Here is a 57,671-nt window from a genome sequence, read left to right on the forward strand (position 1 = left end):
GTGCTGGACCAGGCCACCCGGGTGTGGGAACACCTCGACCAGATCAAAGTCAGTATGGCCGCCCGTCTGGCCCAGCTGGAGGCCACCGGGCAGCTGTTGGAGCAGGGCGGGCAGAAGAGCCTGCAGGCGTGGCTGCGCCACGCCTTCGGCATTCCTGCCGCCCAGGCCAACGACCTGGCCCTGATCGGGCGGGCCCAGTTCCGTCAGGACATGGCCCCCACCCTTCAGGCGTTGCACTCCGGGGTGCTGTCGGTGGGTGAGGCCGCCGCCGTCATCAAGGGCGCCGACGCTGGGGTGGAGAAAAGGCAGATGGGCGACCACCCCGATGCGGAGCTGTTCCGCGCGAAAATGGAATGCGGGATCCTGGACTTCAAGGAGTCGCGCCCGAACATGTCGGTGGGTCAGATCACCCGCTTGGCCCACCAGCTGTGCCTGCGCCTGAACCCGGGCAAGGTGGAGGCCGACCACGCGGCCGCTCACGCCGTCCGGGGTGCCCAGCTGGTCACCACCTTCGACCAAACGTTCCTGCTGCAGGTGTGGGGCTCGCCCGCTGATGCTTTGAAGGTTCAGGTGGCCTTGGACAACTTCCAGGTGCCCTTCCACCCCGAGGACGGGCTGTCCAAGTACGAGCGCACCTACGACGCGCTGATGTCCGCGTTGGGGTTCGCCCAGTCCCACCAGGGGTGCCAGACCCCGAGCACGGCGACGGCGTTGATCAACATCACCGTGCCCGCCACGTCCCTGGCCGGGGACGAGGAAGCCGAGGACTCCGCTCCGGCGACGACGGAGACCGGGCAGGTGGTGCCGATCTCCGTGGTGCGTGAACTCCTGGGTGAGAGCTGGATCCGCCGCCTGGTGGTGGAGCAGAAGAGCGGGCAGGTGTTGGATGTGGGCCGCTCGTGCCGGTTGGCTCCGCCCAAGATCCGGGCGGCCGCTTTCCACGGCCACACGTCCTGCGCCTGGCAGCACGGGTGCGATGTGCCCCTTCCCTGGACGCAGGCTGATCACATCGTGGAGTTTTGGCAGGGCGGCACCACCAGTGCCGCTAACATCCAGCCGTTGTGCGCGACCCATAACCGGATCAAGCACCGGTGGGCGGTGCGCACCGACCGCCGGATGTGGTCGGGCCGCAACCGAGGCCGCACCCGGGGTGGGGCCACGGACCCGGATGGGGACCCAGCCCCAGCACCGCACCCGTAACCGACCACCACCGTCAAGAGCCCCCACCCGCTTGCGCCGGGTCTCTATCCCCGCATGGCCAGAACCCGAATCAACCCCTGGCCCCGCCCTGCCCTCGGGGTGCCGGTCCCGAGCCGCCCACACCCGGGGGTGGGTGTGGGCCCTGGTCCTGGAGTCACTCTCACCCCTGTTTTTGCCTCTCACAGGGGGGCTCACCCACCCCCAGGCACCGGATGCCCCCACCGACCGGGGGTCCGCCACACACCATGACCAGCCGCGACACCCCCAGCCGTCACAGCTCCGGCGCAGGGGCAGGCATCGGCCCCCGGCCGAAGGCCGAGGGGTTCGCAGCAGAGCATTACCGGCCGCGACACCGCCAGGCGTCAACGCTCCGGAGGAGTGGCCATTGACGGCCGCCAGGCCGTGCTTGTGCCGTTGGGGTTCGGCCGAAGGCCGGGGTTGTCCGCCTCCCCGACCACACCTCCCCGTTTCCTGATAGCCGCCAACCCGCCGTCGCAGCGAAGCGGGTCAAGGTGGAGCGCCACTGACGCGCGAAGCGCTCGATGGCGACGACCTTGACGCGCGCAGCGGAGACGGCCACCATCGGGCGGCAGGAAAAGGGGGAGAACCACCCGCACCCAAATGGAGACCCTCACCACCTCCGGGCCGTCCTCCGGGCCGTCCTCCGGGCCGTCCTCCGGGCCGACTAAGGAACCCCCAGCCCGCTAAGTGACCGGAGCGCCGCAGAGGGGTTCGTCGCAGCGCAGGTACTCCGCCTCTGACTCGAAGTCGGTGCCGCCCATGAAGCGTGTACGTGCCTCCCCGTGGCCCCACACCATGTGCGGGCGGTCCTGGTCGTCCAGGACCAGGGTGGTCTGGGACGGTTCCGAGTCGGTGAGTTCGACCAGCGCGGTACTTTCCGTCCCCGAGCACTCGTTGTCCAGGCAGGTGAGCAGAGCCAGCCGTTCCTCGGTGAAGTCCGGGGTGAGCAGGTGGGCGCGGTCCTGGGAGTCGATCGCCAGTCCCGGAGTCGGTCGGGCCCAGCCAGGGCCGGTGACAGCGGTATCGGTGAACTCCGTGCACAGCGCGTCGTGGCAGTCCACCAGGTGGGCCCGCCCGCCCAGCGGGTCCCGGTACGCGATGACCGGGGTGCCGTCATCCCGGTACTCGATCCGTGCCCCGAAACGGCCCCGCAACCGGCTCTCGTGCTCGGAGTGGAACCGGGGCGCACGGACCTCGGTGATCTCGGGGTCGGTGCACTCTTCCTCCCCGCAGGCCACCACGGACAGGCTGCCTTGGGCCGTGTCCGTCACGGCCACCGCGTATCCGCCTTCGGGGGAGGCGGCGGGAGTCAGAAAGTCGCCGTCGGCGAGGAACCCTGCGGCGGTCATCTCCGGTGGGAACAGGACCACCTCTTGCTCGGAGCAGGACGCGTCCTCGCACACGTGCAGGCGAAGCCCGCCGCGATCCTCCTCCACGGTGCTCTCGAGTTCGGGCGGATCGTAGCGGCGCACGTAGGTGGCGATCAGCAGTCGGCCGTCGGCGAGAGGCGTGACCGCCGAGGATACGTCGTGCTGGCTGTCCATGTACTGGCGGACCAGAACCTCCTCATCGGGCTCCGCGCAGTCCTTGGCGTCCGCACAGGACCGCAGGTAGAGCCCGGATTCCGGATGCGGATCGTACCGTTCCTCCTCGGGACCGTCCACGTGCTCGAGCTCACGCCACACGGTCCACATCACACCGCCGTCTCCGGTCCACACGCCGCTGCCCTTCCAGGTGTGATCGCCTTCGTGGACGTTGCGGCATTCGGGATCGCACACCTCCACGTCCACGCTGGTCGACGCGATACCGATCACCGCTTCTTCCGCGGGGTCGATGTCCACCGAGAGCTCGTCCCCGCTGAGGCTGTCCACCGGGTGAGCGGCCATCTCGGGCAGGTCGAACGGGTTGGCGGCCAGCAGGCCCGGACCCAGCAGCGGGGGGCCGAACACGGCCAGGACCAAGGCGGGGACCACCAGCACTCGGGGACCGCCGAACACCGAGTCGGAGTCGCGGCCGGACGGGGAGGGCGGCGGCTCGGGCAGCTGCGCACCGACCCGCACCAGGTCCAGGTCGCGCACGGGGCCGCGATCCGGGAAACCGGCCTCCTCCTGCGGCACCGTGACCAGGTTGCCCCGGTCGTCGTAGCGCGAGGCCACGGGTTCGACGAAGGGGTTGCCCACACCCGAGTAGGCCACCGGTGCGCAGGCCAGCAGCAGTGACAGCGGGGCCACCAGCAGACCGGCCGCCAAGGTGACGGCTGAGAGCGCGGGTGCGCCCTCCGCCAGGTCGGTCCAGCTGATCAGGGCCCGCTCGAGGCCCGTCCCGGCCAGCACCGACACACCGTAGGAGAGGCCGACCAGGAGCAGGTGGGTTCCGAACCGCTGCCGCGCCATCCGCCAGGCCTCCACGAAGGCGCGGAACGGGCCGTGCCCCTCCAACAGGGCCAGCGGCAGGGACACCGTCAGCGGCACCAGCGGCACCGCCAGGATCAGCAGCAGGAAGATGCCGGTCACCATCGGTGGCCACTCCGCGAACGACGCCCACAGGAAGAGCGCGAGGAAACCCACCAGCAGCGTGATCAGAAGCAGGAGCCAGGTCAAGACGGTGAAGTACCGGCGCAGGGCCCCGCGCCAGGCCTGGCGCGGCGAGATCCGGCGGCCCAGCAGCGCGGCGGCGCCCAGCAGGGTGGTTCCGCCGAGAGTGATCGGCGCGACGCCCAGGCCGAGTACCAAGAGGACACCGGCGGTGATCAGGACGTGCGGGGCCAGCGGCTCGGTGGCCGACTCCAGGAGGCCGTTGAGATAGACCCCGTCGCGGGCGGGCGCCACCAGCAGTACCTGGCTCAGCAGCACCACCGGGGCCGCGGGCAGCGCTGCCACCACCAGAAGGGCCCACAGCCGCCGGGCGTAGGTCGCCAACACCCGGGCGAGCAGGGGACGCCGCTCGAACCGCAGGACCAGGTCGCCCGGGGGCTGCTCCGAAGGGGTCTCCGTGCCGGCGCTCTCCGGGGTTTCCGCCGACAACGCCTCGGACCGGTTCTCGTCCCGTCCGTTCTCCTCTGGCCCGTTCCCGTCCCGCTCGGTGCCGTCCACAGCCGTGCCGTCACCATTCGCCGCCGTACCGTCGCTGTCCGGCCTGTCCATCGAGTGCCCCGTTTCCGTCATTTGTGCGACGGAAGACTACTGGGCGTCACCTTCCCGCCAGCGGCCGGGGTAGGGGCTCATCCGGTGACGATTCCGGCGACGAGGTTGATGGTGGCGGCGAGGATGACCGTCCCGAAGACGAACGACAGCAGCGAGTGGCGTAGCACGACCGCCCGGATCTGCGCGTGGGACACATTGGTGTCGGACACCGCGTACGTCATGCCGATGTTGTAGCTGAAGTAGAAGAAGTCCTGGTAGGACGGCGGCAGCTGGGTGTTGAAGTCGATCCCGCCCGCGGGTTCGCCGAAGTACAGGTGGGCGTAGCGGGCCGTGTACATCATGTGCAGCACCGCCCAGTTCATGAAGACGCCGGCGAGTCCGAACACCGCCGCGGGGTGCTGGTGGTCCCCGGAGTGGCTCAGCATGAGCAGCAGCACGATACCGACCAGGCTGCCCAGGGTCGCCGCCACCACGGACAACTCCTCGACCACCGGCCGGTAGTCCTCACGGCGGGCGTTGCGCCGCGTGTCCTCGGAGCTCATCGGCCAGAGCGCGACCACTCCGAAGAGGACGAAGCACAGGGCGGCCGCGGTGATCCCCGCCAGCACGCCCAGGGCGGCGTTCCACAACCCGCCGAGGCCCAGTCCGGCCAGCACGCCGAGGGCGATCGCCAGCCAGAGCCGGACGGTCGCGTTGGCCGGAACCCCGCGGACCATGCCCCTCACCCACCGGCCCGGCCGTTCCCGCCCGCCCCGCCGTTCCCGCCCGTAGTGCGGGCGGCGGACGGGTCTTCGAGGAAGTCCGCGGTGGGTACGTGGAACAGGCCACCGGTGACCGCCGTCGAGAAGTCCAGGATCCGGTCGTGGTTGCCGGGCGGGTCGCCGAGGAACATGTTCCGCAGCATCCGCTCGATCACCCCGGGGTCCGCGGCGTAGCCGATGAAGTACGTGCCGAACTCCTTGGCGCCCACCGAGCCGAACGGCATGTTCTCCCGCACGATCTTGAGCTCGTTGCCCTCGGCGTCGGTGACCGTGTTCGCCGTGACATGGGAGTTCGAGGGCTTGTCCTCGTCGGGCAGCTCGATGTCGCTGAGCTTGCGACGGCCGATCACCTTCTCCTGCTCCTCGACCGGCAGCGCGTCCCAGGCCTTCAGGTCGTGCAGGTACTTCTGCACGATGACGTAGCTACCGCCCGCGAAGGCCGGATCCTCCTCGGCGACACGCGTGGCCGCCACCGCTTGCGCGCCCTCGGGGTTTTCGGTGCCGTCGACGAACCCCAGCAGGTCCCGTTCGTCGAAGTACCGGAACCCGTGGACCTCGTCGACGACGTCGGCGTGCCCATCCAACCGGTGAGTGATCTGGCGGGCCAGCTCAAAGCACAGGTCCGTCCGCTCTGCTCTCACGTGGAACAGCAGGTCGCCCGGGGTGGCCACCGCGGTGTGCTTGCCGCCTACCAGCTCCCGGAACGGGTGGAGCCCGGCCGGGCGCGGCCCGTCGTAGAGCCGGTCCCACAGCTGGGAGCCGATGCCGACGGTGCAGCTCAGCAGGGCGTCCGGGAGGCGGAACCCCACGGCGCGCCTGAGTCCGGTGATGTCGGCCAGGAAGTCCAGGACCGTGGTCTCCGCTCCGGGGCGCACCGTCACGACCAGGAAGAGCGCCGCCTTTGCGGGTCGTAGCGGAATCTCCTGTGGTGTGGCTTCGCGGGCCATGCTCGTTCCTCCGCCCGTATTCGGATCTCCTGTCCGGCACCGACACCGACTGCGGCAACCGACGGATCGGCGAGCTCAGATTAACAGTTTCCCTGCCATTGTCCCCGCCTCCCAGTGCTGTTTCCCGCGGTCGGAAACAGGTAGGAAGCGCCGTGCCGGAGCGTCGATGATCGACCGTTTCTTCACTGGTGAACAGAGGTGCGGATCCTATAATGGTGGGATTGGCGCCGGATGTCCCTGGATCGGCCCGGTGCTATCGGGGCAATCCGGGGAAACGATTGGGTCAAGCGCGGGAACAGCGAATTCGATATTCTTTCCGGGGTCATTTGTATCGCGGGTGATTGCGTCGAATCGGGCTGGTGCGCCTTCACGTCGGACGACAAGAAGTGGTCACAGCGCGACTACCACCATCCGGCGGCCGGGTGGGATGCGGCCGCCTCGGGTGCGGTGTACCTCTTGCGGAGCTGGTGTTTGAGAAGCTTGCCGCTGGGGGTGCGGGGGAGTTCGTCGACGAAGTCGAAGGAGCGGGGCACTTTGTAGCCGGCGATGCGTTCGCGCAGGTGGGAGCTGAGCTGGGCGGCGAGTTCCGGGCCGCCCGCCACACCGGGCGGCGTCTGGACGACCGCCTTGACCGATTCGCCCATCTCCGGGTCGGGCACGCCGATCACCGCCACGTCCAGCACCCGGGGGTGCAGCGCCAGAGATCCTTCGATCTCCTGGGGGTAGATGTTCACCCCGCCGGAGATAATCATGAAGTCCGTGCGGTCGGTGAGGAACAGGTAGCCGTCCCCGTCCAGGTAGCCCATGTCGCCGGTGGTGGTCCAGCCCGGATGGTCGGGGTGCTGGGCCCGCGCGGTCTTCTCGGGCGCGTTGTGGTAGCTGAACGCGGGTTCGTCCCGGGCGAAGTAGACGACGCCGACCTCGCCGACGGGCAGCTCGGCACCCAGCTCGTCGCACACGTGCACGTCGCCGAGTAGGCTCCGCCCCACCGAGCCCGGCCGCTCCAGCCACTCCTTGGAGTCGATGAAGGTCAGCCCGTTGCCCTCGGTCGAGGAGTAGTATTCGTTGACGACCGGCCCCCACCAGTCGATCATCGCCCGCTTGACGTCGACGGGGCAAGGCGCGGCGGCGTGGATGGCGACCAGCTGGCTGGACAGGTCGTAGGACTCGCGTACGCGTTCGTCGAGCTTGAGCATCCGCACGAACATGGTGGGCACCCACTGGCTGTGGGTGACACGGTGGCCCTCGATCGCGGCCAGCGCCCCCTCGGCGTCGAAGCGCTCCATCAGCACGACGGTGCCGCCCACGGAGTGGACCGCCTCGCTGAAGCGCAGCGGCGCCGCGTGGTAGATCGGCGCGGGGGACAGGTAGACGGTGTCGTGGTCGAAACCCATCAGGGCGGTGATGCTCTCCGTGGTCACGGGGAGTTCGTCGACCGGTCCGCCGGGGAGCGGTTTGCGGATCCCCTTGGGGAGGCCGGTGGTCCCGGAGGAGTACAGCATGTCGGTGCCGCGGGGCAGATCGGGCAGGGGTTCGGTGGAAGCCTCGGACAGGGCCTTGTCGTAGGGGACGTACCCCTCGGGCACGGCGTCCTCGGGTGCGGCTCCGTAGACGAGGCGGATGCCGACCGTGGGGACGTCGAGCCGCCGGACCAGGTCGTCCAGCCGCACGGAGACGATGAGGGCCTTGGCGCCGCAGTCGTTGACGATGTAGCTGACCTCGGCCGGGGTCAGGTGCCGGTTGACGGCGGTGATGTGAAGGCCCGAGCTGAGGGCGGCCCAGTGGACCTCGAAGGCGCGCAGGGTGTTGTCCGTCAGCAGGGCGATGTGGTCGTCGGGGCGCAGGCCCCGGTCGTACAGGTAGCGCGCCAGGCGCAGGGAGTTCTCGGCCAGGGTGCCGTAGGTGAGGACCTCTCCGGTCTCAGCCTGGACGGCTGCGGGCTTGTCGGGGGAGTGTTCGGCATGGGCGCTTGGGTGCACGTGGGCTCCTCGCGGGTGCCTTCGGGGCCGCGGCCGACCCGATGCTGATACGGACAGGAGTCTGTGTATCTATCGATCGCTAGGCACGGACTGTATGACGCGCGCCACAGGGCGTCAAGGGTCCCTGACATGGGCCGGGCGTGGTCGGTGCGTGGCCGGAAGGAACGACGGGATCGCGCTGCGGGCCGACCGGAGGCGGGCGCAACGAGCGATCGATAGGCGGCCGGGTGTGGGAGGTGCTCAGTCCGCGGGGCCGCTCTCGACCAGCTGCCGGGCCTTCCTGCGGCCGCGGCCCGTGGGGCGGTGGCCCACCATGCCCAGGGCCAGTGCCACGTACCGCCGGGCCACCTCCGACGAGTCCAGCTCGCCCTCCGGGTCGAACCAGCGCGGCAGTGCCTGGCACATGGCCAGTACGGCCCGGCCCGCCTCACGCGTGTAGGGCGTGGTGAACACCCCTCGGGCCGCCCCCTCGTCGATGACCCGGTTGAGCTCTTCCTCCAGCTGGTCGCGCAGGGCGACGTACTTGGCGCGGTTCTCCGGCTCCAGGCCCCGCATCTCCGCGTCGAGCGTGCCCGGGCGCCCCGGTTCGGCCAGGGACAGGACCAGGCACCGGACCAGCGCCGCGAACCGGTCGACCGGGTCCCGGCCCGCCTCGGCCAACGCGACCCTGCAGCGCGCCAGGATGACCTCCATAAGCGAGGTCAGCAGCTCGACCAGGATCGCCTGCTTGTTCTCGAAGTGGTAGTAGAGCGTCGGCACGGTCACACCCACCCGCCGGGCGATGTCGCGCACGGAGGTGCCGTGGTAGCCGTTCTCCTCGAAAGCCGCCCGGGAGCTGTTCAGAATGGCCTGGGGGAGGGAGCTCGGACGGTCCTCCCCCTCCGTCGAGGGGTGGTCCGAGGGCTCGCGCCGCCTCGTCACCATGTCGCCAGCCTTTCCGCAGGGTGAGCGGGGGTGTGCATCCTGCCAGGTTAGCACCGAAGGGGTCGGAGCCGTATAGCGATCGTTTAAGGGGGAGCGTGCAATAGCCGTGATCGCGGCACGGAAAGTGGGCCAAGGAGCCTTGATTACCTATCGATCGTTAGATAGCTTCTGGCCCAGGCGTCGGCTCCGGTTGACGACGGCACGAACCCGCGACGACGACAGGGCGGACGCGATGGACGGCGGACCAGCGGCAGCGCAGACACCGGAGGCCTTCCGGGCCCGTGCCCGGGAATGGCTCGCCGAGAACCTCCCGGAGGACGCGGCCCCCGCCGTTCCCCCGACCCCCGAGGAGGAGCTCGCGCTCTCCCGCGACTTCCAAGCGGCCCTTCACGACGCCGGTTTCGCGGGAATCACCTGGCCCGCCGAGTACGGCGGGCAGGGGCTGGGCCAGGCCTACCAACAGGTCTTCAACGACGCGCTCCGAGACTTCTCCCCGCCGGTCGCCCCGTTCATCGTGGGCCTGGGCATGTGCGGACCGACCCTCGCGGACCTGGGTACCGAAGAGCAGAAGCACCGCTACCTGCGCCCCCTGCTCCGCGGCGAGGAGATCTGGTGCCAGCTCTTCTCCGAACCCGGAGCGGGCTCGGACGTGGCCAGCCTCCAGAGCCGGGCGGTCCGCAACTCCGGCGGCTGGATCCTGGACGGCCAGAAGGTGTGGACCACCGGAGCCCAGATCGCCGACTTCGGCGCGGTCCTGGTCCGCACCGACCCCGACGTGCCCAAACACCGGGGACTCACCATGTTCGTCGTGGACATGCGCGCCCCGGGGGTGACCGTGCGCCCGCTGCGCGACATGACCGGGCGGTCCGTGTTCAACGAGGTCTTCTTCGACTCGGTGCGCCTGCCGAGCGACAGCGTCATCGGTGAGGTCGACCAGGGGTGGGCCGCCGCCGTGACGATGCTCGGCCACGAACGGGTCTTCATCGGCGGCATGGCCACCCGCCGCGCCGACGCGCTCGCCTTCCCGGCGCTCGCCGAACTCGCCCGCGAACGCGGCGTCGACCGGGACCCCGCGGTGCGCGAACGCCTGGCCCGCCTGTACGCGCAGCAGCGCGGGCTGAACCTGTTCACCCAGCGGCTGCGACAGGAGGCTGACGCGGGACGGCCGCCCGGCGCGCGCGGTTCGGTGGCCAAACTGGTCGGGGCGCTCAACGACGCCCTGGCGGTCGAGACCGCCGGTGACGTGGCGGGCCCGGCCGCGCTCGCGTGGAACGGCGACGACGAGGGCGCGGCCGAACGCGCGCTCGCGGTCAACGGCGCCCCGTCCGCCTCGATCGCCGGGGGCACCAACGAGATCCAGCGCAACATCATCGGGGAACGCGTCCTCGGGCTGCCCAAGGAACCCTCCGTCGACCGGGACGTGCCCTTCCGCGCACTTCGGGTCGGCACCCAGAGGACCGGAACCGAGTAATCCGGACGGCCATCCGCCCCGACCAGCCCAGACACCGGGAGCCCCCATGCAGTTGGTCCTCGAACAGGAACAGGAAGACCTCCGCGCCGCTGTGCGAGCCTTCCTCCGGGAGGCGGCGCCCGCCGACGCACTCCACGCGGTGGCGGACGGAGACCACGGACCCGTGGCCGACCTGTGGCGCCGCACGGCCGAAGGGCTCGACCTGGTGGGGCTGACCGTGCCCGAGGACTACGGCGGCTCCGGTGCAGGACACGTGGAACGCGCCGTGGTCCTGGAGGAGCTCGGCCGGTCACTGGCCCCCTTCCCCTACCTGTCCTCCGCGGTGCTGGCGGTCGACACCCTCACTGGCCTGGCGGACGAGCGGGCCCGCGCCGACCTCCTGCCCGGCATCGCCTCCGGAACGCTGCGCGCCGCCGTCGCCGTCACCGAGGACGGCCGGTGGGACACCGAAGGGCTCCGCACCCGCGCCGTACCCACCGCCGACTCCGCCGCGGACGGGTCGGGGTGGACGCTCACCGGACGCAAGGAGACCGTCCTGGACGGTGCCGGGTCCGACGTCCTCCTGGTCTTCGCCCACACACCCGACGGCCCGGGTGTCTTCCTGGTGGATTCGGGAGCCGAGGGGCTGACCCGCACCGGACTCGAACCCCTGGACCCCACCCGCGCCTTCGCCCGGATCGGGTTCGACGCCGCACCGGCACGGCGCTTGGCCACTCCCGACGCCCGCGCCGTCCTGTCCCGGGTCCGGGACCTGGCCTCTGTGGCGGTAGCCGCCGAAGCCCTGGGTGTGCTGGCCCGCGCGTTGGAGACCGCGGTCGAGTACGCGAAGGTCCGGGTGCAGTTCGGCCGCTATATCGGCTCCTACCAGGCGGTCAAGCACCTGTGCGTCGACTCCCGCGTGGATCTGGAGCTGTCCGAGTCCACGGTCCGGTACGCCGCGTGGGCCGCCGACCACGCACCCGACGAGCTCCCCGTGGCCGCCGCGCACGCCCGGTTCTCGGTGCCCAGCGCCGCCTTCCGCACCGCCGCCCGCACCATCGAGGTGCTGGGCGGCGTCGGTTTCACCTGGGAGCACGACGCCCACCTCTACTACAAGAGGGCCAAGACCCTGGAACTGCTCCTCGGAGACCCCGCCGACGCCGCCCGCGTCCTCGCGGACCGGCTCCTGCCCCCGCCCACCGATCCCCAGAGCACCGGGGCCGCGGGGGTGGCCGGATGAGCTGTCGCGAGATCCGCTACGAGGTGGCCGACGGCATCGCCACCATCACCCTGAACCGGCCCGAGAAACTGAATGCGCTCACCGCCACGATGGCGGCCGAACTCATCGCGGCCTTCGACACCACCGACACCGACGACGCCGTCCGGGCGGTCGTGCTGACCGGTGCCGGGCGCGGGTTCTGCGCCGGTGCCGACCTCGGCCGGGGCGCCAGCACCTTCGACACGGCCGACGAGGACCACCCGGGTTCGGCGGCGGACGCCGAGACCGTGGACGGGGTGCCCCGCGACGGCGGCGGGGTGCTCGCGCTACGCGTGGCGGCCTCGCTCAAACCGGTGATCGCGGCGGTCAACGGCGCCGCTGCGGGGGTGGGCGCCACGATGATCCTGCCCGCCGACATCCGGATCGCGGCGGACGGCGCCCGGTTCGGGTTCGTGTTCACCCGCCGGGGCCTGGCCCCCGAGGCGGCCTCCAGCTGGTTCCTGCCCCGGGTCGTCGGGATCTCGCAGGCGATGGAGTGGGTGGCCACCGGGCGGGTCTTCGACGCAGAGGAGGCCCTGGCCGGAGGGCTGGTCTCCCGGATCGAACCCGCCGACGGGCTTCTCGCCGCGGCACGCGGGATCGCCCGCGAGATCGTCGAGAACACGTCGGCGGTGTCGGTGGCGCTCTCCCGCCGGATGCTGTGGTCGATGCTGGGCGCGGACGGCCCTTGGGACGCGCACCGGATGGACTCCCGGGTGGTCCACCGCCTCGGCGGCGGCGCCGAGGCCGCCGAGGGAGTGGTGTCCTTCCTGGAGAAGCGTCCGCCCCGGTTCCCCGGCCGGATCGACGAGTACCGAGACGTCCTCCCCGACTGGCCCGAACGCCCCGAGGACAGCTGACCGCCTTCAGCGCACACGGCCTGCTCCGGGCCGGTGTCACACCCTCTTCTCCAGGAGTTCGATCAGGCTGGAGAAACCCTGGTCGCCGTGGCCGTCGGCGACGCGCTGGTCCATGAGCTCCCGTACCTCGCGCATCCGAGCCGTGTCCACGCCGAGGGCGTTCCGGTGGTCGATGAGGTCGCCCATCAGCGCGGCCTGTACTGACAGGGGCCCCAGGTCCGGGGGGTACTCTCCGTCCCGTACGGCCTCGCCGATCGATGCGAGCACGGGCGGGTACATGGCGACGGTCTCGGCGGCGCGGGCGGCGAACTCCGCCGGGTCCACCCCTTCCTTCCGCACCAGGCGGAGAGTGTGCAGGAAGCCGATGAGGAGTTCGTACGCGATGGCCACCTGCGCCATGAACTCCACGGACGCCAGCCCGGCGTCGGAGCCGTAGTACGTGGGGGCACCGAGTTCGCGCAGGGTCTCCTCGTGGGCCTCGAAGGCCGCACGGGAGCCGCTGAAGGGGAACAGCGCTTCGCCCGTGCCGATATCCGGCGGGTCCCCCATCACGCCGCCGTCCAGGTACTCGGCTCCGTGCTCTTCGGCCCACCGTTGGATGGCCCGTGCCTGCTCGGGGGAGCCGCTGGTGACGTTCACCAGGGCCCGGCCCCAGGCGGCGCCGCCGACCGCGGCCAGCACTTCCTCCACCGCTTGGTAGTCGAGGACGCACAGCACCACGAGCGGACTGGCCCGCACCGCGCCCGCGGCCGAGTCCGCCGCCGAGGCTCCGGCCTCCACCAAGGGCGTGCTCCGGCTTGCGGTGCGGTTCCACACCGTCGTGGGATGGCCCCGGTCCACCAGGGCACGGGCGATCGCGGATCCCATGTCACCCAGACCGAGCACGGTGACCGGGGTGGGGCCGGGCTTTGTGTTGGTCATGCTTCTCTCCCGTCGGTGCGCACACATCTCGATGCTTCGCGAAGCCCGCGACGCGGGAGGTTCCCGCGTCCCGAGCCCTATGCCGACGAACGATAAAACCTCTACTTAAGTTTAGGTCAAGGTGCTGGGGTCGCCCGGGGGGAAGTTACGGGACTATTGACGGCCGATTTCATATCACATATTCTCCCCGTGAGCTGAATCACAGGGTTGTGTTGGACACACTTGAGGTACGCGTGGTCTCCCGAGGGGAGCTCTGAAGTCCAGCGCTGCCAGAGATCCGAACCCCCGGAGGTCAAGTCATGAGACCGCGAGATCACATCGCTCCCATAGCAGCCGTCGTACTCCTTCTCTCCGCGTGCGGAGGCCAGGACGGCAGTGACACGGCCGTAGGCCCCGAGACGGTGGACGACGACCAAGACCTCCAGGAGTTGGTGGAAGCCGCCGAATCGGAAGGCGAGGTCACCTGGTACACGTCGGTGCCGAGTGAACGCGCCGAGCAGATCGGTTCGATGTTCGAGGAGGAGTACGGCATCCCGGTCATGGTCCAGAGGTCGGGCGGCGAGGACATGCTGCAGCGGTACCTCCTGGAAGCCGACGCCGGACAGGTACAGAACGACGTCCTCACCGTCTCCGATCCCGCCGCGTTCTCGACCCTCCGCGACGAGGACGGCCTCCTGCGGTTCGAGCCGCGCCACTTCGACGACCTCCCCGACTCAGCACGCGACTCAGAGGGCTACTGGATGGCCACCCGCGTCAACGCGATGGTGATGGCCTACCGCACCGACCGTGTGGACGATCCCCCCGAGGGCTGGGACGACCTGCTCGACGACCGCTTCCGCGGTATCACCGGCCACGTCAACCCCAACTTCAGCTCCGGGGTCATGACCGTGGCCGCGGGGATCTCCCAGGACATGGGGTGGGAGTGGTATGAGGACTTCGCCGACCTCGACCCGTTCATCGCGCGCGGCAACAACCAGCTCATGGAATCGCTCACCGTGGGCGAGATCGATGTCGCGGCCTTCCTGAACAGCACCTACGTGAGCGATGCCAAGGACTCCGGCGAACCGGTCGAGTGGGTCTTCCCCGAGGACGGCGTCTACATGGTCGCGGCGCCGAGCGCGGTGGTGGCCGAGGCGCCCAACCCCAACGCGGGCAAACTGCTGGCCGACTACCTGCTCACCGACGACGTGCAGGAACTGATGATCGACGAAGGAAACTACGCGGCCAGGGAGGACATGCCGGCCCCGGAGGGCCAGCCCGACCGCGACGACATCAACGAGTTGGAGATCGACTACGACTGGCTGTCCGACGAGGTGGAGGACGTCCGCGGCCAGTGGAACCAGATCATCGACGCGGAGACCGAGGACGACTCCGAGGAAGCGGACACCTAGTGGGCGCCGCCCAACGGACCACCGGTACGTAGAGGAGGCGCATGTCTGTCAACACGCGAACAACCACCGGACCGACCGACGACCCCGCCGACACCGCTTCCCCGAAACCGCCCAAGCGCGGACTGAGCTTCTCCACCGCACTCATGTGGTCTGCCAGCGGGGTCCTCGTGGTCCTGGTGGTGCTGCCACTCGGATGGCTGCTGCTGGGCAGCTTCCTCTCCGACGAAGACCAGCTCACGTTCGCCAACTACCTGCAGGTGATCCAGGAACCCGGGCTGTACCAGGCGCTGATCAACACCCTGCTGATCGGGTTCGGCGCCTGCGTGCTCAGCCTCGTCATGGGCGTACCGCTGGCGTGGTTCATCAGCCGCACCAACCTGCCCGGCCGGGCCCTGTTGCTGGTGATGGTTGCGGTCGCCTACATGACCCCCGCCTACATCGGGGCCATCGCCTACACGATGCTGGCTGGCCCTCGCGCGGGATGGCTCAACCAGCTGGTGGTGGGCGTGACGGGCATGGAGTCGGGTCCGTTCAACATTTTCAGCCTGGGCGGCATCACCCTGGTCACGACGTTCAACGTATTCCCCTACGTCGTCTACCTGACGGCTACGGCGCTCGACTCGGTCGACAGCAGCCTCGAGCAGTCGGCACGCATCCTCGGAGCCAAGCGGTGGCGCATCCTGGCCACTGTCACCTGGCCCTTGGTGACGCCCGCGCTGGTCGGATCGACGCTGCTGGTCTTCATCCACAGCATCTCGCTGTTTGGCTCGCACGCCTTGCTGGGCCTGCCCGTGCAGGTCTACACCCTGCCCACCCGTATCTACTCGATGTTCAGTTTCCCGCCGGACTACGGAGGGGCTTCAGCGCTGGCCATGGCCCTGGTGCTGCTCACCGTGCTGGCTTTGGCCCTGCAGCGGTGGCTGGTCAACCGCAAGTCCTACGTCACGGTCGGCGGAAAGGGCTCCCAGCCGGAGCGGATGGATCTGGGCAAGTGGAAATGGCCCTCCTTCCTTGCCTGCCACAGCGTCCTCTTCTTCGCCGTGTACCTGCCTATGGGCGTGCTGGCATGGGTTTCCGTGAGCCGCGCCTGGGCGCACGGGTTCGGGCTGGACAATCTGACCCTCGCGAACTACAGCTACGTGCTCTTCGACCTCGGACTGACCCAACGGGCCTTCACGAACAGCATCATCCTGGGCCTGGTCGCCGCCACCATCTGCTGCTTCCTCGGAGCGGTGATCGCCTACATCACCCGGCGTGCGCGTCCCCCGGGGGCCGCGTCCTTGGACTACCTCGGGATGATCCCCCTCGGGCTTCCCGGCATCGTGCTCGCCGTCGGCCTCGTCATGGCGTGGATCGCACTGCCCTTCCCCGTCTACGGGACGATGCTGATCCTGTTGATCGCCTACCTCACCCGCTTCATCCCCCTCGCGGTGCGTTCGGCCGACAGCGCCATCCAGCAGCAGGACCCCGCCCTGGAGGAGGCGGCCTGGATCAGCGGTGCATCCAAGGCCCGCAGTCTGGCCGACATCACCGTTCCGCTGATGAAGGGAGGTCTCCTGGCCGGGTGGTCTCTGGTGTTCATCCAGTCCGTCCAAGAACTCAGCGCCACGATTCTGCTGTTCAGCGCGGGAACGGAGACCGTTGCGGTGGCTATCTACCAACGCGCCGAAGAAGGCCATTTCGAACACGTGGCCGCGCTTTCGATGCTGATGGTCGTGGTCTCACTCGGCCTGCTCGCCTTCGCGCGCCGACTCGCCGGCGGAAAGGTGGGGAAGATCGTGTGAACCGTCACCTGAATCCCAATCGGCGACTCCGACCGGATGCCCGTGGAAAGGTGAGCCACTGATGGCAGGAATCGAGCTTGACCGCGTGACGAAGCGTTTCGCGGACCACACAGCGGTACGTGAGGTCTCACTGTCCGTGCATGACGGAGAATTCGTCACCCTGCTGGGGCCGAGCGGCTGCGGGAAGACCACGACACTCAGAATGATCGCCGGGTTCCAGGAACCCGACGAGGGGACGATCTCGGTCGACGGTCAGACGCTCTCCGGCCCGGGGTGGGCCGTGGGCCCACAGGACCGGGGCATGGGCATGGTGTTCCAGAACTACGCCCTCTGGCCGCACAAGAGCGTCTTCAACAACGTCAGCTACGGGTTGAAGATGAAAAGCGTGCCGAAGAGGGAGCGGAACGAACGGGTGTCCCATGTGCTGGAGACGGTCGGCCTCACCGGGATGGAGGAACGCTTTCCCAACGAGTTGAGCGGCGGCCAGCAACAGCGCGTGGCGCTGGCGCGGTCACTGGTCACCTCGCCCAGCATCCTCCTGCTCGACGAGCCGCTCTCCAACCTCGACGCCAAACTCCGCGACCACATGCGTACCGAGCTCCAGGAGATCCAGCGCGAGACCGGGGTGACCTTCGTCTACGTCACCCATGACCAGAGCGAAGCCTTGAGCATGTCGGACCGGATCGCCGTGCTCGAGCTGGGGAATGTGGAACAGTTCGCTCCTCCGTGGCAGATCTACTACCGGCCGGCCAGTGTGACGGTCGCCAATTTCATGGGCCTGGCCAACTTCGTGGACGCTCAGGTGACCGGCGTCGGCGAAGGTTTCGTGACGGTCGAGGCTGAGGCCCTGGGCGAGTTCCGGGTGCCCGACGAGGGCGCGGTCCCGGACATCGACGCGGGAGAGCTGGTCACCGTGGCGATTCGGCCGGAGTCGTTCCACGTCGTCACCGGCGCGCACGCGCCGACACCGGAGGGCGCAACCCCGTTCCGCGCCGCGGTGACCCACGCCAGCCTGTTGGGCAGTATCACCCTGGCGACCGTCGAGGTAGCCGGGCAGGAGTTGCAGATCCAGGTCTCCGGCTACACCGACCTGATGGTCGGGGACGAGGTGTGGGTGGTGCTGAGCCCCGAACAGACCAACCTCTACCGCTCACCCAAGACGGGCGCCGCCGTACCCTCGCAGCGCGCGGCCAGACAGAGTTCGAGCGTGACCTCATGAAGGACGCAGCGATGCCCCAGGTGAAGAATGTGCCCGAGGTTGACGGGCGAGCACGCGACATCGTCGCGGAATCGGTGGTCGTCGAAGGGCACCGTGACTGCTACGAACAGATCCACCACCTCAACCTGGGCGAGGCCAACCCCGTGAAGGAGCGGTTGTACAACCGGCTCCGAGGAGCAGCCGTCGACCTCACCCTCTACGCTATCGGCGGCGACACCATCGCCCATTCCAACGGCACCGACCGCCCCTTGTTCGCGACGCTGCAGAACATCGATGCGCTGACCCGGGCGCTGGAGGACGCCGATGTCGAGGCGGAGATCCTGCGCACGGCCTCGGAACTGCCGGAACAGCCGGACGGCACGGTTCGGTTCGTCCTCCACCTCGAAGGGGGCGCTCCGCTCGAAGGAGACCTCGCGTCCCTGCGGACTTTGCACCGGTTGGGCGTGCGCTCCGCCCAACTGACCTGGAACGTCCGCAACGACCTCGCCGACGGGGTCCTGGAACGGAGGACGGGGGGTGGACTCACCCGATTCGGTGTCGAGGTGGTGCGCGAGATGAACAGGCTGCGGATGCTCGTGGACCTGGCCCACATCGCGGAGCCGGGCTTCTGGCACGCGGTGGAGCTGTCCGAGGCTCCGGTGGCGGTGACGCACGCCAACGCTAGGTCAGTGCTCGACCACCCCCGGAACCTGAGCGATGCCCAGCTGGGCGCTGTCGCCGCCAGCGGGGGAGTGGTGGGGGCCCACTGCCTGCCAGCCTATGTCGATCCGGAACATCCGACCATCGACCGGCTGGTTGACCATATCTCGCACATGGTGGACGTCATGGGTGTTGAGCACGTCGGCCTCGGGGCCGATTTCCCGACCAATGACGGCCCCCGGCCGGCGAGGGAACAGAGGTTTCCGCGTAAACGGGAACAGCTTGACGGGTTCAACGAGATCCATGATCTGCCCGCCCTGGCAGGTCGAATGCTGGAGCGAGGGTACGGAGTATCCGAAGTGGCCGCGATTCTCGGGGGCAACTTCGCGCGACTCCTGCGTGAAGTGCTCGACTAGGGCGTGTTCGGTGGATGCTGCCCGTCGCGAGCGGCGTATCCAGTGGTGCTGGCACAAGACCGAAGAAGGAGTCAGCCCGGGTTTGGCTGTCGACTGAGAGATGCGCAGTGACAGTGCCGCTGGGGCGACGCACAGCAGGGTATGTGTCCGCCGAACATGCCCTAGGGCGAGCGGAACCACCATTGGCGAACGAGATGGGAATGCACGGATGTCAGGACTGAAGTCGCAGAGTATCTACCGGTCCCTCCGGGAGCGGATCCTCAGCAACGAGATCGCTCCGGGGGCACGGCTGGTCCTGCGTGAGATCTCGAACCACTACGAGACCAGTGACATCCCCGTCCGTGAGGCCCTGCGCATGCTCGAACGCGACGGGTTGGTCGAGATCGCGGCCTTCCGCGGTGCGCGTGTGACAACGCTGTCCGATCGGGAGATCCGGGAGACCTACTTCGTCCGCGGGCATTTGGAGAGTATCGCCACCGGCCTGGCGGCCGAGAACATCACCGATGAATGCCTGGAGGACCTGGAGGAGCTCATGGTCCAGATGCGCGCGGCAGTCGTGAACCAGGACGGGGCGAGGTTCTCAGAGATCAACCATCGCTTCCACGAGACCATTGTCGAGGCCAGTGGGAACGAACTCCTCTACCAGTTGACCATGGATATATGGCAGCGCCACTCAGGGTTCCAGCGGGTTTTCCGAATGGTTCCCGAGAGGCTCGCGCAGTCCCAGGACGAGCACGAGGAGATCATGGACGCCCTGAAGGCCAGGGACGCGTCGAGAGCAGCTGAACTCGCTATGGCACACAAACGTTCGGTCGGCCAATCGGTCGAGAAACTCCTGGACGATGCCTACGACGGATAGGGGGTACTGCCCCCTGGGAACGCCTGACATCAACCATATTGCGCCAAGTCCGATCGCCAGAAATATGCGGACGGGTATGTGCGGCGCGCCCGATAAGAAACTTAGGAGTAGAAGTTGAAGATCATCAGATACCGTTCTGGAGATGCGGCTGAGTGGGGCGTCCTGGACGGCGACAACGTACTGGCGACCTCGGGCGAGCCGTTCGTGGACCTGGCCCCGACACACGCGGTCGGAAGAGTCGGTGACGTGAGCTTGCTACCGCCGGTCAAACCCTCCTCTATCGTCTGCATCGGGCGGAACTACAAAGCGCACGCTGAGGAGTTCGGTAACGACGTGCCGGAGGCGCCGCTGCTGTTCCTCAAACCGCCCTCGTCGGTGATCGGACCCAACGCCGAGATCGCCTACCCGGCGGAGTCCAACCGGGTCGATCCCGAAGCGGAACTGGTTCTCGTGATCGGCCGGTCCGCCTTCCAGGTACCGGCTGCCGAGGCCTACTCCGTCATCGGCGGTTACACCTGCGGCAGCGACGTGACCGCACGCGACATCCAGAAGTCGGACCCCGGGGGCCAGTGGACGCGAGGCAAGGGGTTCGACACGTTCTGCCCGATCGGTCCCTGGGTCGAAACGGACTACGATCCCCGCGACGTAGAGGTGAGCTGCCGGGTCGACGGCGAGGTGCGGCAGCTCGGCCGTACCAAGAATTTCATCTTCGACATCCCTTACCTCATCGAGTACATCACCCGCTTCACCCGTCTGGAACCCGGTGACCTGGTCATGACCGGTACCCCCGAGGGCGTGGCTCCGGTCGAGCCCGGGGCCAAGATCACCGTGGCCGTGGAAGGGCTCGGTGAACTGACCAATACGGTCGTGCGGGCGGACGGGCGGTCCAGCGCCTGAGACGGGTCGGCCCCCGCGGTCGCCGTCGAACGACTCCACCTGACGGGCGGGTCGGCCGTCTCCACTCCCAACGGCCGACCCGCCCAGGTGAAGTCCCCAACGGCTCCCCAGGACCCCGGGGCGGACTGCGCGGGATCCGCGGTGCTGGTGTGTGCCGCCCGCTCAGGCCGTGAACAGTGCCGAGGCGTCGATCCCCGTCTGGACGACGCCGTAGAGCAGGGCCGCCACGACGATCACCCAGAGCACGATCGAGGCGATGGCGGTGAGGTTCGTGGTCGCGCTGTTGCCCATGGTCGCCTCCGTCAGTCGTGGGTTGGCAGGTCCGCTCACCGCGAGCCGCCCTGTGACGTTTCCCCTGAGGCTTCCTCAGAGGCCGGATCCTCTTCGAAGTCCTCCTCGGACAACGGGCGGACCAGCATGTTGGCGAGGAACCCGGCGGCCATCACCGCGACCATCACGTAGAGCGAGAGCTCGTAGAGTGCGGGGCCTTCGCGCCCGGCCGCGATCTGGAAGTCGGCGATGCCGTTGATGACCAGCGGACCGGCGACCCCGGCCAGTGACCACGCTGTTAGGAGCCGACCGTGGATGGCCCCCACGTTGTAGGTGCCGAACAGGTCCTTCAAGTAGGCGGGGACCGTGGCGAACCCGCCGCCGTAGAAACTCAGGATGACGCCGGTGACGGCGACGAACATGACGACCGAGCTCGTACCGGCGACGGCGATCAACAGGTAGAGCAGTCCGCCAAGTCCGAGGTAGCCCATGTAGGTGCGCTTGCGGCCGATCGAGTCCGAGGCGGAGGACCACACGATCCGTCCCAGCATGTTGCACAGGGAGAGGAAGCCGACGAACCCTGCCGCCTCCGCGGCCCCCACTTCGTCGAAGAACTCCTGGACCATGGGCGAGGCCTGCTCCAGGATCCCGATCCCGGCGGTGACGTTGCACAGGAGCACGACCCACAGCAGCCAGAACTGCCGCCTGCGGACCGCGGTTTCCACCCGCACGCTCTTGGACCCGGCCGTTTCCCGGCCGTCCTCGTCGGGGGTGTAGTTCGCGGGGGTCCAGCCCTCGGGCGGCACGCGCACCGTGAACGCCCCGAGCATCATCACGACGAAGTAGAACGCGCCCAGCACCAGGAAGGTCTGCGCGATCGCGTCCTCGGGGGCCTCGGCGAAGCGGTCCAGTAGTTCGGAGGTCAGGGGAGAGGCGATCAGCGCACCGCCGCCGAAACCCATGATCGCGATTCCGGTGGCCATTCCGGGGCGGTCGGGGAACCACTTGAGGAGGGTGGAGACCGGGGAGATGTAGCCGATCCCCAGACCGAGGCCGCCAAGGAACCCGTATCCGAAGTAGACCACCCACAGCTGCCCCGTGGCGACACCGAGCGCACCGACCGCGAACCCGCTGCACCAGAACACACCGGAGACGAACATCGCCTTCCGGGGGCCGTTGCGCTCCACCCACTTGCCGCCGAACGCTGCGGAGAGGCCGAGCATCACAATGGAGATGCTGAAGATGACCCCGACCGCTGTCAGTGACGTGTCGAACCGGTCGACCAAGGGGTTGCGAAAGACACTGAAGGCGTAGACCTGGCCGATCGACAGGTGCACCGCCAGGGCCGACGGTGGTATGAGCCACCGGTTGTAATTCGCAGGAGCTACGGTTCTGTCGTGGTCGAGAATGGTTGTCATGCAGTTCTCCCGGAGTTTCGAGGACTGCTTGATATCAGCTCTGTCAAAACTTTTCCGAAGAGGCGGGGCGGCAGTGGACGCCTATTGCAGCCGGTTGCTCTTCGGCCGCTACCCTGCGACTGCAGGGGCAAAACAGGGCCCATGAGCAGCCTGTACGGCCAGCGCGTGTGGTGTCATCCCAGGGTGGGATTGTCCCCGCAGGTGCTGCATGACGCCCAAGGGGGAAAATTTCATTCGATCCCCCGTTTAGGTTTCCGCGACCCTGTGCAGGGGGCAGGTAGGAACAAACACCGCCGACTCTTTGGTGGTGAACCGCTCGCCTCAGTGGAGATCCGCCGGAGACGTCGGCCCGTTCGAAAACGGAGACGCCATGGCGAAAATCGTGTGTGTCCTGTATGACGACCCCGTCGACGGATTTCCGCCCGCCTACGCGCGGGACGACGTCCCGACGATCGACCACTACCCGGACGGCCAGTCCACCCCGAGCCCGCGCGACATCGACTTCACCCCGGGCGAGCTGCTCGGCAGCGTCTCCGGTGAGCTCGGCCTACGGCGCTATCTGGAGTCGGAGGGGCACACCCTCGTGGTGACCACATCCAAGGAACCACCGGACTCCGTGCTCGACCGCGAGCTGCCCGACGCCGACGTCGTCATCTCCCAGCCGTTCTGGCCCGCCTACATGACCAGGGAGCGCTTCGAGGCGGCTCCCAACCTCAAACTGGTCGTCACCGCCGGGATCGGGTCGGACCACACCGACCTGTCGGCCGCCATCGACCACGGCGTCACGGTCGCGGAGGTCACCTACTCCAACAGCATCAGTGTCGCCGAGCACGTGGTGATGATGATCCTGTCCCTGGTGCGCAACTACCTGCCCTCCCACCAGTGGGTCCTGGACGGGGGCTGGAACATCGCCGACTGCGTGTCGCGCTCCTACGACCTCGAAGGCATGCACGTGGGCACGGTCGGAGCGGGCCGGATCGGAATCGGGGTACTGCGCAGGCTCGCGCCCTTCGACGTGCAGCTGCACTACACCGACAAGCACCGGCTCCCGAGGGACGTGGAGCAGGAACTGGGGCTGACCTTCCACGACAGCCCCCAGGAAATGGTGCCCAACCTCGACGTGGTGACCGTCAACGCGCCGCTGCACCCGGAGACGGAGCACCTGTTCGACGACGCGCTGCTGAGCACGATGAAGCGCGGAGCCTACCTGATCAACACCGCACGCGGCAAGATCTGTGACCGTGACGCGATCGTGCGCGCTCTCGAGAGCGGCGACCTGGCCGGTTACGCGGGCGACGTCTGGTATCCGCAGCCCGCACCCGCCGACCACCCGTGGCGCAGCATGCCCCACCACGGCATGACTCCGCACATCTCCGGCTCCTCCCTGTCGGCGCAGGCCCGCTACGCCGCCGGTACCAGGGAGATTCTGGAGTGCTGGCTGGAGGGGCGCCCGATCAGGGACGAGTACCTGATCGTGGAGGGCGGTGCGCTCGCCGGTGCGGGTGCCCACTCCTACACGGCCGACAAGAAGTAGCGCGCCCAAGGGAACGCCGATCACCCGCCCGCCCCGCCCGTCCGTCCAGGGCCTCCCGGTGGGGCGGGCGGCGTGCGCCTCCAGGGAGGCAGCCGTGACAGTGCGGCCCCGTGACTCCGGGAAGGTGGCCGGGTCGCGGGTGCCGTGGGCCGGGTAGGCCGCTCACGGGGGGCCTCGAACTCGCTAGGCCCACACGAAGGGCCCCACACGAAGGGCCCTACTCGGAGGGCTCCGGCACGGACGGGCACTCGATGGCGGGGTTGACGCCGATGTAGTTCAGGGGGCCGACGAAAATGGTCGTCGCGGTGCTGCCCAGGTCGGAGCAGGAAGCCTCGGAGGTACTGAAGTAACCGCGCTGTACCGCCGCGGCGGCTCCGATCAGCAGCCAGATGACGACAAGAACCGAGAGCGTGATGCTGGTACGCACTTCTGCCTCCTGGGGGTGGGGCGTATGCGGTTGTCGGGGGTCCGCTGGGCTGTCAGCTCTGCAGAGACCTACCCCCGAACCCCGTTGTTCACCCTGCTTCGGGAGCGAACCGCCACCGCGTGGCGCCGTGGCCGACGTCGTCGGCGGGGAAGGCGAAGACCGTGTCGGGGACGATCCCGTACACCGCATAGGGCGGGGGGCCGGCGGTCGGGGCGCCGTCCGGGCCGGTCAGCACGCCGCCTTCGGCGACGGGCGGCCAGCCGTAGACCAGGGGGTAGACGCCGGCGACGGCCCTCACCCGCTCCTCGTCGCGCACCCGTTCGACGCGCCCCTCCACCACCACGTCCAGTCGGCCGGTGGTCACCGCCAGGCTCACTGCGGGGGAGCCGGAGAGCAAGCGCGCCTTCCGGGTTCCGTCCCCGCAGGCGAAGTACGGCAGTCCGGCCGTCCACACCGCCAGCAGCGGCCGCGTGTGCGGGACTCCGCCCCCGTCGGCCACGGTCAGCCAGTACGTCCGGTCCACCGTCGCCAGGTGGGCGCTCACCTCCTCCCAGGAGCCGGGGGCCTCGTCGGTCAGGGCTTCGGTCCGAGGGCTGTGCGACACCATGGCGTGCCTTTCCATGAGCTTGTGGTGCCGGTCACCCTAAGTCGCGTCTATGACAGTTTCCTGGCGAGCTCCAGGTCGGCGCGTCCTGGAGTACGAACCCGGCGTCGTGCCGGAGCCCGCACAGCGGTGCCGGGCGTCAACCGAAACATGCTTTTCATGGCTGCATGTCTTGTTGAGGGCCCTTTGGGGCGGTAAGAACGTCGAAGACCCCCAGGAGGTACCCCCGTGCCCTGTCCCCCGCCGCACTCCGCACGTCCCCCCGCCCCTCGACCGCACAACCCCCGCCCGGCCACCCTCGCCGGAACCGCCGCCGCCTTCTTCGCGGCAGGACTCGTCGCCTTCCCCGCACCCGCCCTCGCCGAACCGCGTGACGACGCCAACGGGCCCGAGCGCAACGAGACCGCCGCCGGCCCCGAGGCCCTGGCCGCCGAACCCTTGGCTGCACCCCTCGACGCGGCCGGTATCGAACCCGGCGCCGCCTACCCCCGGCAGACCGAACTCCCCGAGCCGCCCGAGGACCCCGACGATGCGTCCATCAAGCTCGGGCTGGTCCCGTTCCACGACATCGCGCCCGCGCTCAACGGCCTCCAAGAGGACTCCGACCGGGTCAGCGTGGAGGTCGTCGGCGAATCCGTCGAAGGCCGCGACCTCTACCTGGTCACCCTCACCGAACCCGAGACCCGCGGCGAGGCCCGCCACCAGCAGCGCATGCGCGAACTCATCGCCGAGGACCCCGAGCGCGCAGCCCGCGACCACACCCTGACCGAGCGTTACAAGACACCGGTCCACGTCAACGCCAACATCCACGGCGACGAATGGGAGGGCACCGACGCCTCCCTGCGGACCATCGAGGAGCTGGCCACCACGGAAGACGAGGAGGCCCTCGAACTCCTGGAGTCCTCGCGCCTGTACTTCACCGTCTCCGCCAACCCCGACGGGCGGGTCGAGGGCACCCGCACCAACAGCGCAGGGTTCGACCTCAACCGGGACTTCGTCACCGTCTCCCAGCCCGAGACGGCCGCGATCCGCCAGGTCATGGTCGACACCCAGCCGCTGGTCATGATCGACCAGCACGGCTACGTCAACGGCACCCTGATCGAGCCGGCCACCCCGCCGCACGGGCAGAACTACGAGTACGACCTCTTCATCAAGAACTCCTACGCCAACGGCCTGGCGATGGAGGAGGCCGTCCTCGACCTGGGCTACACACCGGAGGAGGACGGGGTGGAACGCCCGCAGATCCCCTTCCGGGACTGGGAGGACGGCTGGGACGACTGGCCGCCCATCTTCACCCCGATGTACGCCCCCTACCAGGGCGCGGTCGCCTCGGCCACCATCGAGTTCCCGCTCCGCGTCAACCGGGACGACTACGACCTGCCCGAAGAGGAGCTGCACCGGCGCACCGACGTCAACACCGACATCTCCGCGGCCACCATCGAGGCCACACTCGACTACGCGCACGAGAACCGCGAGGAGCTGGTCGGGGACCAGATCGAGGTGTTCCGGCGCGGAGCCGCGGGCGAGGAACAGGTCGTCCCGCCCGAGGACTGGGTGCCCGGCTTCGGCGAGGAGGACGTGTGGACCACCGACTTCCCCCGCGCCTACGTCATCCCGGCGGGTGAGGGCCAGCGCTCCGCACCGGCCGCCGCCCGCCTGGTGGACTTCCTCATCGCCAACGACGTGCGCGTGGACCAGGCCACCAGCGCGTTCGAACTCGACGGCACCGCCTACCCCGCCGGGTCCTACGTGGTGGACATGCACCAACCCAAGCGGGGGATGGCCAACGTCCTACTGGAGGACGGCCGCGACATCACCGACGACATCGAGGCGATGTACGACATCTCCGGCTGGAGCCACGGGCGCCTGTGGGGCGCCACGGTCGAGTCCACCGAGTCAGAACTGCCCGAAGACACCGGCCCCGTGACCGGCGCCGCACCCACCGGCGCGGTCGAGGGCGACGGTGACTGGACACTGCGCCTCGACGATGCCGCGGACCTCGCCGCGCTCGGGGACCTGGTCGCCGCCGGATACGGGGTCACCTGGGCCGGGGACGGTTCGGCGCGCGTGCCCGCCGAGGCGGCCGACGCCGTGGCGGAAGCTGCCGACGCGCACGGCGCGGTCTTCCACGGTGCGCCCCCGGAGGACACCGCGGCCCCTGACGACACCGTCGGTCCGGAAGGCGCGGCGGGTCCGGTCCTGGACACGGTGAGGCTCGCCGTGGCCGGTGCCGCCGACGAGGTCCACACCTTCGGCGAACTGGGTTTCGACGTGGAAACGGTGTCCACGAGCGTCCTCGACGACGGGTTCGACTGGTCCGGAATCGACGTGCTGTACGTGTCCAGCGGCCTGGTCTACTCCGAACTCACCGAAGACGCCCGCACCGACCTGGACGCCTTCCTGGAAGAGGGCGGCCTGGTCGCCCGGGGTGAGACCGGGGCCCGGTTCAACAGCGAGGCCGGGCTGTTGGAAGCCGAGCGGAAGGACGGGCGATCGGACGCCAACGGCCTGGTGGCCGTGGACGACGGCGACGGCGCCCTCGCGGGTACCGGCGGCTACGGTTTCGTGTACGGGCCCGGCTGGTTCACCGCTCTGGGGCCGGAGGTCGTGGTCGAGCAGTCCTACGGTGCCGAAGGGCCGCTGGTGGCCGGGCACTGGCGCGCCGATGACGACGGTTCGGGCGGCCAGGACTCGGCGGTCGGACAGGCGTCCGTGGTCAGCGGGGTCGCCGACACGGGCACGGCGGTGGTGCTCTTCGGCACCGAGCCCCTGTTCCGCAACCATCCCAAGGGTTCCTTCGGCCAAGTGGCCCAGGCCCTGTACTGGACCTCGGCGTCGTCCGGGACGGGTTAACCCAAGAACCGGAATCGCCAGTAACTGAAACCCCAGAAGAATGCAGGGATAACGCGAAACCGCCTCGGTTCCTTTCCGGGGCGGTTTCCGCTGTCTTCTCCGTTTCTCCGTTCTGTTCCACGTGCACCTGTGGTCGGCCCGGTGGCGGTGCTCTCCTGCGGATCATGTGATCAGCCCATCAACCCTTTTTTCGGCCACGTATTCCCCGCGGGTCAGGGATTCCGGCGCTGTCCGAGAGTGGATTGCAGCGGTATCCGGAAACAGCGGGAAACGCGTCGCTGGCAGGCCAATGGCGCGGACGGGTCGGGGCTTGGGTCGGGAGGAGCGCGGTGGTACTGGTTCGACGTTCGCGGCGGATACGCCGCGCCGGGGCGGGTGCGGTCCTGAGAACGCTGGCACTCATGGCCGCCCTGCCACTCGTGTTGGCGGACCCGCTCGCCGCGGCCCACCCCCACGGACTGCCCGGGCAGGCGGCCCCCGACAACGGCCCCGCCATGGAGGACGAGGTGCCGCTGGACGTGGTGATCCTGGCCGACGAGTCCGGGAGTCTGACGGAAGCCGACGTCGCGGCCGAAGCCGAGGCCGCCGCCATGATCGGCCAGGGCATCCTCAACCCCGGCTCCAGGCTCGCGGTGGTGGGTTTCGGCAGTGACAACGGCGAGGAGGGCCAGATCGCGGCCCGGGAGGCCTGCCCGCCCACCTTCCTGGAAGAGGGCCGGGGGCGGGACGCCGTCATCGACTGCGTAGACGACCTCCGCGCGCGCACGGAGGAGGAGGGTTTCGACACCGACCACGTCGCCGCGCTGCAGAAGGCGCAGGAGTACTTCGCGGATGACGAGGCGCCCGAGGGCGCCGCCAAGGTCGTCTTCCTGCTCACCGACGGCGTCCTCGATGTCGGCAACAGTCCCCAGTACGGCGAGACCCCTCAGGTGCGCCAGCGCACCGCCCTGGCTGCTCTGGAAGGGGAGTTGGAGCGGGCCGAGAACGAGGAGGTCCAGATCTGGCCGCTGGGTTTCGGCGACGAGATCGACGAAAACCAGCTCGACGATTTCGCTGAGGACGGCTACCAGGGCGGCTGCAACGCAATGCCGGGCGCAGTGCCGCAGGCACGGACCGTCGAGGATTCCACCGAGATCCTGCTCTCGCTGGTGGACGCCCTGGCCAGTGCCTCCTGCCTGGGGCACGAGCAGGTCCCCGACATCGAGATCGGTTCGGGGGAGACCGTCGAGATCCCCGTCGACATCCCCCCGGTCGCCACGGAAGGCGCGATCCTGGTCGCGAAGAACAACCCGGACATCGCGGTCGAGTACGAGGACCCCCAAGGGGAGGTGGTGCCCCTGGAGGGGGACCGGGACGGTTCCGAGTTCAGTCACAGCGGGACCAACGCGACCGTAGAGGTGCTGCGGATCGGTAACCCCAGGGCCGGGGATTGGACGGTCCGGCTCACCGCCCCGGAGGGCGCGGAGGACGAGCTGGTCGCGATCAGCACCCTGTGGCAGGGGAGCATCCGCAGCCACCTCACCGTGGAGGGCGACCGGACCCCCGGTGCGCAGGAACTGGTGGTCCGCCTCCAACTGCACACCCGCCAAGGCAACCTGGACGACGTCGACGTGGACGCGGTTCTCGACATCCTGGTCGAGCTGGTCGACGAGGAAGCGGACGGCGATCCACTGCGGATCGACCTCGCTGATGACGGTGCGGACCCGGACCGGGAGGCCGGGGACGGCGAGCTGGCCGGGACGGTCGAGGTGGCCGGGGAGGACGGCGACTGCGTGGAAGTGCGCAGCCGCGTCGAGGGCGAGGGGATCTCCTCGGAGGAGTCCGCCTTCAACTGGTGTATCGGGGAGCAGGAGGACGCGGTGTGGGCCGCCGCCCGCTTCGACGACCCGCCGGAAGCGGTCGAGCCGGGGGAGGCGATCGAGGGGGTTCTCGACGTCGAGAACAGCACCGGGCAGGACGCGGAGGTCCAGCTGGTGGTGGAGGGGTCCGAGGGCCTGCAGTACGACGTGGAGCAGGACAGAACGGCCTTCGAACCGGGCAGTACTTCGGTGCCGGTACGGCTCCGCGTCGATACGGACACGGATCCTGGTGACGTCTCCTTCCACGGCATCCACGCCGCGGACGAGCACGATGAGGCCTTGGGCGGGATCGCCTCGCCGATCAACTTCGAGGTCCGTCCGCCGCCGGGCCCCTTCGAACGCTTCTGGTGGGTCTGGGCGCTGGTGCTGCTGCTGGTCACGGCCGTGATCCTCTACGCCGCCCACCGCCGTTCCGTCGCCCAGCGCCTGGCCGACGTGCGCGGACTGGTCGTCCAGCTCCGCCGCGACGGCCGCCCGGTCGGCCCGGAGCTGAAGGCGCTCAGCCGCCGCTCGGACACCTTCGCCTTCACAGTTCTGGACGGCCCTGAGCCGCGCCTGGACTATGCCGCCGACCCGCGCCAGCCGCACCACACGGTGCGTCGGCACCCGCCTTACGAGGTGCTGCTGCGCGACCCCGAGGGGCGCGAACAGCGGGTACGCCTCGATACCACGAGCGAGCCCCCGGCCCCGGGCGCTCTGAGCCTGTACGTGCGAGACGAACGCCGCTCGGCCCGGACCGCACCTTCTCCGGCCGACCCGGTGGCCGGCGGACGGCCGGGCCCGAACCCCCGTCCCCCCTGGGGCAGCCATGACCACGGGTCCGGTGGGCGGCACCCATGGGAGTGACCGTTCCGGCCGTCCCGCGCACCTTCCCCCCGATCCTTGAAGGGCCGATGCCATGACGATGAAGCTCTACCAGCCGATGCTCCACGTCGGACTCGGCGGCACGGGGTGCCTCATCGGTGCCGAACTCGAGCGCCGCCTGCGCGAGGAGCTGTGCGGGCCCGACGGGACCGAGTTCCAGCAGCTGCGCCCCGGCGGGAACCTGCTGCCGTACCAACTGCCGTCCTGTGTCCAGTTCGTCTACGCGGACGTCAACCGGTCCGAGCTGGACCGCCTGCCCGAACGCGTGGTGCCCGGCCGCCAACACCTGTCCGCAGTGGAACAGACCGCCCACTACGTCCGAGACCTCGTCCCCAGCGTCCCCACCTACCCCGAGGTCGCCCGCAGTCTGCGGCTGAGCGCCGAGGCGACCGTCGCCCCCTGGTTGCCGCCGGTCAACGGCGAACCCCGGGTGGCCCCGCTGGACCGCGGCGCGGGCCAGTTCCCCACCGTGGGCCGGGCCGCCCTCTTCGAGACCTTCCGGGGCGGGGTCGCCCCGGCGGTCGGCCCGCTCAGCGAGGCCATCAACCGGCTGGCCACCTCGGCCGGCGACCTGAGCATCCTGGGCGGCGGCCTACCCAAGTCCTGCGACGTGTTCGTGTCGTTCTCGGTGGCGGGCGGTACCGGGGCCGGCATCTTCTACGACTACCTGCACCTGATCGCCAACACGTTCCGCCGCTCGGACCTGAACGTCAAGATCTACCCCTTGGTGCTGATGCCGTCCGCCTTCGATGAGGGACTGGGCGGGGGGCGCAACGCCAAACTCAATGCGGGCCGGGCCCTGCTGGACATGTTCCGCCTGGTCGACGACCAGAACGGCGGGGACCTGGGCCCGGTGCTGCCCGACCACAGCGTCCGGCCCAGCCGGGCCCGCCCGGACGAGGTGGCCGTCCACTACCCGGTCGAGGGCCGGATCAGGATCGAACCCTCCACCGTGCAGACGGCGTTCCTGTTCAGCCGACCCATCGGCGCCGACCGCGAGGACCTGCACCGCTCGGTGGTCTCCCTGGTGCTCTCCCTCGCCGGAACCGACGTCCAACAGCGCACCGAGGGCGGCGACCTGGTCGGTGCGGACAACTTCCAGTCCTTCGCCGACAGCTTCATCAACACCCAGGCCGAACGCGAGATCCCCGCAGAGTCCGGTATCGGCAACCGCGGGGTGTCCACCGCCCTGGTCGCCTCCATGACCGTCCCCGTGGACGAACTCGCCGACCTCATCGGGGCCCGCATGCTGCGCGCCGCGGTGGAGGACATGGACGGCTCCCTGACCGACAGCTCCGACCAGAACCACCGTTTCATCGAGGAGTTCTTCACCCACGCGGACCTGTACCCGGTGCTGGCCCGGCCCGGCGACGACTTCGCCGACCCCCTGCCGGTGGAGGGGGCGCGCAACATCGCCACCGCCCTCCACGACCGGGGCGACGCCATGAAGCGGAGCCTGACCGCCCTGCGCGGCCGGCTGTCCCACGAGGTCCCCGAGATCGCCCAGGCCTTCGACTACCGCACCGGGACCCGCCGTCTGCTCTCCCTGACCGACCCCTTCCGCGCGCAGCGGGTGATGGTCGGCAACCCGGCAGCGGGCAGTGAGATCGAGAGGATGGGGGTCCTGGGGATCCTCCAGTCCCGCCGTACCAGTCCGCCGCCTCCGGAGGGGTGCACGCCGCTGCCCCCGCCCATCCCCAAACTGGACGACCGGATCGGCGGCCTGGTCAAGGCCAAGTACACCGACGCCAAACCCACCCAGGCCCGCGCGGACCAGGACGTCTGGTACGAGTGGCAGACCAAGCTGGCGTGGAACGAGGCCTGGGGCCAGAGCACCCCGCGCTGGCAGCGGGCGACCACCCTGATGCGGGCCGACCTGGGCGCGCTCACCGACGCGCTCAGCCAGCACGCCCGCTACGACGGCGAACGCTTCGAACGCCTCTCCCAGCAGCTCTACCGGCCGCGCACCGGCGTGTCCTACCTGCTGCCCCCGGTCGGCGGCGACCTCGAACCCTTCTACCACCGGGTCAAGGACCACCTGTCCACCTTCCACCAGGAGAGCGGTCGGCTGCGCCCCAACGCGGGCGAGGCCGCCCTGGTCCAGGTCATCATCGGCCCCGAGGGGTGGCGGCACGCCTACGACATCTCCGTCGACCGGACGCCCGCGGACGCCGTCACCTACCTGCGCGAGATCCTCAAGACCGAGATCAAACGCTTCCTCCGGTCACCGGGCCCGGCCCAGCGGCCCCTCCTGCCGCGCCTGAGCGACCTGCTGGCCCACGCCACCGACCAGGGCGACGGGGCCATCGCCCCCGAGAACGTCTCCCAGTTCCGCGCCCAGCTGGCCGGACTGCTGCCGGTCGGCTACACGCCCCAGGGCAGCGGGCCGCTCAAGATCCTGATCACCTACCACTCTCCCGGCCCCAACCTCCGGGTCGAGCAGTATCTGCGCGAATCGGTCAACCTTCCCGCGGCCGCCGGAGCCACCTACGAGTTCCGGCCGGTCAGTACCGAGACCGTCAGCGTGGTGCTCTTCCGCAGCTCGATGAGTGTCACCGAGGTGCGCGAGGTCCGCGACGTCATGCGGCTGTGGGCCGACGCATCACAGCACCACCAGCCCCAGGACTACCTGCGGTGGCGCCAGCGGCTGGGCTACGACTTCGGCTACCTGGCCACTACCGCCGAGCACCGCGTCTACATCCTGCACCGGCTGCTCAACGCACTCTGGAACGGCCGGGCCCGGGTGGTCGGCGACCCGCGCTCACCCCAAGAGGTGCGGTTCACCATGGGCGGCGGGGTGACCATGGCGCTGGAGCTCGTACCCCTGGAGGAGTCCTCGTCCTGGGGCAGCCTGATCCGCGCCTACGAACACTGGGCCTTCAACGGCGAGGACGCCATCACCCGCCAGTTCTGCGCCCAACTCATGAGCGAACTGCCCAGCGGGCTCGAGGGGAGACCGGCCCCTCCGGCCAAGCCGTACCAGACCCTGCGGAGTATCGCCGACGCCGAGATCACCCGGTTGGACGAGCTGCTGCGCGAGCCGGAGACCGGCAACCCCAGCCGCGTCCACCAGTACCGGGACTTCTGGGCCGCGATCCTGCCGGAGGCCGCCGGTATGGAGTTCCAGGGCGCCTCCGCGCCGGTCCGGGCCAACCTCCAAGCACTGGAGAGAGCGATCGAGCGCTCTCGGGGCACGGCGGAGGAGGGCGGGGGAGGGCACCCGTGAGCGTTCACCTCATCGACCTGCGCGGCGCTTCCGCCGCCGAGGCGCAGGCACGGATCCGGTACGAGTTCGGTCGCGGGAGGCCCATGACCGACTCCGCGCGCCTGCTGGTCCTGGACGACACGTGGCGGCTGGTCGAACACGCCGACAGCTACGGTGACGTCTTCATCAGCCAGCGGGTGCGGGCCATGGTGTGCGTGGCCGTGGGGCCGCCCAACCCCGGTGGGGGCGGCGGCCCCACACTCGACCGCCCCGGCCAGATCGGACCCGAGCGCGACGTCACCACGCTCTGGGTGGACGACACCACCGGGTTCTCTTGGAGCCTCAACCCCTCCGGCCCGGACGATCAACGCCCCGGGGCCGCTGTGGGACCGGGTGTGGGCCTGGCACGCCTGGTGGAACTGCTGGGCGACCCCGAGATCTTCGACCGGGTCGTCGCCCTGGGCAGGAGTCTGCCCGAGGCCACGGCCTCCCCGGGTCTGTCTTGGCTCGGGGACGAGGAGGGCGGCGAGACGGTCACTGCCGCCCTGTCCCGGGCCGCCGAAGCACTGGTCGCCGAGGGCCGCAATGCCGGGAGACGCGGTGTCGAGGGCTGGAGTTACGAGGGCCGGGGTGCCGACGCCGGGCGGGGCCCGCGGCCACCCGCGGGGGAGGGGTCGTCCCTGGTGGACCTGGTGCGGGGGGACCGGCTCAGCCCTCAGGGGGAGGAACGGGTCGGATGGGGTGAGACCGCGGCCCGCGAACGCGACCTGCGTGCCTGGCTCGCCCACGTCGAGGCGGACCTGGAGAGCCAGTCGGCCTGGACCGGGCCCCTCCACGACGTCACCCCGCATGAGCTGCGCACAGAGCACCTGCCGGCCGTGGGGGAGGCTTTGGGCGCCCTCCGGGACCACATCGGGTCGCTCTTCGAACGGCTCAGCTCCCTGCCCCCCGACCGGCTGCGGGCCCAACTCCGGGCCGAAGGCCTGACCGGCGCTTCACACGACCCCGAGGAACTGGCCGAGGCCGCGGCCGCCCTGGCCGGGGAGACCCGCGGGGCCCTGGCGCGAGGGGACACCATTCCGAAGGTCGCCGGGGACCTGGAGGACCTCGCCACCCGCCTCTCGCCCCAGGGCAGTGCGGCCGCAGCCCCGCGCCTGCGAAGCCTCCTGCCGGACCGGGCCGTCGCCCGGCTCCGCGCCAACGAGGGGCCACCGCTGCCCGGTCCGGTGTCGTGGCTGCTGGTCCCGGCCTTCGCCGCGCCCCTGTTGCCCGCCCTGGCCGGCGGGGCCCTCGGCGTGCTGGGCGGTCTGGTGCTCGCGGCCGCGTGGGTCGGGGCGGTCGCCGCGGGGCTGTGGCGGGCCGGCCAGGGGAGGGGGAACACGGGGAGGCCGGGCGGGGAGAGTCCGAGCTGGGAGAACCGGGGCCGGGCGAGCGAGGGCCGGGCGACACGGAACACCCTGGCGTTGCACGCGGGCGCGGCGGTGGCCGGTGTACTCAGCGGTCTGGCGGCCTCCACCTCCCTGCTCCCCGAACAGCTCCTCGGCCACCCGGGACCGGTAGCGGCCGGTGTGTTCCTCGGGGTGGGAGCGGGGGCCGCGGCACTGGTCGCGGCGTGGGTCCGCGCGATGGTCCGGTGGCGGGACACGCTCGGCCTCGAACAGGTCGGGGCGTCGGCGTCGGCACTGACCCGCCTGCTCGGAGAGGTGGCCCGTGCGGAGTGGGTTCTGGGCGGCGCCCGCCGTCAGCTGGCCGATACCGCCAGAGCGGCGGCCAGCGCCACCCGCGCCACCGCCGACGTCGTGGCCGAGCTGGTCGACCACGAGCCCGACGCCAAGCCGCGCAGCCGCTCCTTCGAGCTGGAGGACGTGCTGCGCCAAGACCTGATCGCGCTGGCCACTGGCGTACTCGACGCCGTATGGGAGGACCCGGGCGAAGGCCGGGTCTCCGACCTGTACGACCCGGCCCAGCGCCACGCCGAACGGCTGCTCGAGGACTACCGGGCCCACTTGGATCTCGTGGGCCCCTACGCGGCGCCGTCCTTCGCCGATCCCGCACTGCCGCGGCGCCCGCGCATCGGGGTCAGCCCCGACCGCGCGTTCCGCGCACTGGGGGAGGACCCGGCCGGACGGATGCTCCAGCTCTGCGACCCCAGCCACCTGCGACTGCTCTCCCAGGGCTCCGGTGTTCCCCGCACGGTCCGCTTCGCCCCTGCCGCGCTCCGCCCCCACCGCTCCCAGCACCCTGCACAGGCTCCCGCCGACGTGCAGTGGACCGGAGGCCACCTCGTCGGCCAGCTGAGACTGGTGCCGCTGCGCTCCGGTGTGGTGCGCACCGAGTGGCGGCACGAACCGGACGGGGGGCGGGCCGAAGCGCACGGGAACCACTCCGGGCTGGAAGGGGACCGGCCCGAACACCAAGAGCCCGTACCGGACGGGCCCGAACCTCCCCGAGAGACCTTCACCTGGAAGGACGGCAGCCCTTGAACGGCGACGACGTGTACGAGACCACGGTGCGCGACGCCGTCTACCGTGTCCCGGAAGCGGCGGCGAACAACCGGGCGGACCTGGAGGTGGAGTGCCGCCTGACCCCCCTGCGCGACCTGTCCCCGAGTACGGTCCCCTTCCTCGGCCGCCGCCTGGTGCGGGTCGAGGCCCAAGGCCGCGAGTCGACCCTGCTCCAACTCTGGGTCGGGGGCACCGAGGACGACGGTGACGAGCGCGCGGAGGCCTTCGACCGGCTCGACAACGCGATCCTCGCCGGGGTCAGGCTGGCCCGTGCCTCTGCGGGCGGTACCTACCCGCCCGAACTCACCCGCCTGGTCGGCTACCACGACGACCCCGTCGCGCCCTTCGCCCTCCTCACCCCCTACCAAGGGCAACCGGTCCGCACCCTGTTGGGGCGCAGGCAGCTCTTCGACGAGGAACGCGAGGCCTTCCGGCACGGACTGCTCCTGGCCCTGGAACGGCTCCAGGCCGCCGAGGTCGTACACCGGGGTCTGAGCCCGTCGACCGTGTGCTGGAACCCCGACCGCGGGACCGTCCACGTGTACGACTTCACCCTGGCCACGGTGCGTGGAGCCCTCCGTACTCGGACGGGTACCGAACCGTGGAGCTCCCCCGAGCAGCGCGACGGGTCCGGGCGCTGCGACCCGCGCGACGACGTGTGGTCGGCGGGCCTGATCCTCTTCCAGACCCTCACCGGGCACCGGGTAGAACGGGGCGAACAGCTGCCCGTCGACACGTTCCCCGGTGTGAGCGCTGACCTGCGAGGTGTGTTCGAGGCCGAGGCGGCCCACCGCCCGGACGCCGCCGAGCTCTTGGAGCGGCTGACCGGGGCCGCCACGAGTCCGCGCGGCATCGACGACCACCTCAGCCCGGAGATCCGCCTCTTCTACCGGCGCCTGGCCCAGAAGCGCGGGGAGGACGCCGACCCGGGCGGGGAGGCCCCGACGGTACCCGACCCCGGGTCGGCCCCGGCCCCCATCCACCCGCTGTGGGAGCGGGCGCGCCGGAACTGGCCGCTGCTGACGGTGGCCGCCTTGCTGGTCCTGGTCACCGCGGTGGCCCTGAGCAACATCCTTGGAGGGTGAACGGGTGATCACTGTGGACACACCCCAGGTGCACTGCCCCGTCTGTCTGAGCCGTGTCGTCCTGAACCTGGGCGAACTGTGGGTGCGGGACGACGGAACACACCGGCCCCTGCGGATCCCGTCGGGACTCAACGCCGTGCAGCAGAGCCGGATCATGCGCGACGCCCAGGTCCGCTGTCCCAACCGCACGGACGAGGTGCCCGAGCACTACCTGCCCTACGGGTACGTGACGAGCGACCCCCTGGTGATCGCCCTGGTGGGCGCACCGCGCTCGGGCAAGACACACTTCCTCACGTCCCTGATCAGGACCGTCGACAACGAGCCGCTGCACGACTTCGGGCTGTACACCACCCCCTTGGACAACAGCCGGTACGACCAGTTCATCGTCACCAAGGTCCGACGCCTCTTCGAGGACGGCGAGCTCCTGGACCGCACGGGGGAGAACGTGTGGGACTTCGAGGTCGGGCTCCTGGTCGGCCAAGCCCGCGGTGGTCGGTCCCGCGGATGGGCGGTCGCCTTCTTCGACGTGGCGGGTGACGACCTGTCCGGAATGAACAGGGCGCAGAAGCGGGTCTTCTTGGAGGGCGCCGACGGCTACGTCTTCTTCATCGACGGGGATCAGCTGGCCAGGGGTGTGCCCGACGCCTCGTTCACCACGGTCCTCGGCCTGCTCGACCGCGACCGCAAACGCGCTTCGGCCGCCACCCTGGTCCTCAGCAAGGCGGACCGGTTCCGCTTCGACTACCCGGTGGACCGCTGGCTGCGCACCGGGCCTCCCACGGCGTCCCCGGAGGAGATCGAACGGGAGAGCCGCGACCTCTTCGCCCACATCCGCCGGTACCGGCACGCCGACCTCTGGCTGCGCCCCTGGTTCGAGTTCGACCGCAGCAGTATCCACGCGGTCTCGGCCACCGGCGCCCCGGAACGCCCGCCCGACCCCTCCGGCGCCGAACCATCCCCGGCGCGCTACGCCCGGCCGGTCCGGCCCCAGCGGGTCCTCCAACCCTTCGTGTCGCTCCTGGCGATGACCGGAGTGATCGACACCGACGGTGCCCGGAGGGTGGGACGGTGACCGGACGCGAGCGGCTCGAGCCGATGCACCAGATCCACTACAGCTTCCGGGAACGCAACCTCCTCGGCCAGGGCGTCGGGCCCAGCGCCACCTCCCTGCCGCGGTCGGGCGAGGCCTACCAGCAGTTGGCCAGGTGGGACGGGCACCTAGCCGGTGTGGTCGTCCCGGAGTTCGCCTCGGGGCAGGAGGGGCCGGGCCACTGGTACCGGTGGTTCGACGGCCAGGGCGTCCTGGTCTACCGGGCCCCCGAAGCGGTGCGCCGGGACCGCCGCGGCGGCACCGCCCGCGCCCTCGTCGGCCCAGCCCTGACCCCCGAACTGGCACTCGTGGCCGCCCACCGAGGGGCGGTGGCCAAACGGAGGGAGGCCGAACCGGGCTGGGGCACCCTGGACCCGATCCCGGCCCCCAGCCGGGAAGAGTTCGACCACGGGGCCCGTGCCCTGGAGGAAGGGCTCATGGGTGACGCGCGCCTGGTCGACCTGGTCCGGGCGGCCCTGGCCGCACGATGGGAACCGGTCGACGTCTTGGTCCCGGACACCGTCGGCCAGCTCACCGAGGAGCACCGGATCCTGTTGCTGTGGGGGGTGCGCCGTGCCCTGACGGAGGTGTTCGACCAGCTCCCCGGCGACCGTCCGGATCGGAAGGGCTGGTCGTTCGCCACCTACGAACCCTGGCCCGCCGACACCCGGCTCACCAGCGAACGCCCGATGGTCGCCTTCCGGCCCCGCCCCCGCGGCGCCGAACTGCCCCGAGGCCGCCGCCCCCTGGACCTGTTCTCCCCCTCAGCCGCCCAGGACCGCGACCGCGACGTGGCCCAGTGGCTGGTCAACCGCGACCGCGACCGGCCGCTGGGCGACCTCGCCGCCTCGGACTACGAGGAGCTGATGGACCGGCTCCACGAGCGCGCCGACCAGGACGGGTGGGCGTTCAGCGGTACCCGGAGGCCGCAGCAGCCAGTACCCGCCCCGGTTGGCGACCCGGAACCCGGGCCAGGCCCTGCGTCCCGGGGACGGATCGAAGCTCCGCCCGGACCCGATCCCGTACCGGTGCGAAGACGCGAGGAACACGTGGAGGGCCTTCTCGACGACCTCGCAGCGGCCGCCACCCCGGACGAGGTCGAGACGGCCGCCAACGGCCTGGTCGCCCACCTCTGCCCTAGCTTCCACCGGCTCCGAGCGGAGGGGGCCGCCGCGGCGCCAGGGGAGACGGGGGAGAGCGGGGCGGACAGTCAGGCAGGCGCCGGCGAAGAGGGGCGCACCCGCCGATCGCGCCGGGCCGAGCTGAACAACACCACCGTCGCCTTCCTCGCAGGGGCCGGGACCGCCGCGTTCCTGCTGCTGTTCTCCCTGGCCCTGAGCCTGGCCGTGGCCCTGGTGGTGGTCACCTGACACCGGCGGGCCCCAGTGGCCCCGGCGAGCCCGCCCGAGGGCTCGCCGGGGCGCGGCGACCGCGTCAGCCGAGGCTTTGCAGCGCCGGACCGATCCCGCCGTCCACGGGCAGCTCGGCGCCGGTGGTGAAGGTCGCCTCGAAGCCCAGGAACAGCACCGCCCGCGCCACCTCGGCCACCGTCCCGTGGCGGCCCATGGGCGTGCCCCGGTCACCGGCCTCCGCGATCGCCGCCCTTTCGGCCTCCGAGGCGTCGGCGAACCCGCCGGAGCGCGTGTGCACGAACCCGGGAGCCACACAGTTGACCCGGATCCGGCGCGGCAGCAGCTCGGCCGCGAAAGACCGGGCGAAACCCGCCACCGCCGCCTTGGTCCCGGTGTACACGCTCAGCCCGGCCGTCCCGGTCGCGTTGGTCACCGACGTGGTGAACACGACCGACCCGCCATCGGCGATCATCGGCGCCAGCCGCTGCACGGTGAAGAACGCGCCCCGGGCGTTGATCCCGAACATCCGCTCGTAGGCCTCCTCATCGACCTCCGTGAACGGTGCCGCCGCGGCCACCCCCACGTTGACGTGCAGGAAGTCGAACCCGCCCAAGACCTCGCGCACCGTCTCCGCCAGTACGTCGGCGTCGGCGACCCGGGCCGCGTCCGCGCGCACCGCGTGCACCCGGGGACCGAACCTGCCGCGCACCTCCTCCAGGTGCTTCTCGTTGTTGCCGGTCAACAGCACCGTCGCCCCGCCGGCCAGCAGCTCTTCGACCACGCCCAGGCCCATGCCGTGCGTTCCGCCGACCACCACGGCCCGCTTGCCCTCGTAGACACCCATGAGAACTCCTTGCTCTTCACGGGGGCGGCCCGGTGGCCGCCCCCCGACACGTCACACGGTGTCCGGTACCGCCACGGGTCGCCCACGGATCCGCTACGGGCCCGCCACGGGCGGGGAGAGGTTCACCACGGGCGGGGGAGGACCGCCGCGGAGCGCTACCGTGAGGGCATGCGTTTCGGGGTGCTCGGGCCACTGTCGGTGCGGACCGACCACGGGGAGCCCGTCCGGGTCGGTGACACCAAGGTCCGCGCCCTGCTGGCCGCCCTGCTCCTGGCCCGGGGGCGCCCCGTCCCCGCCGACCGGCTCGTCGACCACCTCTGGGGCGACAGCCCGCCGACCCGGCCCACAGCCGTCCTCCAAGCCCGGGTCTCCCAGCTGCGCGGGGTCCTGGACGCCGCCGAACCGGGAGCCCGTGCCCTGGTCCGCCACCGCCACTCCGCCTATCTTCTGGAGGCCGACCACCTCGACGCCACCCGCTTCGAGGACCTCCTCGACCGTGCCTCCCGCACCGCCGATCCCCGCTCCCGCGCCGACCTGCTCACCCAGGCCCTGGACCTGTGGCGCGGACCCGCGCTGGCCGAGTTCGCGGACACCGGACCCCACGCGGACCCGGGCAGGTGGGCGGAGCTGACCCGCTGGACCGAAGGGCGCCTGTCCGCCGTGGAGGACCTCGCGGAATGCCGCCTGGAACTGGGCGAACACACCGCCTTAGCGGCCGAACTGGCCGGACCCGCCGCCCAGCACCCCTACCGGGAGCGCCTGCACGCGGCCCACCTGCGTGCGCTCTACGGGGCCGGCCGCCAGGCCGAAGCCCTGGCCGGATACGCGCGCCTGCGGTCCCGCCTCGCCGACGAGCTCGGGATCGACCCCGGGCCCGCCCTGCTCGACCTGCACCGGGCCATGCTCGCCCGCGACCCCGCCCTGGACCCCGTGCCCGACCCCGCACCCCCGCCGAGCAGCCTTCCCGCACCCGTCGGCGCACTGGTGGGCCGCGACCGCCAGCTCCGGGACTTGCACGCCCTGCTCACCGAACACCGGCTCGTCACCCTCACCGGCCCGGGCGGGGTCGGCAAGACCAGCCTCGCGCTGGCGGCCGGAACACGGCTGTCGGCCCAGGACGGCGCCTGGCTGGTCGAACTGGCCGGACTCGCGCCCGACGGCGACCCCGTACCCCTCCTGGCCGCGGTCCTCGGCGCCCGGGACGACCGTACGGCCGGACCCACCGGAGACACGCCCATAGCCCGCGACGAACTGGCCCGGATCGTCGCGCTGCTCCGCGGGCGCCACAGCCTGCTCGTGCTGGACAACCACGAACACGTCGTCGCGCCGGTCGCCGCCCTCGTCTCGCACCTCCTGGCCGCTCTGCCGCACCTGCGCGTCCTCGCCACCGGCCGGGTCCCCCTCGACGTGGGAGGGGAACACCTCTACGCGGTACCCCCGCTCGACCTGCCCCCGCCCGGAGTGACCGACCCCGACCGGCTCGCCGCCTCGGGTGCCGTCCAGCTCTTCACCGAACGCGCCCGCGCCGCCCGCGGCACCTTCACGCTCACCCCCGAAACCGCCCCCGCCGTCACCACGGTCTGCCGACGCCTGGACGGCATCCCCCTGGCCCTGGAACTGGCCGCCACCCGTCTGCGCCACCTCGGCATCGGTGACATCGCCGCCCGCCTGGACGACCGGTTCGCCCTGCTCGGCACCGGCCGCCGCGACGCCCCGGCCCGGCAGCGCACCCTGCGCGCCGTCATCGACTGGAGCTGGGAACCGCTCGACGCCGCCGAACGCGCCGTTCTGGCCCGCCTCGCCGTGACCGCGGACGGCTGCGAACCCGACACCGCCGAGGCGGTCTGCTCGGGACCCGACCGGGCGGACCCCGGCACGGAAGGGGCGGAGCCCGGGGAAGGACCGGTGCACGTACCCCGAGAGCAGGTCCTGGACCTGATCGGCAGCCTGGCCGACCGCTCCCTCGTCGTGGTCGAGGACCACCCCACCCGTACCCGCTACCGGCTCCTGGAGACCGTGTCCGCCTACGCCCTGGAGCACCTGGCCGCCTCCGGCGACCACCACCGCGTCCGCACCCGGCACGCCCGCCACCTCGCCGACCTCGCCGCCACGGCCGATGCCCGCCTGCGCGGGCCCGGCCAGCACCGCTGGCTGGAACGCCTGGACCGGGAGGCCGCCAACCTGCACGCCGCCCTCGACGACGCCGTCCAGAAGGGCGACACCGACCTCGCCCTGCGCCTGGCCGCCACACCCAGCTGGCACCGTTACCTCAGGGGGCGTTCGGGGCAGGCCCGGCTGGCCCTGGACCGCGCGCTCTCCCTGCCTGGCGGGGACCCCGCCACCCGTGCGGAGGCCGAGCTGTGGCGGACCGCCCTCGCCCTGCCCGCCACCGACAGCGAGCTTGCCCGACGATCACGCGCTCCCGAACACCTGGCGGCGGTCACCGATCCGGTCAACCGCGCACGCCTGGCCTGGCTGGTCGAACACACCCGGTGGGGCCTGGGCGACCGCGACCAGGCCACCGCCCGCGTCGAGGCCGCCCACGCAGCCGCGGTCGCGGCCGGCGACCCATGGGGTGCAGCGGTATCCCGGGCGACCCTGGCCGACGCCTCCCTCAGCCGCGGCGACATTGCGGGGGCAGCGGAAGCCGCCGACCGGGCCGCGGGGACGCTCCGGGACCTTGGCGACGGTTGGGGTGTCCTCCACGCCACCGACGTCCTCGCCCAGGCCATGGAGGCCGTCGGCGACCTCGACGGCGACGCCGACCACCACGAACACGGCCTGCGCCTGGCCGAGGACCTGCGGCTGTGGGGCAGCGTCACCCGCGCCCTGTCCGGGCTGGGGAGGGTGGCGCTGCTCCGCGGCGACCTGGACCGGGCCGACGTCCTGCACGGCCGGGCCGCCGCCCTGGCCGCCGAGCACTCCGATGCCGGGGCCGAACAGTTCGCCGACGCCGGTACAGCGCTGGCGGCCCGCCGACGCGGTCACCCCGAGCGGGCCGAGCGCGTCCTGGGCCGCTGGCTGGACTGGAACCTGCGGGCGGTCAGCCATGTCGGAACGGCGTTCATTCGCACCCAGCTCGGCTACGCCGCCGAGCAGCGAGGGGACGCCGCGACCGCCCTGGACCTGCACACCATGGCCCGAGCCGACGCCGAGGCCAGCGGCGACCCGCGCGCGGTCGCCTCCGCCCTCGAAGGGCTGGCGGGCGCCCATGCGCTCACCGGGGACCGGACCCGCGCCGCCGACCTCCTGGCCGAGGCCACACGGCTCCGCGAGCGGTCCGGTGCACCCCTCACCCAGGCCGAGCGCTTCGACGTCGACCGGGTCCTCGCCCGGCTCCGGGGCTGACCGCGCCGAAAACCGATGGTGTGCCCCGGCACGGTGGCGTAACGTGCCGCGCATGACTGACACCCGCGCCCTGCGCTTGGTCGAGATCTCCCATGACAACTTCGACACGGCCATCGCGGTCAAGGTCCGCGAGGACCAGAACCGCTTCGTCGCCACGGTGGAACGCTCCCTCGCCCAGGCGTACACGGCCCGTGACACCGCCTGGCCCCGCCTGCTCATGGACGGTGACCGGGCCGTCGGTTTCGTCATGGTCCAGTTCGACCCCGACGAGAAGGACCCCGACTACCGCGCAGCGATCTGGCGGCTGAACGTCGCCGCCAACCTCCAGGGCAGGGGCTACGGCCGCTTCGCCGTGCGGGGCGCCCTCGCTGAGGCCCGCCGCCGGGGGCACAGCCGGGTCACGGTGTCCTGGGTCCCCGGCGAGGGCGGACCCGAGGACTTCTACCTGGCCCTGGGTTTCCGCAAGACCGGCCGCGTGGACGAGGACGGCGAGGTCATCGCCGAGATCGACCTGGACTGAGCGGGCCACGGGCAGAGCTCCGCGAGGGCGGCTACCCGGTCGCCGCCCGCCGGGCAAGGCGCGTCAACGTCCATAGGCGGCCAAAACCGGATACATTTTCCAGGAATACCGAGAAAGTTGCCGTACCCGGTTCTTCGTGCCGATAAATTTGCCGGTGCAGAGTCTGTTCAGTGGAAAAATATAGACCGCACATGGCCTGCTTTTCCGGAAAACGGGGCGACCCTGGAAGCAGGGGGTTCCCCGAATCCCCGAGGGGTTGTTTTCAGGAAGGCGTGTGCCATGAGCAGTATGCAGGACGGGCCGTCGCAGTACGGTCCCCGACACAGCGGCCCCCCGTACAGCGGTCCTCAGGGGTACGGCCAGCAGCCGTACGGACCGCCGCAGTACGGCCAGCAGCAGTACGGCCAACCCCCGTACGGGTACCCGCCGTACGGACCGCCCCAGGCTGCGCCGGTGCGCAAACGCAAGAAGTGGCCGTGGTTCCTGCTGGCCGCGATCCTGCTCGTCCTGGGCATGTTCGCCTGCACCGCTGTGGTCGGGGAGGAAGCCGAGACCGCCCCCGGCAATGCGGAGGGCGATTCCGAAGCGGCCGAGGAGACCGCGGAGGAGGCCCCCGAAGAAGCCGAGAGCGTCGGGATCGGCGACACCGGTGAGGTCGGCGACTGGATGGTCACCGTGCACGGCACCGAGACCGCGGCCACTTTCAGCGACGAGTTCTTCGAAGAGCAGGCCCAAGGGGAGTTCGTCATCGTCGAAATGACGGTGGAAAACAGCGGAAGCGAAGCCACCTATTTCGACGAGACCGCGCTTTCCCTGACCGACGCCGACGGGAACAGCCACTCCACCAGCACGACGCTGATCGACGAAACGTTCTTCCTCGAGCAGATCAACCCGGGGAACCAGGTCACGGGACAGGCCGCCTTCGACGTTCCGGAGGGTACCGACGCGGTGGCCCTCGAGGTGACGGACAACTGGGGCTTCGGCGACCCGGTGGAGATCCGGCTCGACTGAGCAGAGCGGCCGGGGAGGGAACCAGTGCCCCTGGTCCGCCCCGGCCGCCCCGCGTCCCCTGGCCGGCACCGGCTAATCCGGGATGTTGGGTGCCTCCGCGCCGATGGTCGTTGAGTCGCCGTGCCCGGTGTTGACCACCGTCTCCGCTGGCAGCGTCAGCAGCCTGCGCCGGATCGAGTCCACGATGGTCGGGAAGTCCGAGTAGGACCGCCCCGTCGCCCCCGGGCCGCCTTGGAAAAGGGTGTCGCCGCTGAACAGCACGCCCAGCTCCGGCGCGTACAGGCACACCGCTCCCGGCGCGTGGCCCGGTGTGTGGATCACGGTCAGCTCGGTACCCCCGACCCGCACGGACTGCCCGTCAGCCAGCTCCCCGTCCGGGGTCCGGTCGGGGTGGGTCATATCCCACAGCACCCGGTCCTCTGGGTGCAGCAGGATCTGCGCGCCCGTCGCGTCGGCCACCGCCGGGGCGGCGTTCACGTGGTCGTTGTGCCCGTGCGTGCACAGCACCGCCACGACCCTGCGCCCGTCCACCGCCGCCACGATCGCCTCGGCGTCGTGGGGGGCGTCGACGACCACGACCTCCTCGTCGTCGCCCACGAGCCAGACGTTGTTGTCCACCTCCCAGGAACCGCCGTCCAGGGTGAAGACCCCGGACGTGGTCAGGTGTTCCACTCTCGTGTCACTCACAGTCGCACCACCGATCGCAGTACATCGCCCCGCTCCATGCGGGCGAAGGCCTCTTCGACGTCACCGATGCCGATTTCCTCGGTGACGAACCCGTCAAGGTCCAGCCTGCCCTGCGTGTACAAATCTATGAGCATCGGGAAGTCCCGCGATGGCAGGCAGTCCCCGTACCAGCTCGACTTCAGGGCTCCGCCTCGGCCGAACACGTCCAGCAGCGGCAGCTCCAGCCGCATCTCCGGGGTGGGCACACCCACCAGCACGACGGTGCCCGCCAGGTCGCGGGCGTAGAACGCCTGCTCGTAGGTCTGGGGGAGACCGACCGCGTCGATCACCACGTCCGCGCCGAACCCGCCGGTGAGTTCGCGGATCGCCTCGACCGGGTCGGTCCGGCCCGCGTTGACGGTGTGTGTGGCGCCGAACCCGCGGGCCCACTCCAGCTTGCGGTCCTCCAGGTCTACGGCGATGATCCGGTCGGCCCCGGCCAGCCGGGACCCCGCCACCGCGGCACTGCCCACGCCGCCGCAGCCGATCACCGCCACCGAGTCGCCCCGGCCCACCCCTCCGGTGTTGATGGCGGCGCCGACCCCGGCCATGATCCCGCAGCCGAGCAGTCCCGCCGCGGCGGGGGAGGCGGCCGGGTCGACCTTGGTGCACTGGCCGGCGGCGACCAGCGTCTTCTCGGCGAAAGCGCCGATACCCAGCGCGGGGGACAGTTCGGTGCCGTCCTCCAGGGTCATCGGCTGCTCGGCGTTGTGGGTGTCGAAGCAGTACTGGGGCCGTCCCCGCTTGCAGGCGCGGCATTCACCGCACACCGCACGCCAGTTGAGGACGACGTAGTCGCCGGGGGCCACGTGGGTGACGCCCGAGCCGACGGTCTCCACGACGCCCGCGGCCTCGTGGCCGAGCAGGAAGGGGTATTCGTCGTTGATCCAGCCTTCCCGGTAGTGGAGGTCGGTGTGGCAGACGCCGCACGCCTGGATTCTGACCACGGCCTCGCCCGGTCCCGGGTCGGGGACGACGATGGTGGTCAGTTCGACCGGTGCGCCCTTCGCACGTGAGATCACACCCTGGACCTGTTGGGACATGAGGACTCTCCCTGCAACTCGTGGCCGGTGCGCGGCGCCGGAGGGCACCCCGCCAGTGGCATTCCTCCCCGCTCGCCCCACGAGCGATACCGGTCCCCGGGAACATCCCTGGATCGGGGGATCACCCGTCGAGGAACCGCGTGAGGGCGGCGGTCAGCTGGGCCGGGGCGTCCAGTTGGACGAGGTGGCCCGCGCCCGCGATGGGATGCGCGCTCACGCCGGGGATCAGAGCGGCGAGTTCGCGGTCCCGCTCCGGCGGGATCCAGGTGTCCTCCTCGCCCCACGCCAGGAGGACGGGAAGACCCATCGTGGGGTACAGCCCTTGGATCTCGTCGGTGTGCGCCTGGTCGGCCTGCTCGATCTGGCGGTAGAACGCGGGCTGTCCCTCCGGTCCGGTCCACGGCTCCACCAAGCGGTCCAGGGTCTGGGGCAACATTCCCTTGGCGCTGGCCGAGCTCACGTACTCGGCCACCAGTGCCCGGTGCAGGGCGGGCGGCAGCTGCTCGAAGACCTCGGTGTGCTCGCCCACCAGCCGGAAGAACGGCGAGCCCCACGGGGCCAGGGCCACCGGCGAGACCAGGGCGAGGCGCTCGTACGAGGCCCCGTGCAGAAGGTGCGCACGCAGCGCCACCGCCCCGCCGAAGTCGTGGGCGACCACGCTGGGCCGGTCCAGCCCCCAGTGCGCGAGCAGCCCCGCGAACACCATCCCCTGCGCGGCCAAGGAGACCTCTTGGCCCGCCCGCATCTCCGAGGCGCCGTAGCCGGGCATGTCCCAGAAGAAGACCCGGTACCGGGAGGACAGCGCGGCGGCCACGTCCCGCCAAACGAACGAGGAGAACGGGGTCCCGTGCAGCAGGACCACGGGTTCCCCTGAGCCGACGGATCCCCAGCGCACCGCCCCCTGGCTGGACGCGAACACCTCGGTCGGTTCCTGCACAGCCATAGTTTTCCTTCCGCAGGGGTTGTCGCACCCCGACGGCGGCCGGGGCCTCCCTGAGCGTAACCACGGGCCGTGACAGTGCGGGGGAGGGCCGCATCCGGGAGCGGAGGGTCGGGTCTCCAATCCAGAGGGATGAAGGCACAAGGCGGGGCGGTGCCGGGCCCGGCACCGCCCCTGGACTGCTCTAGGAGAACAGCTGATGCGAGTGACGCTGAACGGGGAAGCGTCCTCGCCGGATCAGCGGGTGAAGTCGTCCGGTCCCCGTGCGGGGCCGTGGTAGAACTCGCGCTGGGGCTCGTCCTCGGGAACGGGCGGGTAGGTGGGCCCGTCCTCGGGGTCCACCGCGGGTGTGCCGATCTCCAGGCCCCGAGCCCGCATCACGCTGGAGACGCTGCTGCGCAGGTCCGGCAGCATCGCGTAGAGCACGTCGCCCGGGCATTCGGTGGCGTTGAAGTCCCGGTGGCCCAGGATGGCGTCCTGGGGGTCGAGGCCGTAGGCGCCGCACAGCCAGGACAGGGTGTCCACCAGCGAGTCGATGAGCGACTGGGTGGGCTCCACGTCCGTGTAGGTGCCCTCGTTCTCGATGCCGACGCACGTGCTGTTGTTGTCGGCCACGTGGGTGCCCACGCAGTGGCTGCCCTCGCGCACGGCGGGGACGGCGCGGTCGCGGCCCTCCATGATGTGGCCGCCGCGGCTGATGGTGAACTGCTGGCCCGCGTCGATCCAGCCGTTGTCGTCCATGTGGAAGTTCTGGATGGATCTGGACAGTGCCAGGGCGTGGGCTTCGGAGTAGTCGGTGCTGTTGGCGGTGGCGGTGTGGTGCACCACGACGAAGCTCGGCGGGGTGGCCAGGACCTGGACGGGGCTCGACGGGGGCCGGGCGTTCCAGTCGTCTCGGAAGTACAGCGACGGTTCGGCGGCGGCCGCGCCGGTGTCGGCGTGGGCCGTGGAGATGCCGAACGTGCCGCCCACGAGTGCGGCGCCGGAGGCGACGGCCGCGCCCTGCAGGAGTGTTCGCCGGTCGGGTCCGTGTGGATGGGACATGGGGGAGCCCTTCTCACTGAGGCGGTTACTTGCCAGTGCACAACAGAACACGGATCGCTCGCCGTGCGCAAAGGGTTACCGGTAAAAACCTTTGTCCGCTACCGGTCATGATGTAAACCCTTTACCCCCCTGGTCAGATTCGACTCTCTGGGGTAGCGGAAAAGCCTTTTGGCCTCACGTTTCTCAGGGGTTTCACTCGTCTTCATCGGAAACGCGGAACGGGCCGCGAAATGGTTTCGCGGCCCGTTGGGTATTCGATCCCCTTGAAGTTACTCCGGGTGTTTTTTCCTCGTGTGTCAGGAAGCGGGTTCGGGCTCCTCTGCGGCCTTCTGCGTGCGCTCTTCCGGCGGGGTCAGGCGCCCGGTCCGGTGCAGCCACCAGTCGGCGGGCAGAGTGGCCAGGGGAGGGATCGACGCGGCCAGCGCGACCAGCGTCGGCCACATTCCCCAGCGCAGTTGGTAGGCGGCGCCCAGGGCCACCAGTACGTAGACGATGAACGCGCCGCCGTGCAGCGCGCCGAAGATCTGCACGCCCACTTCACTGCCGTTGCCGAGGTATTTGAAGTACATGCCGACGAGGAGCCCGGCCCAGGTGAAGGCCTCGAAGGCGGCCACCACACGGAAAGCCAGGGCGGTCGTACGGGGATTGATGCTCAACGCGGTTCCTCGGGCTGGTCGTCACGGTACGGGGGAGGTCCCGGCTCTCCGCTCCGGGCCGCATCCAGGCTAGGTGAACCCTCTCGGTGCCTGATTCCGGGTGGCACCGAATCCCCCCGATACCCGGCCGGGGTGTGCCTGAGGGTGACAACCGCCTCACCCGGGACAGGTTTCGGGGGTGCGCGCGCCGGGTGGGCAGGAGGTTTCCGCCGTGGGCGGGCCGGTGGCTCCGGTGTTCACGGATCCGTCATGACCTGGAAAAACGGAATCGCTCTCGGTGTCGTGCGGCTGCCTGTGCGTGAGGTTGCGCCCGAGTCGGGTGGACATGTGCGTGATCCAGGTCACTGCCACCCTCCGGTTGACATCGGGCTGTGGCCAGCCGGAGACTTGCCGCGAATTAGGTAAGGATTGCCTAATCAAGGTGAGCCTTGCCTTGGTAAGTCCCATCAGTCACAGCACCACCAGCCAGAGCAGCACCAGGGGGAGACGTTGAGCGTGAACGGGATCGACGGTGCCGTCGCCGTGGTCACCGGAGCGGCGAGCGGGGTCGGCCGAGCGGTCGCCGCGGACCTCGCGGCCCAGGGGGCCCGGGTCGCCGCCGTCGACGTCGCCCCGGACGGACTCGCCGAGACCGTCCGCATGCTGGAAGCCGAAGGCCACAAGGCCCACGCCCTCACCGCGGACGTCACCGAAGCAGCACGCGTCGAGGGCCTCTTCGACGAGGCCGAGACGCTCCTCGGCCCGGTCACCACGGTCGTCAGCGCCGCTGGGACCCTCACCACCGGACCGGTCGCCGACTGCGCCGACCACGACTGGCACCGGATGATGGCGGTCAACGCCACCGGGGTCTTCAACGTCGGCCGCGCCGCCGCCCGCCGCATGGGCCCGCGCGGCCACGGCCACCTGGTCACCGTCGCCTCCAACGCGGCCGGGGTCCCCCGCTCCGGCATGGCCGCCTACGCCGCCTCCAAAGCCGCGGCCGTGGCGTTCACCAAGTCGCTCGGCCTCGAACTGGCTCCCTTGGGTGTGCGCTGCAACGTCGTCTCACCCGGCTCCACCGACACCCCGATGCTCCGCGCCATGGCGCCCGACCCCGAAGCCCTGGTCAACGGCGACCCCGAGCACTTCAAGGTCGGCATCCCCGTGGGGCGGCTCGGCCAGCCCGAGGACGTGGCCGCGGCGGTGCGCTTCCTCGTCTCCGACGCGGCCCGCCACATCACCATGCACGAGCTGTACGTGGACGGCGGGGCGACATTGCGCTGACCTCCATGCCGTCGTCGACCGCCCCGACACCGCCCCAGCCCAGCCGACCACCCGCCCACGTGCCACCGCTGGCCCGCAAGCAGCCCCGCCGACCAGGCGGCCACACCACGGCCGCCCACCCGCCTGCCTGACACAGAAAGGCCACACCCATGTCCCAGCGCACCGCCGCCCCCGCGGCCACGGCGGGCGAGCTCCTGACGGCCTACCGGCCAGGGGACTCGTTCTTCTCCAGCGCGTCGAGGGCCCTCCACGGCGCCGGTGCCCTGACCACCCTGGACCGGGTCGACGCCCTGCCCGCCGTCCTCGCCGACGCGGGCAAGGACGCGGTCGCCATGGGAGCCGTCCCCTTCGACGCCGCCCAGCCCGCCCGCCTGGTCGTACCCGAAACCGTGCGGTGGGCGCCCTCACCGGCCCGCGCCACCAAGGGCGAACACCGGTGGAGCCCGCTCGTCGGACAGTGGACGCTCACCCCCGTCCCCGGACCCGAGGCGCACGTCGCCGCCGTCGAGCGCGCGGTCAAGCTCATGGCGGACGACGCCGAGCTGCGCAAGGTCGTCCTCGCCCGCTGCCTGCACGTGGAGAGCACCGAGGACGTCGACGTCGCGACCGTCCTGGCCAACCTGGTCTGGCGCGACCCCACCGCGTTCGTCTTCGCCGCCGACCTGCCCGAACGCGACGCCGGGGTCCGCACCCTCATCGGGGCCAGCCCCGAACTCCTCGTGGCCAAGCGGGGCCGCCACGTCCTGTCCAACCCCCTGGCCGGGTCCGCGCCGCGCAGCGCCGACCCCACCAAGGACCAGCGCCGCGCCGTCGCCCTGCTCAACTCCGCCAAGGACCGCCACGAGCACGCGGTGGTCGTGGAGGCGGTCGCCGACGCCCTGCGCCCCCACTGCCGGAACCTCTCGGTGCCCACCGAACCGGAGCTCATCGGGACCGCCACCATGTGGCACCTGTCCACCCGGGTGACCGGGGAACTCACCGACCCCGACGTGCCCGCGCACCGGCTCGCCGCCGCCCTGCACCCCACCCCCGCCGTCTGCGGCACGCCCACCGGCCGGGCCTTCGACACCATCGGCAGACTCGAACCCTTCGACCGCGGCTTCTACACCGGGGCGGTCGGCTACACCGACGCCGCGGGGGACGGTGAGTGGGTGGTCACCATCCGCTGCGCCGACGTGGCCGGGCGTGCCCTGGAGCTGTACGCGGGCGGCGGGGTCATGCCCGAGTCCGACCCGGAGGCCGAACTCGCCGAAACCTCGGCCAAGCTGCGCACCCTCCTGCTCGCCCTCGGCGTGGACGGAGCCGCCTGACCATGACCCGCACCGCCCCGAACCCCCTCCCTGCCTCGAACTCCAGCACCGCCCCGAACCCCCGCGCCATCGCGGACACCGACTGGACCCCTTGGCCCAAGGACCTCGCCGACACCTACCGTGAAGCCGGGTACTGGATCGGCGAGACCTTCCCCGCGTTCCTGCGCGACCGGGCCGCCCGCTTCGCCACCCGCACCGCCGTCGTCGACGGCCGGGTCCGCTGGACCTACGCCGACCTGGACCGGCGAGCCGACTCCCTGGCCACCGGCCTGGCCCGGCTGGGTGTGGCCGAGGGTGACCGGGTCGTGCTGCACCTGCCCAACGCCGCCGCGCTCTTCGAGGTGGTCTTCGCGCTGTTCCGGCTGGGCGCCCTGCCGGTGTACGCGCTGCCCGCCCACCGCCGCAGCGAGCTCCACCACCTGGCCGCCACCGCCGAGGCGGTCGCCCTGGTCACCTCCGACACCCACGCCGGGTTCGACTGCCGACCCATGGCCGCCGAGGTGCGCACCGAAGCCGCCAGCCTCGAGCACGTGATCGTGGCGGGCGACCCGGGGGAGCCGTCGGAAGGGTTCACCGCCCTGGACGAGCTGCGCGCCGAGCCCGACCCCGCGGTCCTGGCCGACCCCGACCCCGGCGGCGTCGCCTTCTTCCAGCTCTCCGGCGGCACCACCGGCCTGCCCAAGCTCATCCCGCGGACCCACGACGACTACCTGTACTCGGTCCGGGCCAGCGCGGACATCTGCGCCCTTGGAGTCGACACCGTCTACCTGGGCGTCCTGCCGGTCACGCACAACTTCCCGATGAGCTCACCCGGGTTCCTCGGCGTTCTGCACGCGGGCGGCAGCGTCGTCCTGTCGCCCGACCCCAGCCCGGCCACCGCCCTGGCCCTGATCGAGCGCGAACGCGTCACCCTCACCTCGGTCGTGCCGCCCGTGGCCATGCTCTGGCTGGACGCCGTCGAGCACGGATCCCAGTCCGAACGCGATCTGTCCTCCCTGCGCATGATCCAGGTCGGCGGCGCCACCTTCCCCGAGCAGGCGGCCCGCCGGATCACCCCGGTCCTGGGCTGCGCCCTGCAGCAGGTCTTCGGCATGGCCGAGGGCCTGGTCAACTACACCCGCGACGGCGACCCCGCCGAGGTGGTCACCGCCACCCAGGGCCGCCCGATCAGCGACCACGACGAGATCCTCATCGTCGACGAGCACGACCGCCCGGTCCCCGAAGGCGACGCCGGCCATCTGCTGACCCGTGGTCCCTACACGATCCGCGGCTACTACAAGGCGCCCGAGCACAACGCCGCCGCCTTCACGGCCGACGGCTTCTACCGCACCGGCGACATCGTGCGCCGCCACCCCTCCGGCAGCCTCGTCGTCTCCGGCCGCGCCAAAGACCAGATCAACCGGGGCGGGGAGAAGATCGGCGCCGAAGAGGTCGAGAACCACATCCTCGCCCACCCGGCCGTCCACGACGCCTCCGTCGTCGCCGTTCCCGACCCCTACCTGGGCGAACGCACCTGCGCCTACGTCATCACACGCGGCGAGGCGCCCACCCGCGGTGAACTCCTCGCCTTCCTCCGCGGCCGCGGGCTCGCCGCCTACAAGATCCCCGACCGCGTCAGCTTCGTGGACTCCTTCCCGGCCACCGCTGTCGGCAAGACCTCCAAGCGCGACCAGCGCGACACACCCGACCCGTCCGGAGACCGCTGATGGCACTGCCCACCATCGACCCCTACCCGCTGCCCACCGCCGACGAGCTGCCCGAGAACCGGGCGCCCTGGACCGTGGACGCCGACCGCGCCGTGCTGCTCGTGCACGACATGCAGCGCTACTTCCTGCGCCCCTACGACCAGGAGAACCAGCCGGTGGCGGGGGTGACGGCCAACATCGCCGCCCTGCGCGCCGCCTGCCGGACCGCCGGCGTACCGGTCGTGTACACGGCCAAGCCCGGAGACATGAGCCCCGAACAGCGGGGCCTGGAGCGCGACTTCTGGGGCGGCGGCATGAAGGCGGTCGCCGAACACACCGACATCACCGCCGAACTCGCCCCCGAGGGCGAGGACGTGCTGCTCACCAAGTGGCGCTACAGCGCCTTCGCCCAGACCGACCTGGCCGAGCGCATGGCCGCTAAGGGACGTGACCAGATCATCGTCACCGGCGTGTACGCCCACATCGGCTGCCAGCTCACCGCCGCCGACGCGTTCATGCGCGACATCCAGCCGTTCCTGGTCGCCGACGCCGTGGCCGACTTCAGCGCCGACCACCACCGCTCCGCCCTGCTCTACGCCGCCGGGCGCTGCGCCGCCGTGATCCCCACCGAACAGGCCCTGGGAGCCCTGCGGGACGTTCCGGCCCCCACCGGGGCCTGACGTGCCCCATCCGAACGCCAACGCGCCCGCGCCCCGGCCCCTGAACGACCACCACCGCGAAGGAACACCTGTGGCCTCCAACGACCACTCGCCCGAGATCCACGACCTGGTCGGGGTGGGTTTCGGCCCCTCGAACCTCGGCCTGGCCATCGCCTTGGCCGAACGCCGCGAACAGGGCACGACCCCACCGCTGTCCGCGGTCTTCCTGGAGAAGCAGGCCGCCTTCGGCTGGCACCGGGGGATGCTCATCGACGACGCCACCATGCAGGTGTCGTTCCTCAAGGACCTGGTCACCACCCGCAACCCGGCCAGCGACTTCAGCTTCCTGTCGTTCCTGCACCACGTGGGACGGCTGCACGACTTCATCAACCACAAGACCCTGTTCCCGCTGCGCCAGGAGTTCCACGACTACCTCACCTGGTGCGCCGAGCGGGTCAGCGACCAGGTCCGCTACGGCCACGAGGCCGTCGAGGTCCGCCCCGTCCACACGGGTGGGCGCGTCACACACCTGGACGTGGTCTCCGAGAACGCCGAGGGGGAGCGCACCGTGCTGCGCGCCCGCAACGTCGTGTTCGGCCCCGGCCTGCGGCCCCGCATGCCCGAAGGTCTGGAGCAGTCCGCCCGGGTGTGGCACAACGAGTACCTGCTCACCCGCCTGGACGAGCTCTCTCCCACGGCCGACCCGCGCTCCTTCGTGGTCGTGGGCGCCGGGCAGAGCGCCGCCGAGGTCGCCGACCACCTCCACCAGCGCTTCCCCAAGGCCCGGATCCACGCGGTTCTGTCCCGGTACGGCTACAGCCCCTCCGACGACAGCCCCTTCGCCAACCGCATCTTCGACCCCGAGGCCGTGGACGCCTTCCACTCCGCGCCCGAGGACGTCAAGCAGCAGATCATGGGCTACCACCGCAACACCAACTACTCGGTGGTCGACCCGGACTTGATCGGCGAGCTGTACCGCCGCCACTACGCGGAGAAGGTCCACGGCAACCAGCGGCTGCACCTGCACAACACCTCCCGGGTGGCCGGACTGACCGAGAGCCCCGAGGGTGTGGCCGTGGTCGTGGAGGACCTGGTCACCGGCAAGCAGACCCCCGTCCCCGCCCACTACGTCGTCTGCGCCACCGGCTACCACCCGGCCGACGCGCGCCCCCTGCTGGGGGACCTCGCCGACCAGCTGGTCACCACCCCCGAGGGGCGCCCGGCGGTGGAGCGCGACTACCGGGTCGTCACCGAGGACTCCCTCACCTGCGGCCTGTACCTCCAGGGCGGCACCGAGCACACGCACGGGGTGTCGGCGTCGCTGCTGTCCAATATCGCGACCCGGGTCGCGGAGATCATCGACTCCGTCGCGACCCGCACCCCCAACAGCGCCCCAGCCGGTGACCCGGCCGGCGACCCGCCCGCCGACACCGCCGGCACCGCCGGCACCCCGACCGGTGACCTGACCACCGCGCAGCCGTAGCCGATCGACGAACGAAGAGGAAGCCAGCGCACACCATGGCCGATCCGGTGACCACACGAACAGCTCTGACCGGCGCGCAGACCGGGGTCTGGTACGCCCAACAGGTCCTGCGGGACAGCCCCGCCTACAACGTCGGCCAGTACGTCGACCTGCCCGGGTGTATCGACCCCGAGCTGTTCGAGACCGCGCTGCGCCAGGTCGTCCGGGAGACCGAGACCCTGCGCGTCCGCATCGTCGGCGGCGGCGCGGACGGGGCCTCGGAGGAGGACGTTCGGGGCGGGGGCTCCGAGACCCCCGTCCAGGAGGTCCTGCGGGACGTCCCCTGGACCCTGGAGACCGTCGACACGCGCGGCGCCGCCGACCCCCTCGAAGCGGCGCACGCGTGGATGGGCGAGCGCATGGCCACCCCTGTGTGGGGTACCGGCGGCCCCCTCTTCACGTTCGCCCTGCTGCGCGTGGCGGACCGGCGCTGGCTGTGGTTCCAGCGCTACCACCACATCATCGTGGACGCCTACGCGATCAACACCGTCAACCGCCGCGCCGCCGAGATCTACACCCACAGCGCAGGGGAGGGCACCCCCGCCCCCCGCTCCCGCACCCTCGCCGAGGTCGTGGCCGAAGAGGAGGCCTACGCGGCCTCGGAACGGAGCGCGAAGGACCGGGCCTACTGGGCCGACGCACTGGCCGGACGCCCCGAGCCCGCGGTGCTCGGCACCGTCCCCGCCGCCTCGCCCAACGGCAGCCGCCGCGAACACGGCACACTCGACGCGGAAGGCTTCACCGCGGTCAAGGCACTGGCCGAGGCGGCCGGGGGCAACTGGGCCGAGGCACTGGTCGCCGCCTACGCCGCCTACATCCACCGCGCCACCGGCGCGGGCGACGTCGTCATCGGCATGCCCGCCATGGGCCGGCTCGGCTCGGTCTCGCTCAGCGTGCCGTCCATGGTGGTGAACATCCTCCCGCTCCGGATGCGCGTGGCGCCCTCGAGCACCCCCGTCGAACTCGTCCGCCAGGCCTCCGCACGGCTGCGCGAACTCCGCACCCACCAGGGCTACCGCGCCGAGGACATCCGCCGCGACCTCGGGCTGGTCGGCCGGGAGACCGGCCTGTACGGCCCGGTCATCAACATCAAGGCCTTCGACGACGACCTGCGCTTCGGCGACGTGCGCGCCAGCGCCCGCACCCTCTCCGAGGGCCCGATCGACGACCTCTCCCTCTCCGTCCACCCGGACCGCGCCACCGGCGGGCTGCGGTTCGAGTACAACGCCAACGCCGACGGCCACACCGCCGACGCGCTGCGCAGGAGGGCGGCCGAGTTCACCCGGTTCCTGGACGGCTTCCACCGCCTCGACACCGAGGGCACGGAGCCCATCGGCGCCATCGACACCGCCTCCGCCGACGAGCT

General features: G+C 70.7%; 43 protein-coding genes (2 of these 43 cut by a window edge). 27 read left to right on the forward strand and 16 right to left on the reverse strand.

What is annotated here, in order from left to right; translation table 11 throughout:
- Window positions 1-1,200 carry the 3' portion of an HNH endonuclease signature motif containing protein gene (locus tag ACYVD1_RS04380; RefSeq protein ID WP_460768076.1) on the forward strand. The gene continues 126 nt to the left of window position 1, outside the view, so the window shows 1,200 of its 1,326 coding nt (coding positions 127-1,326); its start codon lies beyond the left edge, outside the window; its stop codon occupies window positions 1,198-1,200.
- A gap of 704 nt (window positions 1,201-1,904) precedes the next feature.
- On the opposite strand, the gene ACYVD1_RS04385 is transcribed toward ACYVD1_RS04380, so the two are convergent.
- The 5 genes from ACYVD1_RS04385 to ACYVD1_RS04405 form a co-directional block, all read right to left on the reverse strand.
- Window positions 1,905-4,364, reverse strand: coding sequence for a hypothetical protein (locus tag ACYVD1_RS04385; RefSeq protein WP_460768078.1), 2,460 nt, complete (start codon window positions 4,362-4,364; stop codon window positions 1,905-1,907).
- Between the two features lie 77 nt (window positions 4,365-4,441).
- Entirely contained in the window at window positions 4,442-5,080 is a 639-nt protein-coding gene (locus ACYVD1_RS04390) for a DUF1345 domain-containing protein (protein WP_460768080.1), read from the reverse strand.
- 5 nt (window positions 5,081-5,085) lie between these two features.
- Entirely contained in the window at window positions 5,086-6,072 is a 987-nt protein-coding gene (locus tag ACYVD1_RS04395; RefSeq protein WP_460768082.1) for a Dyp-type peroxidase, read from the reverse strand.
- Window positions 6,073-6,473: 401 nt separating this feature from the next.
- Window positions 6,474-8,051: an acyl-CoA synthetase gene (locus tag ACYVD1_RS04400; protein WP_460768084.1), complete on the reverse strand. Its 1,578-nt coding sequence runs from the start codon at window positions 8,049-8,051 to the stop codon at window positions 6,474-6,476.
- 240 nt (window positions 8,052-8,291) lie between these two features.
- Complete coding sequence (locus tag ACYVD1_RS04405) at window positions 8,292-8,975, reverse strand: TetR/AcrR family transcriptional regulator (RefSeq protein ID WP_460768087.1); 684 nt, start codon at window positions 8,973-8,975, stop codon at window positions 8,292-8,294.
- 190 nt (window positions 8,976-9,165) lie between these two features.
- On the opposite strand from ACYVD1_RS04405, the gene ACYVD1_RS04410 reads away from it, so the two are divergent.
- From ACYVD1_RS04410 to ACYVD1_RS04420, 3 genes are read left to right on the forward strand one after another with little or no spacing between them, the layout of a single operon-like run.
- A complete protein-coding gene (locus ACYVD1_RS04410; RefSeq protein WP_460768089.1) occupies window positions 9,166-10,446 on the forward strand; it encodes an acyl-CoA dehydrogenase family protein in 1,281 nt (426 codons plus the stop codon).
- Window positions 10,447-10,492: 46 nt separating this feature from the next.
- Window positions 10,493-11,665, forward strand: coding sequence for an acyl-CoA dehydrogenase family protein (locus tag ACYVD1_RS04415; RefSeq protein ID WP_460768091.1), 1,173 nt, complete (start codon window positions 10,493-10,495; stop codon window positions 11,663-11,665).
- Window positions 11,662-12,543 (forward strand): enoyl-CoA hydratase-related protein, encoded by an 882-nt coding sequence (locus ACYVD1_RS04420; protein ID WP_460768093.1) that lies wholly within the window; start codon window positions 11,662-11,664, stop codon window positions 12,541-12,543. Before ACYVD1_RS04415 ends, ACYVD1_RS04420 begins: the two co-directional genes overlap by 4 nt.
- Window positions 12,544-12,579: 36 nt before the next feature.
- On the opposite strand, the gene ACYVD1_RS04425 is transcribed toward ACYVD1_RS04420, so the two are convergent.
- Window positions 12,580-13,464: an NAD(P)-dependent oxidoreductase gene (locus tag ACYVD1_RS04425; RefSeq protein WP_460768095.1), complete on the reverse strand. Its 885-nt coding sequence runs from the start codon at window positions 13,462-13,464 to the stop codon at window positions 12,580-12,582.
- 299 nt (window positions 13,465-13,763) lie between these two features.
- Here ACYVD1_RS04425 and ACYVD1_RS04430 point away from each other — a divergent pair, with 299 nt between their 5' ends.
- From ACYVD1_RS04430 to ACYVD1_RS04455, 6 genes are all read left to right on the forward strand, one after another.
- Window positions 13,764-14,855 (forward strand): ABC transporter substrate-binding protein, encoded by a 1,092-nt coding sequence (locus ACYVD1_RS04430; RefSeq protein ID WP_460768098.1) that lies wholly within the window; start codon window positions 13,764-13,766, stop codon window positions 14,853-14,855.
- 41 nt (window positions 14,856-14,896) lie between these two features.
- Window positions 14,897-16,639: an ABC transporter permease gene (locus ACYVD1_RS04435; RefSeq protein WP_460768100.1), complete on the forward strand. Its 1,743-nt coding sequence runs from the start codon at window positions 14,897-14,899 to the stop codon at window positions 16,637-16,639.
- Between the two features lie 61 nt (window positions 16,640-16,700).
- Window positions 16,701-17,858 (forward strand): ABC transporter ATP-binding protein, encoded by a 1,158-nt coding sequence (locus ACYVD1_RS04440; protein WP_460768103.1) that lies wholly within the window; start codon window positions 16,701-16,703, stop codon window positions 17,856-17,858.
- Window positions 17,859-17,869: 11 nt separating this feature from the next.
- Entirely contained in the window at window positions 17,870-18,913 is a 1,044-nt protein-coding gene (locus tag ACYVD1_RS04445) for a dipeptidase (protein ID WP_460768106.1), read from the forward strand.
- A 208-nt stretch (window positions 18,914-19,121) separates the two neighbouring features.
- On the forward strand, window positions 19,122-19,772 hold the full coding sequence (locus ACYVD1_RS04450; RefSeq protein ID WP_460768109.1) for a GntR family transcriptional regulator: 651 nt from the start codon (window positions 19,122-19,124) through the stop codon (window positions 19,770-19,772).
- Between the two features lie 114 nt (window positions 19,773-19,886).
- Window positions 19,887-20,669, forward strand: coding sequence for a fumarylacetoacetate hydrolase family protein (locus ACYVD1_RS04455; RefSeq protein ID WP_460768112.1), 783 nt, complete (start codon window positions 19,887-19,889; stop codon window positions 20,667-20,669).
- 162 nt (window positions 20,670-20,831) lie between these two features.
- Here ACYVD1_RS04455 and ACYVD1_RS04460 read toward each other — a convergent pair whose 3' ends face one another.
- On the reverse strand, window positions 20,832-20,960 hold the full coding sequence (locus ACYVD1_RS04460; protein WP_460768114.1) for an MFS transporter small subunit: 129 nt from the start codon (window positions 20,958-20,960) through the stop codon (window positions 20,832-20,834).
- A 35-nt stretch (window positions 20,961-20,995) separates the two neighbouring features.
- Window positions 20,996-22,357: an L-lactate MFS transporter gene (locus ACYVD1_RS04465; RefSeq protein WP_460768116.1), complete on the reverse strand. Its 1,362-nt coding sequence runs from the start codon at window positions 22,355-22,357 to the stop codon at window positions 20,996-20,998.
- Window positions 22,358-22,727: 370 nt separating this feature from the next.
- Between ACYVD1_RS04465 and ACYVD1_RS04470 the strand changes: the two genes are divergently transcribed.
- Window positions 22,728-23,891: an NAD-dependent formate dehydrogenase gene (locus tag ACYVD1_RS04470; RefSeq protein ID WP_460768118.1), complete on the forward strand. Its 1,164-nt coding sequence runs from the start codon at window positions 22,728-22,730 to the stop codon at window positions 23,889-23,891.
- Between the two features lie 217 nt (window positions 23,892-24,108).
- Here ACYVD1_RS04470 and ACYVD1_RS04475 read toward each other — a convergent pair whose 3' ends face one another.
- Both ACYVD1_RS04475 and ACYVD1_RS04480 read right to left on the reverse strand, forming a co-directional pair.
- The gene (locus ACYVD1_RS04475; protein ID WP_460749698.1) at window positions 24,109-24,318 is read right to left on the reverse strand and encodes a hypothetical protein; all 210 of its coding nucleotides are present in this window, start codon (window positions 24,316-24,318) and stop codon (window positions 24,109-24,111) included.
- Window positions 24,319-24,406: 88 nt separating this feature from the next.
- A complete protein-coding gene (locus ACYVD1_RS04480) occupies window positions 24,407-24,940 on the reverse strand; it encodes a pyridoxamine 5'-phosphate oxidase family protein (protein ID WP_460768120.1) in 534 nt (177 codons plus the stop codon).
- Window positions 24,941-25,150: 210 nt separating this feature from the next.
- Between ACYVD1_RS04480 and ACYVD1_RS04485 the strand changes: the two genes are divergently transcribed.
- The 7 genes from ACYVD1_RS04485 (at window position 25,151) to ACYVD1_RS04515 (ending at window position 39,752) form a co-directional block, all read left to right on the forward strand.
- Window positions 25,151-27,775: a M14 family zinc carboxypeptidase gene (locus ACYVD1_RS04485; protein WP_460768122.1), complete on the forward strand. Its 2,625-nt coding sequence runs from the start codon at window positions 25,151-25,153 to the stop codon at window positions 27,773-27,775.
- Between the two features lie 401 nt (window positions 27,776-28,176).
- Complete coding sequence (locus ACYVD1_RS04490) at window positions 28,177-30,480, forward strand: vWA domain-containing protein (RefSeq protein WP_460768124.1); 2,304 nt, start codon at window positions 28,177-28,179, stop codon at window positions 30,478-30,480.
- Window positions 30,481-30,532: 52 nt separating this feature from the next.
- Window positions 30,533-33,724 carry a tubulin-like doman-containing protein gene (locus ACYVD1_RS04495; RefSeq protein ID WP_460768126.1) on the forward strand — a complete coding sequence of 1,064 codons (3,192 nt, stop codon included), beginning with the start codon at window positions 30,533-30,535 and terminating at the stop codon, window positions 33,722-33,724.
- Window positions 33,721-36,186 carry a hypothetical protein gene (locus ACYVD1_RS04500; RefSeq protein ID WP_460768128.1) on the forward strand — a complete coding sequence of 822 codons (2,466 nt, stop codon included), beginning with the start codon at window positions 33,721-33,723 and terminating at the stop codon, window positions 36,184-36,186. Before ACYVD1_RS04495 ends, ACYVD1_RS04500 begins: the two co-directional genes overlap by 4 nt.
- On the forward strand, window positions 36,183-37,292 hold the full coding sequence (locus ACYVD1_RS04505) for a protein kinase domain-containing protein (protein WP_460768131.1): 1,110 nt from the start codon (window positions 36,183-36,185) through the stop codon (window positions 37,290-37,292). Before ACYVD1_RS04500 ends, ACYVD1_RS04505 begins: the two co-directional genes overlap by 4 nt.
- A 4-nt stretch (window positions 37,293-37,296) precedes the next feature.
- Window positions 37,297-38,364: an ATPase/DNA packaging protein gene (locus ACYVD1_RS04510; protein ID WP_460768133.1), complete on the forward strand. Its 1,068-nt coding sequence runs from the start codon at window positions 37,297-37,299 to the stop codon at window positions 38,362-38,364.
- Window positions 38,361-39,752, forward strand: a complete 1,392-nt coding sequence (locus tag ACYVD1_RS04515; protein ID WP_460768136.1) for a hypothetical protein — start codon at window positions 38,361-38,363, stop codon at window positions 39,750-39,752. The genes ACYVD1_RS04510 and ACYVD1_RS04515 overlap by 4 nt, the downstream gene beginning before the upstream one ends.
- Before the next feature lie 64 nt (window positions 39,753-39,816).
- Here the strand turns inward: ACYVD1_RS04515 and ACYVD1_RS04520 are convergent, their stop codons facing one another.
- Window positions 39,817-40,578, reverse strand: coding sequence for an SDR family oxidoreductase (locus tag ACYVD1_RS04520; RefSeq protein WP_460768139.1), 762 nt, complete (start codon window positions 40,576-40,578; stop codon window positions 39,817-39,819).
- A gap of 168 nt (window positions 40,579-40,746) precedes the next feature.
- Between ACYVD1_RS04520 and ACYVD1_RS04525 the strand changes: the two genes are divergently transcribed.
- The 3 genes from ACYVD1_RS04525 to ACYVD1_RS04535 all read left to right on the forward strand — a co-directional run bounded on the left by ACYVD1_RS04525 (window position 40,747) and on the right by ACYVD1_RS04535 (window position 45,457).
- Window positions 40,747-43,926, forward strand: a complete 3,180-nt coding sequence (locus ACYVD1_RS04525; RefSeq protein ID WP_460768140.1) for an ATP-binding protein — start codon at window positions 40,747-40,749, stop codon at window positions 43,924-43,926.
- 52 nt (window positions 43,927-43,978) lie between these two features.
- On the forward strand, window positions 43,979-44,446 hold the full coding sequence (locus ACYVD1_RS04530; RefSeq protein WP_460768144.1) for a GNAT family N-acetyltransferase: 468 nt from the start codon (window positions 43,979-43,981) through the stop codon (window positions 44,444-44,446).
- 279 nt (window positions 44,447-44,725) lie between these two features.
- Window positions 44,726-45,457, forward strand: coding sequence for a DUF4352 domain-containing protein (locus tag ACYVD1_RS04535; protein ID WP_460768147.1), 732 nt, complete (start codon window positions 44,726-44,728; stop codon window positions 45,455-45,457).
- A 72-nt stretch (window positions 45,458-45,529) separates the two neighbouring features.
- Here ACYVD1_RS04535 and ACYVD1_RS04540 read toward each other — a convergent pair whose 3' ends face one another.
- The 5 genes from ACYVD1_RS04540 to ACYVD1_RS04560 form a co-directional block, all read right to left on the reverse strand.
- Complete coding sequence (locus tag ACYVD1_RS04540; RefSeq protein ID WP_460768152.1) at window positions 45,530-46,144, reverse strand: MBL fold metallo-hydrolase; 615 nt, start codon at window positions 46,142-46,144, stop codon at window positions 45,530-45,532.
- Window positions 46,141-47,226, reverse strand: a complete 1,086-nt coding sequence (locus ACYVD1_RS04545) for an S-(hydroxymethyl)mycothiol dehydrogenase (RefSeq protein WP_460768156.1) — start codon at window positions 47,224-47,226, stop codon at window positions 46,141-46,143. Before ACYVD1_RS04545 ends, ACYVD1_RS04540 begins: the two co-directional genes overlap by 4 nt.
- Window positions 47,227-47,347: 121 nt before the next feature.
- A complete protein-coding gene (locus ACYVD1_RS04550; RefSeq protein ID WP_460768160.1) occupies window positions 47,348-48,169 on the reverse strand; it encodes an alpha/beta fold hydrolase in 822 nt (273 codons plus the stop codon).
- 234 nt (window positions 48,170-48,403) lie between these two features.
- Complete coding sequence (locus ACYVD1_RS04555) at window positions 48,404-49,210, reverse strand: peptidoglycan recognition protein family protein (RefSeq protein ID WP_460768163.1); 807 nt, start codon at window positions 49,208-49,210, stop codon at window positions 48,404-48,406.
- A 296-nt stretch (window positions 49,211-49,506) separates the two neighbouring features.
- The gene (locus ACYVD1_RS04560) at window positions 49,507-49,866 is read right to left on the reverse strand and encodes a DUF3817 domain-containing protein (RefSeq protein ID WP_460768166.1); all 360 of its coding nucleotides are present in this window, start codon (window positions 49,864-49,866) and stop codon (window positions 49,507-49,509) included.
- Between the two features lie 495 nt (window positions 49,867-50,361).
- Between ACYVD1_RS04560 and ACYVD1_RS04565 the strand changes: the two genes are divergently transcribed.
- The 6 genes from ACYVD1_RS04565 to ACYVD1_RS04590 all read left to right on the forward strand — a co-directional run.
- Window positions 50,362-51,129 carry an SDR family oxidoreductase gene (locus ACYVD1_RS04565; protein ID WP_460768168.1) on the forward strand — a complete coding sequence of 256 codons (768 nt, stop codon included), beginning with the start codon at window positions 50,362-50,364 and terminating at the stop codon, window positions 51,127-51,129.
- A gap of 149 nt (window positions 51,130-51,278) precedes the next feature.
- Window positions 51,279-52,439 carry an isochorismate synthase gene (locus ACYVD1_RS04570; RefSeq protein WP_460768170.1) on the forward strand — a complete coding sequence of 387 codons (1,161 nt, stop codon included), beginning with the start codon at window positions 51,279-51,281 and terminating at the stop codon, window positions 52,437-52,439.
- A 2-nt stretch (window positions 52,440-52,441) separates the two neighbouring features.
- The gene (locus tag ACYVD1_RS04575) at window positions 52,442-54,145 is read left to right on the forward strand and encodes a (2,3-dihydroxybenzoyl)adenylate synthase (RefSeq protein ID WP_460768172.1); all 1,704 of its coding nucleotides are present in this window, start codon (window positions 52,442-52,444) and stop codon (window positions 54,143-54,145) included.
- Window positions 54,145-54,804, forward strand: a complete 660-nt coding sequence (locus ACYVD1_RS04580; protein ID WP_460768174.1) for an isochorismatase family protein — start codon at window positions 54,145-54,147, stop codon at window positions 54,802-54,804. The genes ACYVD1_RS04575 and ACYVD1_RS04580 overlap by 1 nt, the downstream gene beginning before the upstream one ends.
- A gap of 70 nt (window positions 54,805-54,874) precedes the next feature.
- Window positions 54,875-56,266: a lysine N(6)-hydroxylase/L-ornithine N(5)-oxygenase family protein gene (locus ACYVD1_RS04585; protein WP_460768176.1), complete on the forward strand. Its 1,392-nt coding sequence runs from the start codon at window positions 54,875-54,877 to the stop codon at window positions 56,264-56,266.
- A gap of 47 nt (window positions 56,267-56,313) precedes the next feature.
- Window positions 56,314-57,671, forward strand: partial view of an amino acid adenylation domain-containing protein gene (locus tag ACYVD1_RS04590; protein ID WP_460768179.1) — the 5' end (the start) only. The gene runs 6,502 nt beyond the window's last position; 1,358 of the gene's 7,860 nt are visible here — the first part of the coding sequence; it begins with the start codon at window positions 56,314-56,316; its stop codon lies beyond the right edge, outside the window.

Source organism: Nocardiopsis nanhaiensis, from assembly GCF_054778635.1.

Excerpts from the sequence above, each read along its gene's own strand:
- ACYVD1_RS04385 (WP_460768078.1), bottom strand. The coding sequence starts at position 4,364 with ATGGACAGGCCGGACAGCGACGGTACGGCGGCGAATGGTGACGGCACG.
- ACYVD1_RS04390 (WP_460768080.1), bottom strand. The coding sequence starts at position 5,080 with ATGGTCCGCGGGGTTCCGGCCAACGCGACCGTCCGGCTCTGGCTGGCG.
- ACYVD1_RS04395 (WP_460768082.1), bottom strand. The coding sequence starts at position 6,072 with ATGGCCCGCGAAGCCACACCACAGGAGATTCCGCTACGACCCGCAAAG.
- ACYVD1_RS04405 (WP_460768087.1), bottom strand. The coding sequence starts at position 8,975 with ATGGTGACGAGGCGGCGCGAGCCCTCGGACCACCCCTCGACGGAGGGG.
- ACYVD1_RS04415 (WP_460768091.1), top strand. The coding sequence starts at position 10,493 with ATGCAGTTGGTCCTCGAACAGGAACAGGAAGACCTCCGCGCCGCTGTG.
- ACYVD1_RS04420 (WP_460768093.1), top strand. The coding sequence starts at position 11,662 with ATGAGCTGTCGCGAGATCCGCTACGAGGTGGCCGACGGCATCGCCACC.
- ACYVD1_RS04425 (WP_460768095.1), bottom strand. The coding sequence starts at position 13,464 with ATGACCAACACAAAGCCCGGCCCCACCCCGGTCACCGTGCTCGGTCTG.
- ACYVD1_RS04430 (WP_460768098.1), top strand. The coding sequence starts at position 13,764 with ATGAGACCGCGAGATCACATCGCTCCCATAGCAGCCGTCGTACTCCTT.
- ACYVD1_RS04435 (WP_460768100.1), top strand. The coding sequence starts at position 14,897 with ATGTCTGTCAACACGCGAACAACCACCGGACCGACCGACGACCCCGCC.
- ACYVD1_RS04440 (WP_460768103.1), top strand. The coding sequence starts at position 16,701 with ATGGCAGGAATCGAGCTTGACCGCGTGACGAAGCGTTTCGCGGACCAC.
- ACYVD1_RS04445 (WP_460768106.1), top strand. The coding sequence starts at position 17,870 with ATGCCCCAGGTGAAGAATGTGCCCGAGGTTGACGGGCGAGCACGCGAC.
- ACYVD1_RS04450 (WP_460768109.1), top strand. The coding sequence starts at position 19,122 with ATGTCAGGACTGAAGTCGCAGAGTATCTACCGGTCCCTCCGGGAGCGG.
- ACYVD1_RS04460 (WP_460768114.1), bottom strand. The coding sequence starts at position 20,960 with ATGGGCAACAGCGCGACCACGAACCTCACCGCCATCGCCTCGATCGTG.
- ACYVD1_RS04465 (WP_460768116.1), bottom strand. The coding sequence starts at position 22,357 with ATGACAACCATTCTCGACCACGACAGAACCGTAGCTCCTGCGAATTAC.
- ACYVD1_RS04470 (WP_460768118.1), top strand. The coding sequence starts at position 22,728 with ATGGCGAAAATCGTGTGTGTCCTGTATGACGACCCCGTCGACGGATTT.
- ACYVD1_RS04480 (WP_460768120.1), bottom strand. The coding sequence starts at position 24,940 with ATGGAAAGGCACGCCATGGTGTCGCACAGCCCTCGGACCGAAGCCCTG.
- ACYVD1_RS04490 (WP_460768124.1), top strand. The coding sequence starts at position 28,177 with ATGGCCGCCCTGCCACTCGTGTTGGCGGACCCGCTCGCCGCGGCCCAC.
- ACYVD1_RS04495 (WP_460768126.1), top strand. The coding sequence starts at position 30,533 with ATGACGATGAAGCTCTACCAGCCGATGCTCCACGTCGGACTCGGCGGC.
- ACYVD1_RS04520 (WP_460768139.1), bottom strand. The coding sequence starts at position 40,578 with ATGGGTGTCTACGAGGGCAAGCGGGCCGTGGTGGTCGGCGGAACGCAC.
- ACYVD1_RS04525 (WP_460768140.1), top strand. The coding sequence starts at position 40,747 with ATGCGTTTCGGGGTGCTCGGGCCACTGTCGGTGCGGACCGACCACGGG.
- ACYVD1_RS04530 (WP_460768144.1), top strand. The coding sequence starts at position 43,979 with ATGACTGACACCCGCGCCCTGCGCTTGGTCGAGATCTCCCATGACAAC.
- ACYVD1_RS04535 (WP_460768147.1), top strand. The coding sequence starts at position 44,726 with ATGAGCAGTATGCAGGACGGGCCGTCGCAGTACGGTCCCCGACACAGC.
- ACYVD1_RS04545 (WP_460768156.1), bottom strand. The coding sequence starts at position 47,226 with ATGTCCCAACAGGTCCAGGGTGTGATCTCACGTGCGAAGGGCGCACCG.
- ACYVD1_RS04550 (WP_460768160.1), bottom strand. The coding sequence starts at position 48,169 with ATGGCTGTGCAGGAACCGACCGAGGTGTTCGCGTCCAGCCAGGGGGCG.
- ACYVD1_RS04555 (WP_460768163.1), bottom strand. The coding sequence starts at position 49,210 with ATGTCCCATCCACACGGACCCGACCGGCGAACACTCCTGCAGGGCGCG.
- ACYVD1_RS04570 (WP_460768170.1), top strand. The coding sequence starts at position 51,279 with ATGTCCCAGCGCACCGCCGCCCCCGCGGCCACGGCGGGCGAGCTCCTG.
- ACYVD1_RS04575 (WP_460768172.1), top strand. The coding sequence starts at position 52,442 with ATGACCCGCACCGCCCCGAACCCCCTCCCTGCCTCGAACTCCAGCACC.
- ACYVD1_RS04580 (WP_460768174.1), top strand. The coding sequence starts at position 54,145 with ATGGCACTGCCCACCATCGACCCCTACCCGCTGCCCACCGCCGACGAG.